Annotated in this window: 41 protein-coding genes; 28 read left to right on the top strand and 13 right to left on the bottom strand. The window is 72.6% G+C overall.

Annotated elements, in window-relative coordinates:
* The 8 genes from VMF70_11390 to VMF70_11355 form a co-directional block, all read left to right on the top strand.
* Positions 1–507, top strand: a 507-nt coding sequence (locus tag VMF70_11390; protein HTT68625.1) for a V4R domain-containing protein, incomplete at its 5' end; no start/stop codon positions are given.
* 218 nt (positions 508–725) lie between these two features.
* Complete coding sequence (locus tag VMF70_11385; GenBank protein ID HTT68624.1) at positions 726–1,133, top strand: VOC family protein; 408 nt, start codon at positions 726–728, stop codon at positions 1,131–1,133.
* A gap of 51 nt (positions 1,134–1,184) precedes the next feature.
* Positions 1,185–1,511, top strand: a complete 327-nt coding sequence (locus VMF70_11380) for a helix-hairpin-helix domain-containing protein (GenBank protein ID HTT68623.1) — start codon at positions 1,185–1,187, stop codon at positions 1,509–1,511.
* A gap of 2 nt (positions 1,512–1,513) precedes the next feature.
* Positions 1,514–2,035, top strand: a complete 522-nt coding sequence (locus tag VMF70_11375) for a DinB family protein (GenBank protein HTT68622.1) — start codon at positions 1,514–1,516, stop codon at positions 2,033–2,035.
* Positions 2,032–2,427 carry a DUF3224 domain-containing protein gene (locus VMF70_11370; GenBank protein ID HTT68621.1) on the top strand — a complete coding sequence of 132 codons (396 nt, stop codon included), beginning with the start codon at positions 2,032–2,034 and terminating at the stop codon, positions 2,425–2,427. Before VMF70_11375 ends, VMF70_11370 begins: the two co-directional genes overlap by 4 nt.
* A 130-nt stretch (positions 2,428–2,557) precedes the next feature.
* A complete protein-coding gene (locus VMF70_11365; protein ID HTT68620.1) occupies positions 2,558–2,758 on the top strand; it encodes a hypothetical protein in 201 nt (66 codons plus the stop codon).
* Between the two features lie 199 nt (positions 2,759–2,957).
* Entirely contained in the window at positions 2,958–4,679 is a 1,722-nt protein-coding gene (locus VMF70_11360; protein ID HTT68619.1) for a PPC domain-containing protein, read from the top strand.
* 8 nt (positions 4,680–4,687) lie between these two features.
* On the top strand, positions 4,688–5,239 hold the full coding sequence (locus VMF70_11355) for an arsinothricin resistance N-acetyltransferase ArsN1 family B (GenBank protein ID HTT68618.1): 552 nt from the start codon (positions 4,688–4,690) through the stop codon (positions 5,237–5,239).
* 21 nt (positions 5,240–5,260) lie between these two features.
* Here VMF70_11355 and VMF70_11350 read toward each other — a convergent pair whose 3' ends face one another.
* Positions 5,261–5,827 (bottom strand): dihydrofolate reductase family protein, encoded by a 567-nt coding sequence (locus VMF70_11350; GenBank protein HTT68617.1) that lies wholly within the window; start codon positions 5,825–5,827, stop codon positions 5,261–5,263.
* Positions 5,828–5,939: 112 nt separating this feature from the next.
* Here VMF70_11350 and VMF70_11345 point away from each other — a divergent pair, with 112 nt between their 5' ends.
* Positions 5,940–6,212: a DUF3303 family protein gene (locus tag VMF70_11345; GenBank protein ID HTT68616.1), complete on the top strand. Its 273-nt coding sequence runs from the start codon at positions 5,940–5,942 to the stop codon at positions 6,210–6,212.
* A 73-nt stretch (positions 6,213–6,285) separates the two neighbouring features.
* Here the strand turns inward: VMF70_11345 and VMF70_11340 are convergent, their stop codons facing one another.
* Positions 6,286–7,089, bottom strand: coding sequence for a GTP cyclohydrolase, FolE2/MptA family (locus VMF70_11340; protein HTT68615.1), 804 nt, complete (start codon positions 7,087–7,089; stop codon positions 6,286–6,288).
* 24 nt (positions 7,090–7,113) lie between these two features.
* Positions 7,114–8,562, bottom strand: coding sequence for a CoA-binding protein (locus VMF70_11335; protein HTT68614.1), 1,449 nt, complete (start codon positions 8,560–8,562; stop codon positions 7,114–7,116).
* Positions 8,563–8,851: 289 nt separating this feature from the next.
* On the opposite strand from VMF70_11335, the gene VMF70_11330 reads away from it, so the two are divergent.
* Positions 8,852–9,292, top strand: coding sequence for a hypothetical protein (locus tag VMF70_11330; GenBank protein ID HTT68613.1), 441 nt, complete (start codon positions 8,852–8,854; stop codon positions 9,290–9,292).
* Here the strand turns inward: VMF70_11330 and VMF70_11325 are convergent.
* Positions 9,289–10,863, bottom strand: a complete 1,575-nt coding sequence (locus tag VMF70_11325; protein ID HTT68612.1) for a hypothetical protein — start codon at positions 10,861–10,863, stop codon at positions 9,289–9,291. The two genes, VMF70_11330 and VMF70_11325, sit on opposite strands and share 4 nt — an antisense overlap.
* A gap of 184 nt (positions 10,864–11,047) precedes the next feature.
* Here VMF70_11325 and VMF70_11320 point away from each other — a divergent pair, with 184 nt between their 5' ends.
* From VMF70_11320 to VMF70_11310, 3 genes are all read left to right on the top strand, one after another.
* Entirely contained in the window at positions 11,048–11,977 is a 930-nt protein-coding gene (locus VMF70_11320) for a cysteine synthase family protein (GenBank protein ID HTT68611.1), read from the top strand.
* On the top strand, positions 11,970–13,736 hold the full coding sequence (gene ggt, locus VMF70_11315) for a gamma-glutamyltransferase (GenBank protein ID HTT68610.1): 1,767 nt from the start codon (positions 11,970–11,972) through the stop codon (positions 13,734–13,736). The genes VMF70_11320 and ggt overlap by 8 nt, the downstream gene beginning before the upstream one ends.
* 104 nt (positions 13,737–13,840) lie before the next feature.
* A complete protein-coding gene (locus tag VMF70_11310; protein ID HTT68609.1) occupies positions 13,841–16,117 on the top strand; it encodes a hypothetical protein in 2,277 nt (758 codons plus the stop codon).
* Here the strand turns inward: VMF70_11310 and VMF70_11305 are convergent.
* Complete coding sequence (locus VMF70_11305; protein ID HTT68608.1) at positions 16,087–17,505, bottom strand: glycoside hydrolase family 27 protein; 1,419 nt, start codon at positions 17,503–17,505, stop codon at positions 16,087–16,089. The genes VMF70_11310 and VMF70_11305 overlap by 31 nt on opposite strands.
* A gap of 86 nt (positions 17,506–17,591) precedes the next feature.
* Between VMF70_11305 and VMF70_11300 the strand changes: the two genes are divergently transcribed.
* From VMF70_11300 to VMF70_11290, 3 genes are all read left to right on the top strand, one after another.
* Entirely contained in the window at positions 17,592–18,842 is a 1,251-nt protein-coding gene (locus tag VMF70_11300) for an aminotransferase class V-fold PLP-dependent enzyme (GenBank protein HTT68607.1), read from the top strand.
* Positions 18,839–21,019, top strand: a complete 2,181-nt coding sequence (locus VMF70_11295) for a penicillin acylase family protein (protein HTT68606.1) — start codon at positions 18,839–18,841, stop codon at positions 21,017–21,019. Before VMF70_11300 ends, VMF70_11295 begins: the two co-directional genes overlap by 4 nt.
* Positions 21,020–21,221: 202 nt before the next feature.
* A complete protein-coding gene (locus VMF70_11290) occupies positions 21,222–21,620 on the top strand; it encodes a hypothetical protein (protein ID HTT68605.1) in 399 nt (132 codons plus the stop codon).
* Between the two features lie 164 nt (positions 21,621–21,784).
* On the opposite strand, the gene VMF70_11285 is transcribed toward VMF70_11290, so the two are convergent.
* A complete protein-coding gene (locus VMF70_11285) occupies positions 21,785–24,076 on the bottom strand; it encodes a glycosyl hydrolase 115 family protein (protein ID HTT68604.1) in 2,292 nt (763 codons plus the stop codon).
* Between the two features lie 181 nt (positions 24,077–24,257).
* On the bottom strand, positions 24,258–25,268 hold the full coding sequence (locus VMF70_11280; GenBank protein ID HTT68603.1) for an alcohol dehydrogenase catalytic domain-containing protein: 1,011 nt from the start codon (positions 25,266–25,268) through the stop codon (positions 24,258–24,260).
* A 157-nt stretch (positions 25,269–25,425) separates the two neighbouring features.
* On the opposite strand from VMF70_11280, the gene VMF70_11275 reads away from it, so the two are divergent.
* The 10 genes from VMF70_11275 (at position 25,426) to tsaA (ending at position 33,992) form a co-directional block, all read left to right on the top strand.
* Entirely contained in the window at positions 25,426–26,154 is a 729-nt protein-coding gene (locus VMF70_11275; GenBank protein ID HTT68602.1) for a hypothetical protein, read from the top strand.
* Between the two features lie 10 nt (positions 26,155–26,164).
* Positions 26,165–27,484: an MFS transporter gene (locus VMF70_11270; GenBank protein ID HTT68601.1), complete on the top strand. Its 1,320-nt coding sequence runs from the start codon at positions 26,165–26,167 to the stop codon at positions 27,482–27,484.
* Positions 27,462–27,995 carry an isoprenylcysteine carboxylmethyltransferase family protein gene (locus tag VMF70_11265; GenBank protein HTT68600.1) on the top strand — a complete coding sequence of 178 codons (534 nt, stop codon included), beginning with the start codon at positions 27,462–27,464 and terminating at the stop codon, positions 27,993–27,995. The genes VMF70_11270 and VMF70_11265 overlap by 23 nt, the downstream gene beginning before the upstream one ends.
* 139 nt (positions 27,996–28,134) lie before the next feature.
* Positions 28,135–28,665, top strand: a complete 531-nt coding sequence (locus tag VMF70_11260) for a DinB family protein (protein HTT68599.1) — start codon at positions 28,135–28,137, stop codon at positions 28,663–28,665.
* 78 nt (positions 28,666–28,743) lie between these two features.
* Complete coding sequence (locus tag VMF70_11255) at positions 28,744–29,346, top strand: YdeI/OmpD-associated family protein (GenBank protein ID HTT68598.1); 603 nt, start codon at positions 28,744–28,746, stop codon at positions 29,344–29,346.
* A gap of 114 nt (positions 29,347–29,460) precedes the next feature.
* Positions 29,461–29,889, top strand: coding sequence for a hypothetical protein (locus VMF70_11250; protein HTT68597.1), 429 nt, complete (start codon positions 29,461–29,463; stop codon positions 29,887–29,889).
* Between the two features lie 25 nt (positions 29,890–29,914).
* The gene (locus tag VMF70_11245; GenBank protein HTT68596.1) at positions 29,915–30,334 is read left to right on the top strand and encodes a DUF3788 family protein; all 420 of its coding nucleotides are present in this window, start codon (positions 29,915–29,917) and stop codon (positions 30,332–30,334) included.
* Positions 30,335–30,486: 152 nt separating this feature from the next.
* Positions 30,487–32,118, top strand: coding sequence for a malate synthase A (aceB, locus tag VMF70_11240; protein ID HTT68595.1), 1,632 nt, complete (start codon positions 30,487–30,489; stop codon positions 32,116–32,118).
* A 12-nt stretch (positions 32,119–32,130) separates the two neighbouring features.
* Positions 32,131–33,468 (top strand): isocitrate lyase, encoded by a 1,338-nt coding sequence (gene aceA / locus VMF70_11235; GenBank protein ID HTT68594.1) that lies wholly within the window; start codon positions 32,131–32,133, stop codon positions 33,466–33,468.
* Between the two features lie 20 nt (positions 33,469–33,488).
* Positions 33,489–33,992, top strand: a complete 504-nt coding sequence (gene tsaA, locus VMF70_11230; protein HTT68593.1) for a tRNA (N6-threonylcarbamoyladenosine(37)-N6)-methyltransferase TrmO — start codon at positions 33,489–33,491, stop codon at positions 33,990–33,992.
* Positions 33,993–34,056: 64 nt separating this feature from the next.
* On the opposite strand, the gene VMF70_11225 is transcribed toward tsaA, so the two are convergent.
* The 5 genes from VMF70_11225 to VMF70_11205 all read right to left on the bottom strand — a co-directional run bounded on the left by VMF70_11225 (position 34,057) and on the right by VMF70_11205 (position 40,363).
* Positions 34,057–35,259: a DUF4382 domain-containing protein gene (locus VMF70_11225; GenBank protein ID HTT68592.1), complete on the bottom strand. Its 1,203-nt coding sequence runs from the start codon at positions 35,257–35,259 to the stop codon at positions 34,057–34,059.
* Between the two features lie 64 nt (positions 35,260–35,323).
* A complete protein-coding gene (locus VMF70_11220; GenBank protein ID HTT68591.1) occupies positions 35,324–35,950 on the bottom strand; it encodes a hypothetical protein in 627 nt (208 codons plus the stop codon).
* The gene (locus tag VMF70_11215) at positions 35,947–36,447 is read right to left on the bottom strand and encodes a sigma-70 family RNA polymerase sigma factor (GenBank protein HTT68590.1); all 501 of its coding nucleotides are present in this window, start codon (positions 36,445–36,447) and stop codon (positions 35,947–35,949) included. Before VMF70_11215 ends, VMF70_11220 begins: the two co-directional genes overlap by 4 nt.
* Positions 36,448–36,451: 4 nt before the next feature.
* Positions 36,452–38,944, bottom strand: a complete 2,493-nt coding sequence (locus VMF70_11210; GenBank protein HTT68589.1) for a TonB-dependent receptor — start codon at positions 38,942–38,944, stop codon at positions 36,452–36,454.
* Between the two features lie 105 nt (positions 38,945–39,049).
* Complete coding sequence (locus VMF70_11205; protein ID HTT68588.1) at positions 39,050–40,363, bottom strand: TldD/PmbA family protein; 1,314 nt, start codon at positions 40,361–40,363, stop codon at positions 39,050–39,052.
* A 65-nt stretch (positions 40,364–40,428) separates the two neighbouring features.
* On the opposite strand from VMF70_11205, the gene VMF70_11200 reads away from it, so the two are divergent.
* Both VMF70_11200 and VMF70_11195 read left to right on the top strand, forming a co-directional pair.
* Positions 40,429–41,019, top strand: a complete 591-nt coding sequence (locus VMF70_11200; GenBank protein HTT68587.1) for a DNA-3-methyladenine glycosylase I — start codon at positions 40,429–40,431, stop codon at positions 41,017–41,019.
* 5 nt (positions 41,020–41,024) lie between these two features.
* Positions 41,025–41,597, top strand: a complete 573-nt coding sequence (locus VMF70_11195; protein HTT68586.1) for a cytochrome c — start codon at positions 41,025–41,027, stop codon at positions 41,595–41,597.
* A gap of 23 nt (positions 41,598–41,620) precedes the next feature.
* On the opposite strand, the gene VMF70_11190 is transcribed toward VMF70_11195, so the two are convergent.
* On the bottom strand, positions 41,621–42,497 hold an 877-nt coding region (locus VMF70_11190), incomplete at its 5' end, for an EamA family transporter (protein HTT68585.1).

The raw sequence follows: 42,497 nt of genomic DNA, 5'->3' as shown, positions 1-42,497 counted from the left end.
CTGGTCGCGCTCTCGCCGCGCGCGCTGCACGCGCTCCGGGAGCGGGCCGGTGCCCAGGCGATGCAGGAAGCCGGCTACGCGGCCGGCGAGGCGACGTACCGCGCCTTCACGACCTGGCTGCCGCTGGCAGCCGGCGTGGATCGTCCGTCCAGCCTCGCCGCCCCACGCCTCGCCGAGGTGCTCTCCCAGTTCTTCGTCGCGCTGGGTTGGGGTGCGCTCCGGGTGACGGCCGCCGGGGACGCGGCGCTGGCCCTCGACGCGACGGAGTGGGCGGAGGCGATGCCGGACGCCCGCCTCCAGTACCCGTCGTGCCACTTCACCGCGGGGATGATGGCGGACTTCCTGGGCCGAATGGCCGATGCCTCGCTCGCGGCCATGGAGGTCGAGTGCCGCTCCCGCGGCGACGCGCGCTGCCGCTGGCTGGTGGGCGCACCGGAGACGCTGACGTCCCTGTACGAGCACATGTCCCAGGGGGCGGACTACTTGACGGTGCTCGGCGCCGCCTGACCCGCAGGACCTTCCGTGAGCCGCCGCGTCGTGTAACTGACCGACGCGCGGGGCCACCCGCACCAGCTCAACCAGGCACGATTCGAGGCGCATGCAGGGGTCCCCGCCGCACCGCCTCGGCACCGGGCGTTCGGACTTGCGACTTCGGTGTTTCTTCGGTATGCTGATTCTCCGATCCTTCCAGGCCATTCAGACACCCCCGGGTGGGAGCGTCACCGATGAGCGCAGCCGCCGCCGTTCCGCAGCTCAAGCAGCTGACCCCGGTCCTCGTGGTGGACAGCGTGGAGCCGTGCCTCGCCTTCTGGACCGAGCGGTTCGCATTCACGGCCGAGAACCAGGTGCCGGGCCCGGATGGCAAGCTCATCTTCGCCAGCGCGAAGAAGGGCGGGATCGAGGTGATGTACGAGACCCGGAAGGCCGCGGTGGCGGACAACGTCATCACCGCGAAGGAGCTGGACGGCCGCTCCTGCGTGCTGTTCATCGCGGTCGAGAGCCTGGACCAGGTCGAGCGGGCGCTGGCGGGCGTGCCGGTCCTGAAGGCGCGGCACAAGACGAGCTACGGGAGCCTGGAGGTCTACGTGCGCGAACCCGGCGGTCACGTTGTGGGGTTCGCGCAATTCGCGTGAGGGTTGGCGTGGTTCGAGGGGCGGTCGGCTGACGAGATCACGGGGGAGCGAATGGCGGGACGAGCAGCGGGTGACGATCTCCAGCGCATCCCGGGTGTGGGGCCGAGCATCGCGCGGGACTTGCGGGGGCTCGGCATCCGGCGGGTTGCGGACCTGCGGGGCCGGGATCCGGAGCGGTTGTATCGCCGACTGAACGAGCAGCGGGGGGAGCGGCAGGATCCCTGCGTGCTGTACGTGTTCCGCTGCGCGGTGTACTTCGCGAGCACGGCGCGGCCGGACCCCGAGCGGCTCAAGTGGTGGTGGTGGAAAGACCGGGCCGGCGCGGGTCGCCCGCGGGGACCGGCCGTGCGGACGGGCACGCGCCCGGCGGCAGCGTAGCCGTGCCGCACCCGCTCGTGTTGCAGCTCCGGTTCACGCGCTCCGAGTTCCGGCGCGCGATCTCGAAGGTGCCGGAGGCCGACGCCCGCAAGCGCGTGATGCCGATGAACAGCATCAGCTGGACCGTGGGTCATCTCGCGTGGCAGGAGCAGCGCTACTTCATCTACTTCCCGACCGGGGAGTACCTGCTCCCCGGGATCCAGGAGACGTACGCCTTCGGCTCGCCGCACAGCACGCCGCCGGCGAAGGAGATGTGGGCGGCGTGGCGCCGGATCACGAAGGCCGCGGACCGGTTTCTCGACGGGCTCACCACCAGGACCCTGCGGCGGTACGTGGTTCTGGACGGCAGGAAGACGGACCGGATGTACGGCAACCTGCTGCAGCGGGTGATCTACCACTACTGGTACCACATCGGCGAGGACATGGCGGTGCGGAAGATGCTGGGACACAGCGGCTTCGGGTATTTCGTGGGCGACATCGACCACAAGGCTCCGTATACGCCGGAGCGGAGGTCCGGGCGATGAGTGCGACCGCGCGCGGTGGGTTCGAGGTCACGCTCGCGCCCCAGCCGGCCGAGCCGGGCTCCACCCTGGGCCGGCTGACGATCGAGAAGCGGTACCGCGGCGATCTCGACGGCACCAGCCGGGGTCAGATGCTGGCGTTCACGTCGGCCGTGAAGGGCTCGGCGGGCTACGTCGCGATGGAGGAGGTGCGAGGGACGCTCCTGGGCCGGAGCGGCACGTTCGTCCTCCAGCATCGCGGGGTGATCACGCGCAGCGTGCCTGAGCTGGTCGTGACGGTGGTGCCGGACTCGGGCACGGGGGATCTGGCCGGCCTGGCGGGCGCGATGCAGATCATCATCGAGGGCGGCAACCACTCCTACCTCTTCGACTACACCCTTCCCGGGACGCCCTGACGACTCCGCCGGGGCCCTAACGCCGCCCTAACGCACGCCGATTACCCTGCGCCAAGGCTGCGGGGCTCCCGATTCCGGCGGCGAGTACCGCATTGTCACCCGCTTCACGTCAGCGAACGAGAACAATGCGATGCACTCGCGCACGGCGACGGTCACGGTGTTCGCCGTTCCAGCGGCCAACGGGTGGCTGCTCGCCAACGCGCTGCCGCGCCTCACCAGGGCGTGGCGCCGCGACACCGTCGGACCGATCACCTATGTGTTCGCGCCCAGAGTCGCGGCCCGCTTTCGGTCAGCGGCAGCATTTCGGCAGGAGGAGGCGCGACTCAGGTGACGGCGCCGGTGGTGCCGGTCACGGTCACGGTGTACGGTCACTGGCAGCTCGTTCCGCGCCAGGCCGGCGCACGCGGAGTGGCTTGAGCGCTCGGCCGTGGTGATCTTGGTGTCGTACGGCCGCGGGCGGGCGGACCCCCGGACGGCCATGGATGAGGAGGTCGGCAACAGTGCGTCGTCACCTTGTACCGGCGCTGGCCATGGGTCTGGCTCTGTTCGCACCGGTCGCACGTCCGGCGATGGCGCAACAGCAGATCGGCGTGGGCAGGACGGTGACCGCCACCCTCACGGCTGCCGATCCCGTCCTTGCGTCCAACCAGTCGCACTACAAGATGTTCAGCTTCTTCGGCGCATCCGGGCAGGCCGTGCAGATCGACCTCACGTCCGACGACTTCGATTGCCACCTCTACCTGCAGGACCGGCTGGGCCAGAACGTAGCCGAGGACGACGGCGGGGGTGGGCGAAACGCGCGCATCGCGTACAATCTGCCCTACACCGGGATGTACCTCATCACCGCTGCCGCGCGCCACGCCGACGACCACGGAGCTTTCACCCTGTCCGTGGCCCCGACCGCGCACGTGGTGATGCCGCCGATCGCCGCCGCGCCACAGCCGGTCACCAGACCGCAGCCGGTGCCGGTGCCCCAGCCCGTCGCCCCGGCGCAGCCGACCGCGGCGCCACAGGCTGTCGCACCGCAACCCGTCGCCGAGCCTCAGCCGGCGGTGACGCCGCCGGTGGCGCTCGCCCAGCCGGCCGCACCGCCACAGCCGGCTGCACAACCACAACCGACTGCGCAGACCGAGGCCCAGCGGGCCGGACCGCCACAGCCACCTACACAACCACAACCGACCGCGCAGACCGAGGCCCAGCCGGCCGCGCCGCCACAGGCGGTCGCGCCACAACCCGTCGCCGAGCCTCGGCCGGCGGCGACGCCGCCGGTGGCGCTCGCCCAGCCGGCCGCACCGCCACAGCCGGCCGCTCAACCACAACCGACCGCGCAGACCGAGGCCCAGCCGGCCGCACAGCCGCAGCCAACCGCGGCCGCGCCCGCCCCGTCGCCGCCGGTCACGCAGGCCAGGCCGACCGAGCAGCCCCAGGCGGCTAGCCGGCCCAAGCCGGCCCGGCACGCGCGGCCGCCCGCACTGCAACCGGCAGCACCGACTCCGCCGGCCCCGCAGCCGCCGGCGGTCGCGCCCCAACCGGTCGCCGACTCCCAGCCGACCGCGCCGCCGCTGCCAGCTCCGTCACCACCGGTCGCGCAGGCGCCGCCGGCCGCTCAACCGCACCCGATCACGCAGGCGCAGCCCGAGCCGGTCACCCAGGTTCCGGCGGCGGCGCCGCCGCAGCCGGTCACGCCCCAGCCGGTTGTGCGGCCGGAGCCGGTCCCGCAGCCCCAACCGGCCCAGGCCCAGCCGCCCGTGCCGCAACCGGCCGCGCACGCCCAGCCGGTCTCGCCCCAACCGGTCGCCGAGCCGCAGCCGCCCGCGCCGCAGCCGGTCGCCCGACCCGAGCCGGCAGCCCAGCCCGTCGTCGTTGCACCGCCGCCGGCTCCCGTGCAGGAGACACCCATCAATGCGATCCCGGAGCCTGGCCAGGTGGGACAGATCGCGGTGGGGCAGATCATGCAGGGACAGCTGGGACCGGGCGACCAGACGATGGCGGACGGCTCGTTCGCCGACACCTGGCAGTTCCAGGGCACCGCCGGCCAGACCGTCACGATCGACGTCCGGTCGAGCGCGTTCAGCACCTACGTTCAGCTGTTCGACGCCAGCGGCATCCGGCTCGCGGAAGACGTCGGCTCGGGCGGCGGCAACGACTCCCGCCTGGTGTACGTCCTCAAGGCGACCGGGTCGTACCAGGTCGTGGTGGACAACAGCGAGGGCCGGCCCGTGCCCGGCCTCTACACCATTTCCATCCGGTAGCGCCGGCCATGCCTTCGCCCGACACCGCCGCGATCCGGGCGGCGACGCCCTCCGACGCCGCCGCCGTGGCGGCGATCTACAACCACTACGTCACCGACACCGTGGTCACGTTCGAGGAGGAGCCGGTTCCGGCCGCCGAGATGGCGCGGCGGATCGAGGCCGTGCTGTCGAAGTCGCTGCCGTGGCTCGTGGCCGTCGAAGGCGCCGAGGTCCTGGGCTACGCCTACGCCGCACCCTGGAAGGACCGCGCCGCCTATCGCCACTCCGTCGAGATCACCGTCTACCTCGCCCACCAACGCACCGGCCGCGGTCTGGGCTCGAAGTTGTACGGCCAGCTCCTGCCGGCCCTCCAGGCGCGGAGCATCCACGCGGTCATCGGCGGCATCGCGCTGCCCAATCCCGCGAGCATCGCCCTGCACGAGAAGTTCGGCTTGCGGAAGGTCGCCCACTTCGAGGCGGTGGGCTTCAAGCGCAATCGCTGGATCGACGTGGGCTACTGGCAGCGCACCCTCGACGCCGCCGGCCCCGCCCGGCGCCCGGCCCGCGGATGGGAGGCCTGAGACGCGCCGGGAGCGGCGCCCTCAACCCGCCGGCTGGTAGGACAGCACCACCGTCCCGTTCGCGAACGTCCGCGCGCCGGTGAGCCTCAGGTCCAGCCGGCGGGTGACCGCCTCGAACATGGTCTTCCCCCGCCCCAGCACCACCGGACTCAGCGCGACCCGGTAGTCGTCGATCAGACCCTCCACGGCCAGCTGTCCCACGATGCTGCCGCTGCCGAGGATCACCATGTCCGGCCCGGACCCCTGCTTCAGCCTGCGCATCTCCGCCACCAGGTCGCCTTTGACCAGCCGCGTGTTCTGCCACGACACCTTCTCCAGCGTGCGCGAGAACACGATCTTCGGCAGCGCGTTCATCCGCTCGGCGACGTCCGGCATGGCCTGCGCGGCCATCGGCGTCGGCCAGTAGCGGACCATCAGCTCGTAGGTGACCCGCCCGAACACCAGCGCGCCGCCGCCGCCGGCGTTCTCGGCCGTGAAGGCGCTCCACTCGGCGTCGCCGTGGCCCTCGTGCGCCCAGCTCATGTCGCCGTTCCGGTCGGCGATGAACCCGTCGAGTGACACCAGGTTGAACACTCCGAGCTTCGGCACGCGTGCCTCCAGTCCCGCCACCACGCGGGCATGGGTAAGCTTACCGGCGGTCCGGATCGCTGTCGAATCCGCGCGCGGACCCACCCGAACCATCCGACCGTCCGGAGGCTTGATGCTGTACGTCGTCGTCGAAGACTATCGCAGCGGCGATCCCGTCGCGGTCTACCGCCGGCTCCGCGACCGGGGCCGGATGATGCCGGAGGGGCTCGAGTACCTGGGCAGCTGGGTCACCACGGACCTGCGGCGCTGCTACCAGGTCATGGCGTGCGACGACCGGAAGCGGCTGGAGGACTGGGCCGCCGCCTGGAGCGACCTGGTGGACTTCGAGATCGTCCCCGTCATCACGTCGGCCGAGGCCCGCGCGGCGGTGGAGCCGCGCCTGTGAGCGCCCGGCACCTCTCACGCAAACGGCCCCGCGCATCGCGGGGCCGCCTGCGTTCCGGAGCGACCGGCCCGACCTAGATGCCCAGGTCCGCCCGGCCCATGGACTCCCAGTCCTCCGGAGGCGTCCACAGGCTCTTCTCCGTGCCGATCAGCGTCGCGTACGAGTGCAGCATCCCGAAGTTGACGCACTTGATCGAGAACCACGAGATGTCCTTCCGCTCCCGCAGCTCCTGCTCGATGTCGTCGGTCACCTGCACGCTGGTGCGGCGCTCGGCGTGCACCCTGGTGATGATGCACTGCTCGTCCTCGTCGCTCAGGTACGAGTAGATCGGCGCCAGCGCCCGGCGGTCCACGACCTCCACGAGATCCTCGGGGTACACGTCGCCGTCGGACTGCGTCTCGATCGTGAGCGAGCTGAGCTGCGCGAACAGGCCGCCCGGCTTCTCGCTCCGCGCGCTCGGGTAGGTCGTCAGGCACGGCACCTGGATCTTGAAGGCCACCCGCGGCTTGAACGACGAGGCCTTCGCCGTGTACGCGCACAGGTAGCGCACGAGACACTTCTCCTTCGACACCGGCGTCAGCTTCTCGACGAAGAACGGATAGGTGAACGTCGCGCTCACGTCGGTCGCGTTCAACCCGTCGAGATAGTCCTGGACGTTCTTCTTGAGGGTGCTGGTCCCGATGATGGCCCGGTGACCGTGCAGAATGTGGATCAGCTTGCTGATCCAGTTCGCCTCGAACGAGTGGTTGATCCGGGCCGATATGGAAATGTTGGCGATCGTGGGCTGGCCGTCCGGGTGCGTCCGCGACGCCACCTTCACCGGGTACGGCAGGTCCTGCAGCCCCACGTCCACCAGATAACGACGCTCTTCCGACATCTCACACCTCCGAGAGATTCTCCGTCACGACTCGAGGGCGGCGGCGAGCCGTGGCTCGTCCGCCTGCGCCCGAATCCGCGCGTAGGTCCGCAGCGCGACGATCGCGCCGACCGCCTGTTCGGGCGTCGGGTAGGCCGGGATGCCCGCATCCCGGAGCCGGGCGATGGCCGCGTTGCACTCCGGCCCGCCCTGGCACTCCATGACGAACGCCTTGCCCAGATGCTTGTAGATCTCGTGCACCTTGAGGGCCACGTCGGCGATCGCCGGCACGTTGGTGATGGCCGAGGGACACACCGATCCGTAGATCCCGTCCACCATCGGGTCCTCGAACGCGGCGCACAGCGCGCGCTCGTACACCGACGGGGTCGCCGTGCCCGCGATGTCCACCGGATTGAGGACCGAGCCGAAGCCCGGCATGTCGGCCCGCAGCCGCGCCGCCAGCTCCGGCGAGATCTCCGACAGCGGGTGGAGCGGCATGCCGAGCCGGTCGAAGTGCTCGCACGAGAGCAGACCGGATCCGCCGCCGTTGGTGATCATCACCACCCGGTCCCCCCGCAACGGCGGCTGCATCGCCAGCGCGATGGAGACGTCGAGGAACTCCTGCCACTGCGTCGCGCGGATCACCCGCGCGTCGCGGAACACCTGGTCGAAGTAATCGTCGCCGAGGCCGTCGTTCTCGGAGGCCGTGTGCGCCATCGCCGCCTTCTTCGCGGTCTGCGACGAGCCGACCTTGATCACGACCACCGGCTTGCGCGGCACGACCTGCCGGCACGCGGCCACGAACGCCTCGGGAGAATCGAGTCCCTCGATGTAGACGGCGATGCACCTGGTGTTGGGATCGCCGGCGCCGTAGAGGATGAACTCCGAGAAGTCCACGTCGGCCTTGTTCCCGAGGCCGACGAAGAAGCTCATCCCCAGGTGCCGCAGCAGCGAAGCGCCGAGAGCCGCGAGCAGGTTGGCGCCGGACTGCGAGACCAGGGCCACCGGACCCGCCACCGGGAGGTAGGGGATGAAGCCGCAGTTGAAGTGCGAGTAGGGGCTGCCCATCCCCAGGAAGTTGGGACCGATCAGCGGCAGCTCGTGCTCGCGGCAGAAGCGGGTGAGCTGGTCCTGGATGTCGCCGCGGCCGGTCTCCTTGAAGTCGCTGCTGGAGATCGCCACGACCTTCGCGTGCTTCGCGGCGGCCGCCTCGACCGCCTCGGGAACCGCGCGCGCCGGCACCGCGATGAACACGAGGTCCACCGGTCCGGGGACGTCCGCGAGGCTGGCATACGTCTTCAGATCGAGCACCGACTCGGCCGCGGGGTTCACGGGGTAGATGGTCCCCCGGTAGCCCCACTTGATGAGCCCTTCGATCACCTTGTAGCCGACCTTGGTGGGACGCCTCGAAGCACCGATCACTGCGACCGAGGAAGGATTCAATGCGTACTTGAGGTTCTCGACCACGTAAGGGCGGGGAGCGTCAATGCGCACGCCCGATCACCTCCTTGTCCGCAGAGCGCGACGAGATGTCGCGCCCGCGCCGCCCTATCTGTGCATACCGCGGGCCACCGAGACCGGAGCGCCGAGCCGCGGCCCGGCGCCGCGCTATGTCCTTGCGGCGCGGCCGCTTGGACCCGACCGCCGCACCGCCCGCCGATGGGACAATCGGGAGCAGTCGGCGCGCCTGACCCCGATCCGGCCGCGTGGCGGTGATCACGGGACGCCTTGCGGCCCGGCAGGTCCTCGCGACATTAGCCGTACCCGCAACGGAGCTCGCACGGTGCCGACTCTCCTCGCCGAGCATGACCGCGAGGCCCTCATCCGACGCCTCGGGACCCTCACCTCGCACCACCAGCGCCGCTGGGGCCGGATGACGGCGCCCCAGATGCTCTGCCACGTCAGCGACCAGCTCCGGGTCGCGCTCGGCGACCTCCCCATCCGGCCCTACGGCGGGGCGCTCGTCGGTCAGCTGCTGCGGTGGTACGCGATCCACTCGCCGTTGCCGTGGCCGAAGGGGAAGGTCCGGACGTCGCCCGAGATGCTCACGGCCAAGCCCGCCGCCTGGGACGGCGACGTGCGCAGCTGCCAGGAGCTGATCCGGCGGTTCGCCAGCGAGCGGCCCGGCAGCGTGCATCCGCGGTTCGGGCGCCTCACCGCGCGGGAGTGGGGCATCCTGGCGGCGAAGCACCTGCACTACCACTTCACGCAGTTCGACGTCTAGCGGCGCGCCGGCGCCACGGTCAGCAGCGCGATCGCCGAGTTCGGAAGCACGAACGTGTAGTCACCGTCGGCGTCCGGCTCGACCGCGACCGTCGCCGGCGGCCCGATGGACCCGTCCGAGTCGAACTGCGCCCCGCCGTAGCTGACGTCGGGCGCGAGCGAGGCGAGACTCGGTGCGCGCACCAGCAGCAGCGTGCCGCCCGCCATCCGCCGCGCCAGGTGCACCCGCACCGATCCCGACGCGCTCGAGTCCTTGTTGAGCACGAACACGTCGACGGCACACGCGGCGCAACGGCTCGTCGCCCAGGCGCGCACGTTGGCGCGGGTCTCGATCGCCGCCGGGAGCAGCCGTGCGCCGGCGGCGTGGCGGCCGAACGCGTACAACGCGTAGTACAGCGGCTCGGCCACGTTCCGGTAGGACCACGCCCCCGTCGAATCCCGCCGCCCGTACGTGTCCACCGGGTTGTAGGAGCTGCCGCCGCCCGGGCGATAGCTGGTGTGGAACGCGACGCCGACGAACCCGTCGTCGGCCAGGGAGAACGCGTAGTCGAGGCCCCACAGCGCCGAGGCGAAGGCGTTGCTGACGCCGGGCATCCCGCCGCACGACGCCGAGTTCGTTTCGGCCATCGAGATCGGCAGCCCGCGCGCGCGCGCCAGCGCCGCGAGCGGCTTCGCCTCGCGGTTGAACTGGTCCATCAGCTCGGGCGAGAGCAGGCGCGCGACGCTCACCTGCCGGCCGTTGCACGTCGTCTCCGAGTAGTTGTGGACCGTGATCCAGGTGAGGTGCGCGCGCCCCACGCCGTCGATGAACGTCGCGAGGTCGGCCGGATTGCGCCATCCGCAGCAGGTCGCCGGCCCCACCACCCGATAGCGGCGCCCGGCCGGGTCGGCCTGGAGCGCGCGCACGTACGCCAGGAACTCCTTCGCCTGGTCGGCGGCCGCGTAGGTCGGCGCGCGGTACGGCGTGCGGAAGAACAGGTCCGGCTCGTTGCCGGGTTCGAGCGCGAACACCAGCGAGCGCGGGATCTCGCGCGCCACGCCCTCGGTGACCTCGCGCAGCGCCCAGGCCGGCGCGTTCTGCTTCAGATTGAGACCCACGATGAGCCGCCACCCGCTCGTCCGCGCCGCGGCGGCGAACAGCCGGAGGTCCGCGCCGGTCAGCTCCGCGGCGCAGCCGTCCGGATGCGGCGCCTGCGCGCGGGCCCAGCAGCTGTTGTCCTGGCTGTTGCCGCCCAGCCGCAGGATGCCGGCGCCGAGGTTCCGCATCAGGCGGAAGTACCCGGCGTTGGGCGCGCCGCGGGCCCCGAGCGCGTAGACGGGCTCCTCGGCGGGCGACGCGCCGTTGCCCGGCGCGGCGCCCTGGAACGCCCCGATGCCCTGCCCCGCGGTCGAGACCTCGAGGCTGTAGCCGATGAAGTCCCGGGGGATCAGGGTGCCGGGCCGTCCGCTCTCCACCGCGACGGTCGCCAGGCGGGCGGAGCTGTCGGCGGCGGGGCCCTGCGCGGCCGCCAGCCGCGCGTCGGCCAGTCCCAGGGTGGCAGCCCACAGGGCTGCCGCTCCAACGCTGCTCATCCGGTGCATGACGGTCTCCGTGGCCCCCGTCGCAATGACGGGCGGCGACGATGATGTAGCGCGCGGCGGGCGCGCCGTCCAGCCGACGCCCATCGCGCGGACGGGCACCCTGGCGGGACCGCACGCGCGCCCGTAGAAGTTGATGCACGGCGGAAGTGGTCAGCCGCGGGGGCGAGCGAGCGCCATGGACATTCTCCACGCAGTCGGAAACACGTCGCTGGTGCAGCTCGGCGCGGTCGTGCCGGCCGGGGGAGCGCGCATCCTGGTCAAGCTGGAGTGGGAGAATCCCACCGGCTCGATGAAGGACCGCATGGCGCTGGCGGTGATCGCGCGCGCGGAGGCGGACGGCCGCCTCAGGCCCGGCGACACCGTCGTCGAATACACCGGCGGGAGCACGGGCACGTCGCTCGCCCTGGTGTGCGCCGCCCGGCGCCATCGCATCCGGATCGTCACGTCGGACGCGTTCAGCCTGGAGAAGCGGGACCACATGGCGGCCCTGGGCGCCGAGCTGACGCTGGTTCCGAGCGAAGGGGGCCTCACCACCAAGCAGCTGATCCTGGACATGATCGAGGCCGCCCGCGAGCTGAGCCGGGAGCCTCACGCCTACTGGACCGACCAGCTCAACAACCGCGACAGCATCGCCGGCTATCATCCACTGGGTGAGGAGATCTGGGCGCAGACCGAGGGCCGGATCGACGCGTTCGTGCACTCGGTAGGGACGGCCGCATCGCTGCGCGGGGTCGCCGCGGTGCTGAAGCGGCACCAGCCCGGCATCGAGGTGGTCGCCGTCGAGCCCGCCGAGTCCCCGGTGCTGCAGGGAGGGAAGCACGGGCCCCACCACATCGAAGGCGTGGGAGTCGGCTTCGTGCCTCCGCTGTGGGATCCGGCGCTGGTGGACGGGATCGTGGCGATCGGGACGGACGACGCGAAGGCGATGACCCGGCGGCTGGCGCGCGAGGAGGCGCTGTTCGCGGGCACGTCGTCCGGGGCCAACGTGCTCGCCGCGCTGCGGGTGGCGGAGCGGCTGGGGCCCGGGGCCACGGTGGTCACGCTGCTGGTGGACTCCGGCCTCAAGTACCTGAGCACCGACGTCTACCGGAGCGCCAATGGCTGAGACCGGACTGCCGCAGCCGAAGGTCCGTCGGCCGACGCGCGGCGCGCGGCCGGTCCGGCTCGCGCTGGCGGGTGCGCTGCTCGCGGCGGCGCTCCCGGTCGCGGCGCCCGCCCAGGACACGACGTCGGCTCCGGCCACGTGGCGCTACCAGCCGGCCGAGCCCGCGGTGGTCGCGCGGCACGGGATGGCCGCCGCCGACCATCCCGTTTCCAGCCAGGTCGGCGCCGACATCCTGCGGCGCGGCGGCAACGCGATCGACGCCATCGTCGCCGTCGCCTTCGCCCACGCCGTGGTCGAGCCCGCGGCCGGCAACCTCGGCGGCGGCGGCTTCCTGGTGTACCGCCGGCGCGACGGACGCGCGTTCGCGCTCGACTTCCGGGAGACCGCGCCCGCCGCCGCCACGCGCGACATGTACGTCGACACGGCCGGCAAGGTCACCACCGACGCCTGGCTCGGGCCGCGCTCGGTCGGCGTTCCCGGATCGGTGGCCGGCCTGTGGGCGATGCACCGGCGCTTCGGCCGCCTGCCGTGGCGCGACGTCGTGGCCCCGGCGATCGCCCTCGCCAGGGGCGGCCACGTGATCGACCAGCCGCGCGCCGACATGCTGCACGGCGCCCAGGAGCTGCTCGCGCGCTTCGAGTCGGCGTCCCGGGCGTGGCTGCCGGGCGGCCGGCCGTTCGAGGCCGGCGACACGCTGCGCCAGGCCGACCTCGCCGCCACGCTCCAGCTGATCGCCGACTCCGGCGCCGCCGGCTTCTACCGCGGGCGCACCGCGGACCTCATCGTGGACGAGATGCGCCGCACCGGCGGACTGATCACCAGCGCCGACCTCGCGGGCTACCGGGCGCGGTGGCGCAAGCCGCTGCGCGGCCGCTACCGCGGCCACGAGATCATCACCATGCCGCCCGCCTCGAGCGGGGGCGCGACCATCATCCAGGCGCTCAACATCCTCGCGGGCTTCCGCCTCGGTCCCTTCGGCACCGCCCCCGAGCGCCACCTGGTCATCGAGGCCGAGCGGCGCGCGTTCCTGGACCGCAACAGCCTGCTCGGCGACCCGGCGTTCGTCACGATGCCGCTGGCGCGCCTGACGAGCCGGGCCTACGCGGCGCGCCAGCGCCGCACGATCCGCCTCGACCGGGCGACGCCCACCGACGGACTCCCGCTGCCCGAGGGGCCCCACACCACCAACTACGCCGTGGTGGACCGGCGCGGGGACGCGGCCTGCCTGACGACCACGCTCAACCACGGGTTCGGATCGAAGGTGTTCGTCTCCGGCGCCGGGTTCTTCCTCAACGATGAGATGGACGACTTCACCGCGCAGCCGGGCGCCGTCAACACCATGGGTCTCCAGCAGCTGGGCGAGGCCAACACCATCGCCCCCGGCAAGCGGATGCTCTCGTCGATGACGCCGACCATCGTGCTCGACCGGCGCGGCCGCCTCGAGCTGGTCCTCGGCTCCGAAGGCGGCGCGATGATCATCTCGGCGGTACTCCAGGTCATCATCAACGTGGTGGACCACCGGATGGACCTCGCCGAGGCGGTGGCGGCGCCCCGCATCCACCACAACGCGCTGCCGGACTCGGTGGCGATGGAGCCCGCGGGGCTGGCGCCCGAGGTGAAGGCGCAGCTCGAGGCGATGGGGCACCATTTCTTCGCGAACCCGTACTACTTCGCGACGGTCACCGCGGTGCGCATGGGCCGCGGCGGCCTCGAGGGCGTGACCGATCCACGGCTGCCGAGCCGCGCTGCCGGATACTGAGCCGGGACGGCCGGCCGCGCCGCCCTTGGCCGTTCGGCCGCGCCGCTCCTACATTAGCTGACCCACACGCCACCGCGTTCCGCACCAGCCTGGAGACGACCCCGATGCCGACGGTCTCCCGCCCCCGGTCCTTCCTGCTGGCCGCCCTGGGCGCGGCAGCGCTGCTCGCCGCCGCGAGCCCGGCCGCCCGGGCGCAGGTGCCGGACTTCCGCACCATGACGCCGGCCCAGCGCCAGGCGTTCATGGACTCGATCCGGGCCGGCTCGGAGCGGGACCGCGATCGCATGGTCGCGCAGCTCCACCTGCCGGCCCCGCCCGCGCTGCCCCCGGCCGCCGGCGATCCCAACCGCCCGCCGAACACCTTCCAGCGCGCCAATGCGCCGGGCAACAACTGGTACGATTCGGCCGGCAACACCTACGTCCGCTCCGAGTGGGGCAACTGGTCGAACTACGACGAGGCGCGCGCCGGAGAGTACCGTCTCCCCGACCCGCTCGTCACGAGCCGGGGCCGCCGCGTGAGCGACTCGACGACGTGGTGGCGGGTCCGCCGCCCGGAGATCCTCGAGCTGGTGAGCCGCGAGATCTACGGGCGGATCCCCGCCCACACGCCGCCGGTCCACTTCGAGGTGACGCAGGTGGATTCCGCCCGTTATCCGGGCGAGGCGGTGGTCAAACGCGTCACGGGCCGCGTCGACAACTCCGCCTACCCGGCCGCGAAGCCGCGGATCGAGATCACGCTCTACCTTCCGCCGCACGTCACGCGGCCGGTCCCGGTCATGATGGTCGTCTGGGGGGCCTTCTTCGGCTTCGGCCCGCAGGACACCACCAAGCTGCCCGACCGCATCGCCCAGGTGCTGGCCCAGGGCTGGGCGTTCGGCACCGTCAACACCACCGCGATCCAGGCCGACAACGGCGCGGGCCTGGACGAGGGCATCATCGGCCTGGTGAGCCGCGGGCGGCCGCGGAAGCCGGACGACTGGGGCGTGCTGGCGGCCTGGAGCTGGGGGATGAGCCGCGCGCTCGACTATCTCGAGACCGATCCCGAGATCGACGCGAAGCGCGCGGCGATCGAGGGGCACTCGCGCTGGGGCAAGACCGCGCTCCTGGCGGGCGCGCTCGACCGCCGCTGGGCGATCGTGTGGGCGAGCAGCTCGGGCGCGATGGGCGCCTCGCTCGAGAAGCGGAACTGGGGCGAGACGATCGACAACGTCGCCGCCTCGGGCGAGTACCACTGGATGGCGGGGAATTTCCTCAAGTACGCGGGGCACTGGGCGGCGATGCCGGTGGATGCGCACGACCTGATCGCGCTCGTGGCGCCGCGCCCCCTGTTCGTCACCGGTGGAACCCGGGGGGACACGTGGGTGGACACGCACGGCGAGTTCCTCGCCGCCGTGGCGGCCGAAAGCGTCTACCGGCTGCTCGGCGCCCGGGGATTGGGGACGAGCCAGATGCCGGCCGCGGACCAGGGACTGATGGACGGCGAGCTGGCCTTCCGCATGCACGAGGGCGGCCACACCGACATGCTCGACTGGCCGGTGTTCCTGCAGTGGGCCCGGCGCTACTTCGCGCCGACGGCACCGCCACAGGGCGGGCCGGGCGCGCCGCCGGCCGAGATGCGGCGGGCGTTCCGGCTCGACCTGGCGGACTCGACCGCGCAGGCGCGCGCCGTCTTCCAGGGCGTCATCGACACCGCCACCGATCCCGCCGCGAGGGCGGCGGCCCGCCGGGCGATGGCGATCTCGTGGGCCTTCGACGGCGACTGCGCGAATACGGCCAGGTACGAGACGATGGTGATCGCCTACTGGGCGACCCGCGAGCCGGCCGAGCCGCAGAACGCCTTCTACCAGGAGGGCGAGATGGCCGACGAGGCGGCGCGGGTCTGCCTCGACGCCGGCGACCTTGCGGCCGCCGAGCAGTGGTACCGTCGCGGCAACGAGCTCGGCCTCGAGGAGCCGGCGCCGCCGACGCACCCGCGCAGCCTGTGGGCGTTCCGCCTCGCCCACGCGCTGGGCCGGATCGCGGCGCGCCGCGGCGACAGCGCCGAGGCCCGGCGCCAGATCTCCGCCGCACGCGGCATCCTGGACGGCGACTCGGCGATGGCCGCGCAGCAGGAGCGGTTCTTCCCCTACCTCACCGGCTACGTCGCGCTGTACGGCGGCGACCCCGCCACCGCCGAGCGGGAGCTGACGCGCGCGGTGGCGATGCCGGGCAACCAGCGCGACCCGTTCATGCTCTGCCTGCTGGCGATGGCCGAGGAGCGGCTGGGGAAGTCGGTCGAGGCACGGGCGGCGTACCGGCAGGCCTGGGACCTGGCGACGGCGCACAACCCGCCGGCCGCCTTCGTGAGGCCCTACGTGCGCCGGAAGCTCGGCTTGCCCTGAGGCCAGGCCCCACGCGGCGGGGCGCCGACGCGGTACAGGACGCTCGCGTGGGGTGCGAGGTCCACCTGCAGGCGGACCGCCGTGCCGAGCGCGCGCCGCGCCCACAGGTCGCGAACTCGGCGGCCGCCGCTGCCCGCCCCGACCTCGCTCCACGCGAGATCGACGCGCCGCGGCACCGAGTCCAGGTTGAACACCGCCACGTACCGATCGGCGCTCCCCGGCACGCCGGCGCGCCACACCCGCAGGCCTGGCCGCTCGAGGACCTGGCGCGGCTCGCGCCCGCGCTGGTCCACCGCGAGCACCTCGGGGTTGGTGAGCAGCGCGAGGGTCGCCGCATCCAGCGTCGGCAGGTCGCCGCCGACGATGAGCGGCGAGCGGAAGATGCTCCACAGCGTCACCACCGTGCGCTGCTCGTCCGGGGTGAGCCGGGTCGGCTCGCCGCGGCCGGCCGTGTCGGTGAGGCGCAGCCGGCCCAGGGGCAGCATGTCGGCGTCGGGCCAGGCGCGGCGGACTCCGACGAAGCCGGCCCAGTCCCGCGCGTAGTCGAACTGCGCGCGCACCAGCCGCCACTCGTCCCAGAAGTCGTCCGAGATGCGCCACAGCTGCGCGTGGCGCGAGAGGAACCCGGCCGAATCGAGCGGCGCCGGCCCCGGCGAGATGCTGAGCACGATGCGCCGGCCGCTCCGGTCCAGCGCGCGGCGCAGGGCGCGGATCTCGAGCGGCTGGAAGCGGTGGCTTCCCATGTCGTCGGCCTTCACGAAATCCACGCCCCACGAGGCGTACAGCCGCGCGACGGCGTCGTAGTACGCCTGGCCGCCGGGCTTCCGGAGGTCCACGCCCCACATGTCCGGATTCCAGGCGCATCCGTTCGTCGTGTCGGCGACGTCCGCGGCACGATAGGGCGTGCCGGGGATCGGCGTGTTCGACCGGACCGCCTGGCGGGGGATGCCCCGCATGACGTGGATGCCGAACCGGAGGCCGAGGGCGTGCACGTAGTCGGCCAGCGGCTTGAAGCCCGCGCCGTCGGCCGAGGACGGGAACCGGTTCACGGCGGGTACCAGCCGTCCGTACCGGTCCATCGCGAGGGCGGCGCCGGGAGCGTAGTCGTGACCCCGCGCCGTGGGCTGGTACCACTGGATGTCCACCACGACGTACCGGTAGCCGTAGCGGGCCAGATCGCGCGCCATCGCGTCGGCGTTGGCCTTCACCTGGTCCTCGCGCACCGTCGTCCCGTACGCGTCCCAGCTGTTCCATCCCATCGGCGGCGCCGGCGCGAGCGGGCCCGGCTGCGCCGCCGCCGGTGCGGTGGCGACGCCGAGCAGCAGGGCCAGGCCGGGCCACGCACGGGCGGGCCGGCGCAGGGCCGGCGCGACGGAGCGGATGCGCATCGTCGTCCCCCTCCCCCTCCCCTCGCGGCTCCTTGGCCGTTCCCGGCCGCTGCGACCATTATACTGCACGCAACGGGGAGGCCGCGATGAACCAGCGGGAGTTCCTGCGCACCCTGGGCGGCGCGTCGCTCGCCCTGCTGTTCGGCGAACGGGCGTGGGCGCGCTACGCCGCGCTTCCACCCGCCGCTCTGGCCCGGGACGAGGACTTCTGGGCGGCGATCCGCGGCAAGTACCTCCTCACCGCGGACTACGTGAACCTCGAGAACGGCTACTTCCTGATGCAGTCGCAGCCGGTGCTCGAGGCGTTCATCGGGCGGGTGCGCGACGTGAACCTCCGGTCCACCCGCTACATGCGCACCCGGATGGCCGACGACAACGTCGCCGTGCGCGCGCGGCTCGCCGCGATGGGCGGGGTCCCGGTCGAGGAGCTGATCGTCACCCGCAACACCACCGAATCGCTCGACACCGTGATCGGCGGCTTCCGGTGGCAGGCGGGCGACGAGGCCGTGATGGCGGCCCAGGACTACGGAGCGATGCTCGACATGTTCACGCTCGTGGCCCGCCGCCACGGCATCGTCAACCGCGTGGTCTCGCTGCCGATGGACCCGCGTTCCGACGACGAGATCGTGCAGCTGTACGAGAGCGCCATCGCGCCGAAGACCCGGCTGCTGATGATCTGCCACATGGTGAACATCACCGGGCAGGTGCTGCCGGTGGCGAAGGTGGCCGACATGGCTCACCGCCACGGCGTGCAGGTGATGGTGGACGGCGCGCACACCTTCGGCCAGCTCGAGTTCGCGATCCCTGAGCTCCGGGGCGACTACTTCGCCTCGTCGCTGCACAAGTGGCTCGGCAACCCGCTGGGCGCGGGGATCCTGTGGGTCCGCCGCGACCACGTCGCGGAGCTGTGGCCCACCTTCGCCGACCTGAGCGTGCCCGACGACGACATCCGCAAGCTCAACCACACCGGCACCCAGCCGGTGCACACCGTGCTCGCGATCAACGACGCGCTGGACTTCCACCAGGCGATCGGGATCGCCCGCAAGGAAGCCCGGCTCCGCTGGCTGCAGCGCTACTGGACCGACCGGGTGCGGGGCCGGCCCGGCATCACCCTCAACACGCCGAGCGACCCGGCCCGCACCGGCGCCATCGCCAACGTGGGCGTGGCCGGCCTGGAGCCGGCGCGGCTGGCCGAGCTCCTGTTCGACCGCTACCGCATCTGGACGGTCGCCATCGACGCAGCCGGGGTGCGCGGCGTGCGCGTCACGCCCCACCTGTTCACCTCCACCGACGAGCTGGACGCGCTGGTGCGGGCGCTGCGCGAGCTGGCGGCGTGAGACGGCCGTCGCTGCTGCTGCTGGCGGCGTGCACCGCCTGCGCGCCCGCGCGGTTCTCGAAGGGCGAGATCGCGCGCTGGCAGCGCGAGGCCCGGGACGTCACGATCGTCCGCGACGACTGGGGCATCGCCCACGTGCACGGGACGTCGGACGCCGACGCCGTGTTCGGCGTGGAGTACGCCCAGGCCGAGGACGACTTCAACCGCGTGGAGATGAACTACGTCGACGCCCTCGGCCGCGCGGCCGAAACCGAGGGCGCGGCCGCGCTCTGGCGCGACCTCCGGACGCAGCTGTTCGTGGACCCCGATTCGCTGAAGGCGCTGTACGCCGCCAGCCCGCCGTGGCTCAAGGCGCTGATGGACGCGTTCGCCGACGGGCTGAACTTCTACCTCTACCGGCACCCGCAGGTCCGCCCCCGGGTCATCCGGCGCTTCGAGCCCTGGATGGCGCTGAGCTTCACCGAGGGGAGCATCGGCGGTGACGTCGAGCGCGTGGACCTGCGGCAGCTCGAGCAGTTCTACGGCGGCGACGGCGGCCCGGCACCCGCGCCGGGCGGCGACGGGCCCGGGTTTCTCGCCGAGCCCGCCGGCTCGAACGGCATCGCGATCGCGCCCAGCGACGCGCGCGACCGCCACGCCCTGCTCTACATCAACCCGCACACGTCGTTCTACTTCCGCTCGGAGCTGCAGATGGCGAGCGACTCCGGCCTCGACGCGTACGGCGCGGTGACCTGGGGGCAGTTCTTCGTGTACCAGGGATTCAACGCCACCGCGGGGTGGATGCACACCTCCAGCGGCGTGGACGACGTCGACGAGTTCCTCGAGACGGTGACCGGCCACGGCGACCGCTGGTTCTATCGCCGCGGCGACAGCGTGCTGGCCGTGCCCACGCGCCGCATCACGATCCGCTACCGCACCGACACCGGCATGGCCGTGCGCCGGTTCACGGCGTTCTCCACCCGCCACGGCCCCGTCGTCCGGGCGCAGGGCGAGCGGTGGGTCAGCGTCAGCCTGATGCAGGCGCCGGTGCAGGCGCTGACCCAGTCGTATACGCGGACCAGGGCCCGGAACTACGCGGATTTCCGGCGGACGATGGAGCTGCACACCAACTCGTCGAACAACACGATCTTCGCCGACGCCGACGGCGACATCGCCTACTTCCATGCCAACTACATCCCGCGGCGCGACACGGCGTTCGACTGGACCAAGCCGGTGGACGGGAGCAACCCGGCCACCGACTATCACGGCCTGCTGTCGGTGGACGAGACGCCGCACCTGCTCAACCCCAGGGTGGGGTGGATCTACAACTCCAACAACTGGCCCTGGTCGGCGTCCGGTCCGGACAGCCCGCAGCGCGACTCGTTCCCCCGCTACGTGGAGACCGCCACGGAGGAGTCGCCGCGCGGGTACCACGCCCTCCGGCTGCTGACCACCCAGCGGGAGTTCACCCGCGCCTCGCTCACGGCCGCGGCGTTCGACAGCTGGCTGCCCGAGTTCGCGCTCCTCGTCCCGAAGCTGGTGCGCGACTGGGACCGGACGCCCGCCGACAACCCGCTCAAGCTCACGCTGGGCGAACCCATCCACCTGCTGCGGCATTGGGACTTCCGCTGGGACACCGCCTCGGTGCCGACCACGCTGGCCGTGTTCTGGGGCAGCGAGCTGTGGCGCCGCACCGCCCGCGCGGCGCGCGTCAACGGCGTCTCCGTGTACCGCTTCATGGACAGCCTCGCCACGGCGGGTGAGCGCCTCGCCGCGCTCAACGCCGCCTGCGACAGCCTCACCGCGGACTTCGGGACGTGGAAGACCCGGTGGGGTGACGTCAACCGCTTCCAGCGCATCAACGACTCCATCCAGCCGCTGTTCGACGACGCGAAGCCGAGCATCCCGGTGGGCTTCACGTCGTCGCAGTGGGGCTCGCTGGCGTCGTTCGGCGCCCGCGCCTACGGGAACACCAAGCGCTGGTACGGCACCGGCGGCAACAGCTTCGTGGCCGTGGTGGAGTTCGGGGACAGCGTGCGCGCCTGGGCCGTCACGGCCGGCGGCGAGAGCGGCGATCCCGCCTCGCCCCACTTCGACGACGAGGCCCAGCGTTACGTCTCCGGGAATCTGCGGCCCGTCTACTTCTATCGGTCACAGCTCGTGGGCCACACCGAGCGCGAGTACCACCCCGGGAATTGACGCGACGCTGCCCGCCGCTGGGCGGCCTCGGGCCGCCGCGGCCGCCCGTGGCGCCGCCCCGTGAATCCCGAGGGCGACCTTGGTGTATCACGACGCATGACCCGTCTCCGGAGTGCCTACCGCATCGAGCCGGCCCCCGGAGTGTCCACCGACGCCCGATGCAGAAGGGGTTCTGATGCCACCTTTGGGTCAGGCAGCACGTGTGTCCGCGCTGGCGCAGTCCGACACCTCCGCCGTCGTCAAGCGGTTCCACACCGCCGAGCGCCTGCTGGCGTTCGAGAGCGGCCGCATCGAGATCGTGACGCTGGGCGGCCAGTCCATCGGGAAGGCGAGCTACGCCCCCGGCTGGCGGTGGTCCGAGTGCGTCTCGGGGTCGTCCCCGCCCGTGCACGGCGGACCCGAGCCGGTCGGCCTGGTGTTGTCGGGCCGCGCCCGGGTGCGGAGCCAGGAGGGCAGTGAGCTGGACCTGCTGGCGGGGGACGTGTTCCGCACCTCGATCACCGGCGAGTACGACATGTGGGTCGCCGGGCCCCGCCCGTGCGAGATCCTGTACGTGAGCGGGGTGGAGACGCTGATCCGCGCGTTGCGCGGGGGCGCGTGACGGATCCGCCGTCCGGCGGCGGGCGCCCCGGGGTCAGGGGCGTCCCGCGGCCGGCGGCGGCGTAGCGCTCGGCCGGGGCCCGCTCGACCGGCCCCGGCTGGACGACAGACCGCCGCAGGGCGACGCCAACGTCGCCCTGCGGCGGCTTCGTTTCCGACCGGCGACTACTGCGGCGGCCGCGCCGGCGGCTTGGGTGCCGGGGCCTCCTCCGTCGGCAGCGCGGTCGGCGGCGAGGCCGGGGCCTGGGGCTGCGCGCCGGCGGGCGGGACGGCGGGCGCCGTCTGCACCCCCGGCTGCCCGGTCATGCCGGCCGGCGGGCGGAAGAAGAACGGCGGCGGCGTGAGAATCTCGCGCCCGTGGCTCGTCAGGAACGCGCGCACCTCGTTGTAGGCCCGGTGCGGGTTGTTGGGCGAGAACTCGGAGCGGATCCAGGTCTCGTGGTACCAGCGGCTGAACGGCGGATACTCCGCCCACAGCAGCTGGTCCTCCAGCTGCTCGAGCGGCGGCTTGGCCTGCCACGCGATTTGCCACATCTGGGTGGTGTCGGTGGCCGCGAGCGCGTCCGCGAGCTTCAGCGCAGCCCGGGTCTGGCAGGCGTCGAGGAACAGCCCCAGCGCCACGTTGTCGTGGAAGTAGCGGGCCTGGTCGGGCGTCATCTGCGACTCGGCGCGGGCTTCCTGCGCCAGCGCGCTGTCGAGCTGCGGCGCGCGGGCGCGCAGGACCGGCAGCGCGCTGTCGAGCGGGACCTGGGCGAAGAACCCCAGCCGGCGGCCGGTGTCCGGCGGCGTGGCGCGGCCGAGGACCCGGTCGTGCAGTCGGCCGACGAGCTGCTGGATCGCGTTGGAGGCGTTCCACAGCCGCGACGGCACGTCGAACAGGTCGAAGTACCGGCCGTACGTCGCGGCCGCGGCCGCGGCGCCCGCGCCGAAGTACTCGTGGGAGAACCAGCTCACGTAGCGGCCCGCGGGATCGGGCGCGGCGAGCGCCCCCGCCGCGTTCCACGTGATGTCGGCGATCATCCGCACGCCCATCACGTACTCGCGGACCTCGGACATGTTGACCAGCATGTACTCGGTGGCGCCCGCCTGCACGATCTTCTGGAACTCCGCGCCGATGGTGGCCGGCGCGACGGTGCTGACGTTCTGCTTGCTGAGGTTCCCGCCCAGGTAGGCCAGGTGGTAGTACACCCCGTGCTTCCACCGGCCGAGGCTGGTGGGCAGCCCGCGCATGTGGCCGTCGTTGTCGTCCGGCCAGACGATGATCACGTCGGAGGGCAGGTCGAAGGTCTCGGGATGCTGCTGGTAGGCCGGCAGCATCTCGGTGTACATCGTGAAGTGGAACAGGGGCGTCTTGCCGGGCGGCAGCAGCTCCCGGACCATGTTCACCTGGTCGGTGATGACCTCGTGGAACACCTTCGCCCGGTCCTCGTCGGTGAAGCCCTGCGGCCACACGTAGCCGCGGTCCTCGGTGTTGCGCATCCCGACCGGCCAGATCACGTCGAGGTGCCGGTTCTCCAGCACGCCCGCCTTCCAGAAGGTGAGCATCCCGTCCCGGTTGTTGAACCAGTCGTACTCCGGCCGCACGCCGCGCTCGGCGGCGAGGTTGAAGCGCGTCAGGCCGAACGGATTCGAGACCAGGATGTCGTAGTGATGCGAGGTGTAGTAGAGGCCCCAGTCGCTGGCCAGCTCCTGCACCTCGTAGCGGCGGTGCACCCGGGTGTACGGCGCGACCATGTTCATCCGCAGCCGGAGCGCGGTCTCGAAGAACCTCTTGTACCAGTCGAGCGGCACGTCGCCGAGCTGCGAGGGGTAGCCCCGCTCGTCGAACGGCCGCGGCAGGATGTCCTCGTCGTCGTGGAAGAAGCCGCGGTAGCGGAAGGTCGGCGGCCCCTGGACGTAGCGGATGGCCCTGAGCACGAGCGGGTCGTGGTGCTCCGGCCGGGACCCGGTCCACAGGTACAGCGGGTCGATGCCCAGCCGCTCCGACAGCGTGTAGGCGGCGAAGGCGGTGCCCCGCGGGTTGGACCCCACCAGCCACACGGTCTTCGGGGTGGTGACGATGCGGTAGGCCTCCCACTGCCCGGCCATCCCGCGCACGTCCACGTCCTTGGGCAGCGGGGCCGATCCCAGCGTCACCAGCCGGATGGCGACGCGGCCGGCGCTCGCGGTGTCCACGATCGGGGGCTGCCAGCCGCTGATCCGCTCGATGTCGCCGGCCAGGAAGGTCGCCGCCTGGCGCACGTTGAGCGGCTCGCCCGGCGACAGCACGATCTCGGCGCCGCCGCCGCCGCCGGCCAGCACGACGTCGTTCGCCGCCGCCGGCCCGGTCTGGACCCAGGTGCCGCGCACCGGCCCCGACCAGGGGGCGGGGGCGGCGGCGGGGACGGTCTGAGCGGCCGCCGCCGCGGCGAGGAGGGTGAGGGATGCCAGGAGGACGGGCGTTCGGCGCAGGCTCATAGGGGTCGCTCGCGACTGGAGGGAAAGGTCGTCCGGCGACGCGGCGCTCGCGGTCGGGCGCCACGGGCCGAGTGATAAAGTCACAAGACCTCTACAATTTCCGCCCGGCGGCGCGAAGCGCAACCCCGAATCCCGCCCGGGGGGACGGGCATTCCCGGCGGGCGCCGGGCCGCGGGCCGGCTCAGCAATCGATTACGACCTTGATGCCCTCCCGCCGCTGCGCCACCGCGAACGCGCGGCCCACCTCCGCCAGCGGGAAGTGGTGCGTGACCTGCGAGCGCACGTCCACCCGCCCGCTTTCGACCAGCGCGATGGTGCGCGGGTAGGTGTGCTTCATCCGGTGCACCACCCGGATCGCCAGGTCCTTGCGCCTCGCCGTGGACGCGGTGAAGGTGGTCCGGTCCTCGCACGGGATCCCGATCAGGATCGCGCGGCCTCCCGGCTTCGCCGCGGCGACGGCGGCCTCCACCGCCTCCGGGTCGCCGGCGGCGTCGAAGGCCACGTCCACGCCGCGGCCGCCGGTGGCCCGGAGGATCCCCTCCACCTCCCGGCCGCCCTCGGCTGCGAAGGCCGTCGCGCCGAACCGGCGCGCGGCTTCGAGCCGGTGGGCCACGGCGGGGAGGTCGGTCGCGAAGACGCGGGCCGCCCCCGCCGCGCGGGCCAGCTGGATCACCGACAGGCCGATGGTGCCGCAACCGAACACGCCGACCGTGGTCCCCGGCTTCACCTCGCCGAGGTCCACCGAGTACAGCGCCACGCCGAGCGGCTCGAGCATCGCCCCGTCCGCGTCGGAGAGCGACGCGGGCAGCGCCACGAGGCAGCGCTCCGGCCAGGCCACGTAGCTCCGCAGCGCGCCGTCCTGGGGCGCGTGGCCGGCGAACCGGAGGGCGGCGCACAGGTTGACCTGGCCCTGCTCGCAGAACTCGCACCGGCCGCAGGTCTGCGCCGGGTCGATGGCGACCCGCTGCCCGCGTCGCTCCCCGCTCTCGATCACGCCGGCGCACTCGTGGCCGAGCACGAGGGGTACCTCGATCCGGTCGTCCCCGATCCTGCCCTCCTGCCACCAGTGCACGTCGGAGCCGCACACCCCGACCGCCGTCACCCGCACCAGCGCCTCGCCCGGACCGGGCGTCGGCACCGGCTCGTCGTGGAGCCGGAGGTCGCCCGCGCCGTGAATGCGTGCCACCTGCATGCCGCCGTCCTTCCCGTGGAGCTTCGCCGGCCGGCGCCGCGGCGTCCCCGCGGCCTGCCGTCCGGTCCATATCTAGCCCTTCCGGAATCGGTGTCAAACGCCGTATCGTTGCGCGGCGCCGGGGCAGGGCGCGAAACGGCTTCGGAGGGGGAGCGCCGTGGGCGAGCGGTTCGAGACGATCATCCTGATCGGCCGGCCGGCGGCCGGCAAGAGCGAAGTCATCGACTTCCTCAAGCACACGGGCGAGCCGGAGCGCTCGCGCCGCTTCCACGTCGGCCCGTTCGTGGAGCTCGACGACTTCCCCTTCGTATGGGAGACCTTCGAGATCGACGACCTGCTCGAGCGCCTCGGCCAGAGCCGCCTGTTCACGACCAGGGACTACTTCTTCAAGGGCGAGCACCTCTGGAACCTGTTCATCGAGAGGATCAACCTCGAGTTCCGGAAGCTGCTGGCCAGGGATCCGGCGTTCACCGCCACCCATACGGCCCTGGTCGAGTTCTCCCGCGGCGGCGAGCGCGGATTCGCCGAGGCCTTCGCGCACCTCGCCGACGAGATCCTGAGCCGCGCCGGCATCGTCTACATCAACGTCTCGTACGAGGAGTCGGCGCGGAAGAACCGCCGGCGTTTCGATCCCGCCCGGGCGGATTCGATCCTCTACCACTCGCTCCCCGACGAGAAGATGGAGCGCTACTACAAGACGAACGACTGGGAGCGGCTCTCCGGCGGGAAGCCGACGGGGCGGATCCGGGTTCGCGGCTTCGACGTGCCGTTCGCGGTGTTCGACAACGAGCCGGAGAAGACCGACGACCCGAGGAAGCTCGGGCCCGCGCTCGAGGAGGTCTTCGGCCGGCTCTGGAGCCTGATGCACACCCCGCAGGCCGGGTAGGAGCCGCCCGATGGCCAACCCGCTGGGGCACAGCCGCGCCTTCCGCACGCGCCGGTTCCTGAACTGGTTCCCGCTCGGGCTGACCTACGCGACCTTCTACATGGGCCGCTACAACCTGAACGTGTCCGGCGCGAGGATGATGGACTACTTCCACCTCTCGAAGGCGCAGTTCGGGACCATCGCGACCGCGGGCTTCTGGACCTACGCCCTGTCCGTGCTCGTCAACGGCCCGCTGTCGGACCGGATCGGGGGGAAGAAGGCGATCCTGATCGGCGCCGCCGGCACCGCGGTTCTGAACCTCGTGATCGGGCTCCTGTTCCTCAGCGGCTGGCAGACCAAGGTCGTTCTGGGGATGTCGCTGCTGTTCGCGGCGAGCCAGTACTTCCAGTCGTTCGGGGCGATGTCCATCGTGAAGGTCAACGCGCCGTGGTTCCACGTGCGGGAGCGCGGCGTCTTCGGCGGGATCTTCGGCGTGATGATCTCGAGCGGCTACCTGCTGGCCCTCACGGTCGGCGGCTGGATACTCGCCGCGTTCGCCTGGTACTGGGTCTTCCTCATTCCCGCCGCGGCGATCGCGGCGATGGGGGTGATCGACCATTTCGTCGTGAAGGACACGCCGGCGCAGGCGGGCTTCGCCGATTTCGACACGGACGACGCCACGGCCCACGACGCCGACCGCGAGCGGCCGGTGGACTGGCACCACCTCGCCACCCGGGTCTTCTCGAATCCCGTGATCATCACGCTGGCGGTCGCGGAATTCTGCACCGGATTCGTGCGGCAGGGCCTGATGCTGTGGTTCGTGCCGTTCCTCAAGCAGGTCCATCACATTGCGGAAGGCACCTTCCTCTTTTCCCTCGCCGGGACCGGCGTCACGGTCGGCGGCGTCGCGGGCGGGCTGCTGGCGGGATACATGTCCGACCGCTGGTTCCAGTCACGACGCCCGCCGGTCGCGTTCATCTTCTACTTGGCCCAGATGGTGTGTCTGTTCGTCCTGGGACGGGCCGCGACGCCGGCGGTCGCGGCGTTCATGATCGGCTTCACCTGCATGTGGATCTTCGGCGTGCACGGGATGCTCACCGGCACGGCCTCGATGGACTTCGGCGGGTCGAAGGGGGCGGCCACGGCCGCGGGGATGCTGGACGGCGTGCAGTACCTCGCGTCGGGACTCACGGGGTTCCTGCTCGGCCACTTCCTCGACAAGCTGGGCTGGAGCGCCTGGACGTGGATGATCATGCCGTTCTCGCTGGTGGGCGCCCTGCTCATGACGCGGCTGTGGAACGAAACGCCGCTGCGCCGGAGCGCGGACGGTGCCACGGCGGCCGCGCACTAGCGCGGCCGCGCGGAGGTCTCCGGTCGGCACCGCGTGGTGGAGAGGCTCGCGCGGCGAGTGGTACGTCGTCGCCCAGGTGCTGCTGATCGCCCTCGTGCTCTTCGGTCCACGCTCGCCGGCGGCCTGGCCGGCGTGGGGGCCGGCCGGGCTGCGGCAGGTCCTCCGGTTCGCCGGCGCGGGGCTGATGGTGGCCGGTGCCCTGCTGTTCGGCTGGGGCGTCTGGGCCCTCGGCCGGGCGATCACGCCCCTCCCCCATCCCAGGGCCGGCGCGGCGCTGGTTTCCTCCGGCCCCTATGCCTTCGTGCGACACCCCATCTACGGCGGCCTCGTGCTCCTGGCCCTCGGCTTCGCCGCCGGGATCCAGGACTGGCTGGCGCTGGGCTTCGCCGCCCTGCTCGTCGTGCTCCTCGACGTCAAGTCGCGTCGCGAAGAGCGCTGGCTCGAGGAGCGGCATCCGACCTACGCCGACTACCGCCGACGCGTGCGGAAGCTCATCCCCTTCGTCTACTGAGCCCCGCCCCGCGCGCCCCGGGGGGCCGCGCCGGCCGGCACCCCCGGAGATGGCGTCGCCGCTGAGGGACGGGGGGACGCTGGACACCCGACCCGGCCCATGTCAGTATTCGCGCTTCCCAAGACCCGGAGCAGCAGCGATGAGAGCCTCCGCTTACGCGTTGGCGGCCGCCCTGTGCGCGGCCCCGGCGCTGGCAGTTGCGCAGAACCCGGTGTCCGACGCGTACCGCGGCCAAGAGGAGCGGGCCGCGCGGATCATCACGGCGGCGCTGGAGATGTTCCCCGCCGACAAGTACACGTACAGCCCGACGAAGGAGCAGATGTCGGTCGCCGCGATCGCGGTGCACCTGGTGGAAGATGGCAACTACTGGCTGTGTTCGCGGGCGTCGGGCGTCGCCGAGCCGCAGCGCACCAAGGTGGACACGACGGCGACGAAGGACGCGCTGCTCACGGCGCTCCGCACCAGCTTCGACTTCTGCCGCACGTCGGCCGCGGGCCTGACGGACGCGCAGCTCGCCGACTCGGTCCAGTCGTTCGGCCCGCGCAAGACCACGCGCGCCAACATGCTGCTCATCACCGTGGGGGATTGGGCCGACCACTACAGCCAGCTGGCGAACTACCTGCGCCTGAACAACATGGTGCCGCCGACGGCGCGGCGGGGGCAGATGTAGCAGAAGCTGGGATTGGGAATGGGGGGCTGGGGCTTGGGGCCCCACCCCTCAAACCCCAACACCAAAACCCCGTCCTCGATGCCGAGGCCCACCTTCTTCCCCCGCGCTCAGGCCTTCCGGGCGTGGCTCGACACCCACCACGCCACCGCGCCCGAGCTGCTGGTCGGGTTCCACAAGGTCGGGTCCGGCAAGGCCTCCATCACCTATCCCGAAGCGCTGGACGCCGCGCTGTGCTACGGCTGGATCGACGGCGTGCGCACGAGCCGCGGCGCCGGGAGCTACACCATCCGCTTCACGCCCCGGCGCCGCGACAGCGTCTGGAGCGCCGTGAACCTGCGCCACGTCCGCCGGCTGACGGCCCTCGGCCTGATGCGGCCGGCCGGCCTGAAGGCGTTCCGCGCGCGGAACCGGAAGAAGACCGGGCGTTACTCGTTCGAGAACCGTCCACGCGCCCTCGCGCCCACCTATGCGAGGACGTTCAAGGCCAACCGCCGCGCGTGGGCGTGGTTCGAGACCCAGGCGCCGTGGTACCGCCGCACCGCCGCCTGGTGGGTCATGAGCGCCAAGCGCGAGGAGACGCGGCTCCGCCGGCTCGCGACGCTGATCGCCAGCTCCGCGAAGGCCACGAAGGTGCCGCCGCTGATCCCGTCGTCGAAGGAGCGCCGCGCGGCGCACGTCTAGCCGCATTCCGCACCGGAACGCTCGGAAAAACCGCCGCACCGCTCTTGTCTGCCGCCTGCCGGATGCGCAGGTTCGGGCAGGCGCGCCGTTCCCGCGCCAGGGAGGAGCCCCGTCATGGCCGGGAGACGGAACGCCGCCGCGATGCGGGCAGTGATCGCCCTCGTGGCCCTGCTCGCCGGATGCACGGAAACCAGCCTGGGCTATCCCGGCGAGTGGAACGTCCCCGTGCTGGCCACGGCGACCGACGGCCTCGCGTTCACCGTGTCCGCCAACGATTTCACCTTCGACCAGAGCTACGTCTGCCCGGCGCGCGGGGACTCGGTGAACGTGAGTCTCGTGGTGAGCAGCTATGCGGGCGGCAGCGCGCTGATCGAGATCAGCGACTCGAGCGGCGTCAAGCTCGTGCAGCTGCCGGTGACCCAGAACATCGTGGCGGCCCAGGGTCGGTCGAGCGTGCTCGGAACGCCGCCCTTCACCGTCCACTTGCAGTTCACACGGTTCCACGGCTTGCTCGTGCTCGGCGTCGGCGCGAGCGCCCAGTGACGGCGCACCAGCCCACGGCGGTCCAGTGACCAGACGGGCTCCGGTACCCGGCGGCCACCCGCCGGCCCCGCGGGAGATCGCGAAGATGCTCGGCCGGTCGCGCGCGCGGTGGGAGCGCCTGCGCGCCGACCTGGTCGCGGCGCTCGGCCCGCTCGCGGACACCTGGGGGTACTCCAAGGCCACCGGCCGGTGGTTCCTGCAGCTCAAGCGGAAGCAGCGGACGGTGGTCTACCTGGTGCCGCAGCGCGGACATTTCCTCGCCTCGTTGGCGCTCGGTGAGAAGGCCTGCCGCGCGGCGAAGGCGAGCGGGCTGCCCGACTCGGTGCTGGCGCTCATCGAGCAGGCTCCCCGGTACCCCGAGGGGCGTGGCGTGCGGCTCGAGGTCCGGAACGCCGGCGACGTAGGCGCGGTCGAGGCCCTGGCTTGCCTCAAGATGGCGCACTGACGGCCTCCGCCGGCCGTGCGGCCCCGGCCGTGGCGCCGTGACGGGTCGCCTTTCCGAGCCGAAGTCCCTATAATTCGTTCGAGGCCCGCGCCGGGTTCCGGCTCGGGCCGTTTCCCCCTCACACAGCGTCACCGCACGATCCGGAGTCGCGCATGCGCTCGCCACGCACCGACGGGCCCGGGGTGTCGTCCACGACCGCGACGACGGACCCCGGCATCGAGATTCGAGGACCGGTGACGGCGGAGCACGCCGGCGTCCTGACGGACGGCGCGCTGCGCTTCGTCGCCACCCTCGCCCGCCGGTTCGACGCCCGCCGGCGGGAGCTGCTGGCGGCGCGGAGCGCGCGGCAGCGGGAGATCCAGGACGGCCGGATGCCCGACTTCCTCGCCGAGACGCGGCCGGTCCGCGCGCGCGAGTGGACGGTGGCCCCGATCCCGGCCGACCTCGCGGACCGGCGGGTCGAGATCACCGGGCCGGTGGACCGGAAGATGATCATCAACGCGCTGAACTCCGGCGCGCGGGTGTACATGGCGGACTTCGAGGACGCGCACTCGCCCACCTGGGCCAACACGCTCGACGGCCAGGTCAACCTCCGCGACGCGGTGCGCGGCACCATCGCGTTCACCAGCCCCGAGGGCAAGCGGTACGGGCTCGCCGAGCGGATCGCCACGCTGGTGGTGCGCCCGCGCGGCTGGCACCTGGTGGAGAAGCACCTCCTGGTGGACGGCGCCCCGGTCTCGGGCTCGCTGTTCGACTTCGGGCTGTACTTCTACCACAACGCCGAGGCGCTGATCGCGAAGGGCACCGGGCCGTATTTCTACCTGCCGAAGATGGAGAGCCACCTCGAAGCGCGGCTGTGGAACGACGTGTTCGTGGCGGCGCAGGATGCGCTGGGCATCCCGCGCGGCACCATCCGCGCCACGGTGCTGATCGAGACGATCCTGGCCGCCTTCGAGACCGACGAGATCCTGTGGGAGCTGCGCGACCACTCGGCCGGCCTCAACTGCGGCCGGTGGGACTACATCTTCAGCTTCATCAAGAAGTTCCGGCACCGGCCCGATTTCGTCCTGCCCGACCGCGCCTCCGTCACCATGGACCGTCCGTTCCTCCACGCCTACGTGCAGCTCGTGATCCGCTCCTGCCACCGCCGCGGCATCCACGCGATGGGCGGCATGGCGGCGCAGGTGCCGATCAAGAACGACCCGGCGGCGAACGCGGCCGCGCTGGACAAGGTGCGCCAGGACAAGCTGCGGGAGGTGAAGGCCGGGCACGACGGCACCTGGGTGGCGCACCCGGGCCTCGTCCCCGTCGCGCTCGAGGCCTTCGACGCCGGGATGCCGCGCGCCAACCAGATCGCGCGGCCGCTCGACGACGTGACCGTGACGGCGGCCGACCTGCTCGCGGTGCCGCCCGGCGAGATCACCGAGCGCGGGCTCCGGACCAACGTGGACGTCGGCATCCAGTACCTGGAGGCCTGGCTCCGCGGCACCGGCTGCGTCCCGATCTACAACCTGATGGAGGACGCCGCCACCGCGGAGATCTCGCGCACCCAGGTGTGGCAGTGGGTGCGCCACGGCGCCAGGCTGGCCGACGGGCGGCGGGTGACGCCGGAGCTGGTGCGCGGCACCATCGCCGAGGAGCTGGAGAAGATCCGCGGCCTGCTGGGCGCGCCGCGCTTCGACGGCGGCCGGTTCGACCTCGCCGCGGGGCTGTTCGACCAGATGATGACGGGCGGCGAGTTCGCGGAGTTCCTGACGCTCGTCGCCTACGACCACCTCGACTGACCGGGGAACCGCATGGACAGGTCCGCGTTCGTCCAGAAGCTGCAGCACCGCTGGGCCACCGACCCGCGCTGGGCCGGCATCACGCGCCCCTACACGGCCGACGACGTGTGGCGGCTCCGGGGCACGGTGGAGATCGAGCACTCGCTGGCGCGGCAGGGCGCGGCCCGCCTGTGGCGGCTCCTCGAGGAGCCCGGGTGCGTCGCCGCGCTGTCGGCGATGACCGGGAACCAGGCGGTCCAGGAGGTGCGCGCGGGCCTCAAGGCCGTGTACCTCAGCGGCTGGCAGGTGGCCGGCGACATGAACGACGCGGCCCAGATCTACCCGGACCAGAGCCTGTACCCTTCGAGCAGCGTGCCCAACCTGATCCGGCGCCTCAACAACGCGCTGATCCGCGCCGACCAGATCCACCACCTCGCCGGCGACGACAGCATCCACTGGATGGCGCCCATCGTGGCGGACGCCGAAGCCGGCTTCGGCGGGGCCCCGCACGCCTTCGAGCTGATGAAGGCGATGATCGAGGAGGGGGCGGCGGGCGTGCACTTCGAGGACCAGCTGTCGTCGGTCAAGAAGTGCGGGCACCTCGGCGGCAAGGTGGTGGTTCCGACCCGGGAGTTCGTCGCCAAGCTGGTGGCCGCGCGGCTCGCCGCGGACGTGTGCGGCGTGGACACGATCCTCATCGCGCGGACCGACGCGCTGTCCGCCAACATCCTCGCCAACGACATCGACCCCTACGACCGCCCGTTCCTCACCGGCGAGCGGACCCACGAGGGATTCCACTACGTGCGCTGCGGCCTCGAGGCCGCCGTGGCACGCGGGTGGGCTTATGCACCGTACGCCGACATGATCTGGTGCGAAACCGCGACGCCCGACCTGGGCGAGGCGCGCGAGTTCGCCGCGGGCATCCACGAGAAGGTCCCGGGCAAGCCGCTGGCCTACAACTGCTCGCCGTCGTTCAATTGGAAGAAGCACCTCACCTCCGAGCAGATCGAGGGCTTCCGGGAGGAGCTGGCGGCGATGGGATACAAGTTCCAGTTCGTGACCCTGTCGGCGTTCCACGCCAACAACCTCGGGATGTTCACCCTCGCCGTCGAATACCGCGACCGCGGGATGGCCGGCTACGCCGCCCTCCAGTCGCGCGAGTTCGACGCGGAGCGCGAGGGGTACGAGGCCCTGAAGCACCAGTCGTTCGTCGGCGCCGGCTACTTCGACGAGATCACCACGCTGGTGACCGGCGGCCACTCCTCGACCCTGGCGATGGAAGGCTCGACCGAGGCCGCCCAGTTCACCGAGGTGGTCCACCCCAAGCACCGGGTGCCGGGCACGCGGATGACGCCCCCGAGCCGGGTGTAGGGCCCGGACCGGCGACGGTCATGAGCGGCAGCGCCGCGACGCCCCGGCCGGCATTCCCGATGCGCCCCATCGGCACCGTCCGCTCGCCCTACACCGACAGCACCCAGGTGCCCAGGGGCCCGGGCGCGAAACACGAGGCCGAGGGCGTGCTCGAGATCGAGCCCGAGTTCGAGCCGGGCCTCGCGGACGTCGAAGGCTTCAGCCACCTCATCGTGTTGTGGGTCTTCGACCGGGCCGAGGCCCCGAGCCTTCTCGCCACGCCACCCACCGACGACCGGCCGCACGGCGTGTTCGCCACCCGCTCGCCCGCCCGGCCCAACCCCATCGGCCTGACGGTGGTCCGGCTGCTGCGGCGGGAGGGACGGCGCCTGCTGGTGCACGGCCTCGACATGCTCGACCGCACGCCGATCCTGGACATCAAGCCCTACCTCTCGAGCGTGCCCGCCGCCGAGCTGCGCCGCGGCTGGATGGCCGAAGCGGAGGAGCGGCGGGCGCGGGGAGCGAGCGAGCCACCGGGAGACTAGAACGCGGGGGCCGCCGGACGGCGACCCCCGCGCTCCTTCGTGGACCGGTCTCAGGCCAGGCGCGTCATCGTACGATCACCGTCGCCGTGCCGTTCACCCCTTCACTGGTCGCGGTGAGCGTCACCGTGCCGCTGTGCGCACCCCGCAGCAGGATCCAGTTGTACGCCGCCTGCGTCACCGACACCAGGCTCGAATCGCTCACCGTCCAGCTGATGGTCCGGCCGGTCAGGATCAGGCCCTGCGCGTTGTAGGGCGTCGCCATGGCGACGGCGCTGTCGCCCACCGAGATCGTCTGGGTCAGCGGCGAGATCGCGAGGCTCGCCACCGGGCCGTTCGGCACTCCGCCGCAGGTCGTGTCCGCGCGCGTGCTGTCGCAGCCGCCCCCGCCGCCCCCGCCGCCCCCCCCGCCCCCACCCGTGCCCGCGGTGTCAATGGTCATCAGCAGGTCTATCCGCGTCTGGCCGCCGACCGTGACCACGCCCGACCCTACGCCGACCCTGTGCGCGAACGCGGGATCTGCGGCGGCCACGACGTATGAGCCCGCCGGCAGATACGCGACGGTGTAGTGACCCTGTGCGTCACTGTGACCCGTCCCCAGGGGGACGTTGGTCGACAGCAGCGTACCGACCTGCCGGGAGACGGTCACGGCGGCATTCACGAAGGGGATCGTGTCGCCTTCGATGGAGGTGGTGGTGACCGTGCCCGTGATGCTCCCGGTGGCCGCTTCGTTCACCGCCCGAATGACGGGAGAGAAGTAGAACCCGCCGGCGCCATCGTCGAGGAACGTGCGGCCGACGTCGAAGTCGAGGACGATCTGCGCCCCGGCGCCGGTCACGGCGAGCGGCTGCTCGACCAGCGCGTACAGGGACAGGTCGCCGGAAATGGGCCAGTGCACGGTGGCCTGCGCGCCGCCGGTCGTCACCACACTCGAGCGGCCGGTGTTGATCACCACCCGTACGGCAGCGTACTGATCCGCCGGCAGCTCGGCCTCGCCGAGCAAGGCGGCGGAGCCGCCCTGGAAGTCGAGCAGGTTGAAGGTCCGCTCCGGGGTCGCGATGGTAACCCAGCTCGCGGGGTTGAGGCCGGTCGTGTCGGTCGACGCCGAGGCCTCGATGCGCGCGATGTAGACGTTCACCTGCGAGATCGAGCCGAACGGAAACGGCGAATCCGTGAGGTACACGCGGGTGCGGCCGGAGCCGCCGGTGGTGGCCGCGTCGCTGCACGCGATGGCCGCGAGCGAGGCCGCGGCGAGAATCAGGCGCTTCATGTGGTTCGCTCCGGGATCGAGAAGAGCTGCTCTTCCCTGAAACGATCCAGTCCCCCGGGTTCTGTCACCGCGCCGCCCGCAGGTCCAGGACCCAGCGCTGTCCCGGCTCCGAGGGGACCAGCGCGCGGGTCGCGGCGGGCCCGATGCCGACCGCGATCCGGCCGATCGTGGCCGGCACCCGCACGACGTAGCTGGCGGTCGCACCGGAATCGTTGACGATCCGGAGGCCGTCCGGCAGCACGACCAGCTCCGCGCTCCCCCGGCCGCCGCTCACGGCGGCGGAGGCCACGGCCCGGTCCGTCGTCTCGACCGTGAGCGTGCCCGCCGCCTGGGTCCGGGCGACGCGCAGAACGAATGACCCCGAGGCGGGGCTGAAGGTCACCGCGCCGGCGGTGGGGTTCGCCGCGGCCGGCGGGATCGCGGCCGGCTTCGGCGTCCCGGCCGCGGCGGCCCACAGCGCGTGCGCGGCCTGGACGATCCACGCCCGCACCGGCGCGACGCCGACGGCGGCGAGGGCGAGCACGGCGATTGCGGCCGCCACTCTCCAGCGCACGAGGGCCCGACGCCGCGCCGCGCGGGCGATCCGCTCCGCGGGGAACGCGATCGGCGGCACCGGCGGGTCGGCCTCGCGCAGCAGCGCGCTGAGGCGCCGGGCGCGCGGCTCCGCGAGATCGGACTGATCCTGGCTCACCGTCCTGCCTCCTCGTCGAGATCCAGATGCCGCGCCAGCTTCTCGAGCGCGCGGGCGATCATCGTGCCCACGGACTGGGTCGTGGTCCCCACCGCCGCGGCGATCTCGCGGTGCATGAATCCCTCCTCGCGCATCAGCAGCACCGCCCGTTCCTTCGGCCCCAGCGCCGCGAGCGCCTCGCGGACCCGGCGCCGGGTCTCCGCCCGCTCCAGCGCCGCCGCCGGGTCCGGCGGAGCATCGCCCATGGGCTGCCGATCGGGCCGCTCGCGGACCAGCGCCAGCCGGCGCCGCGCGCTGCGCATCGCATCGAGCGCGATGGTCGTCGCCACGCGGAACAGCCACCCCCGCAACTGCGAGTCGTCGGCCGGTGGCCGCTCGGCCAGCCGCACGAACGCGTCCTGGACCACGTCCTCGGCCAGATCCGGGTCGCCGGTGAAGCGGGCGGCGTACCGGTACAGCTCCTGGTGGTGCCGCGCGAACAGCTCCGCGAGCTGCATCGCCTCAGAACGCCACGCGTATGCCGGCCAGCGGGAGGAACGGCACCCCCCGGTCGAATCGGTCGCACACCCCGCCGCCGATCGGGACCAGCAGCGGCGGATGGCCCACGGTGCATGACGCCACGCTCCCCGTGTACGTGATCGCGTTGGCGCGGTTCAGGACGTTTCGCAGCTGGGCGAACGCGCCGAACTGCACCTTCCCCACCGCCCGCGACCAGTCCACCAGGAGGTCCACCGCCGCGTACTTCGGCCCGCGGGCCGCGTCCGGCCCCTCGATGTACACGGCCGCCGTGTCCGAGAGTGCGCAGGTGCCGCACGGTCCCAGGAGGAACCGTGAGAATGGCGCGCCGCTGGCCCACGTGGCCGCGGCGCCGAGGCGCAGGGCGCCGCTGACCCGCACCATGCCGGTGAGATCCACCACCTGGCGCCGGTCGGCGGGCGACGGGTAACGGTACCAGATCGGGAACATCGCCGACGCGGCCGTGATGATCGAGACGCCGTAGGTGTAGGAGCCCGAGACCGTCCAGCGGCCCGCCAGCCGCCGGACCGACAGCTCGACGCCGCGCGCGTCGTTCACCGCGCTCACCAGGATCGGACGGCTGGCCGTCAGCAGTCCCGGGCCCGGCTCGGGCACGGCCATGCCCGTGGTGTGGCGCACGTAGGCGTTGGCCGCGGCGACCCAGGTGCCGCCGAGTCGCGCCTCGACGCCGGTCGTCGCGATGTCCGCGCGCAACGCCGGAATCGTGTCGGCGGCGAGCAGCCACACGTCCGTCAGGTACAGGTCGGGCCCGATGCTCGGTCCCGCCGGCGCGAGCGCCTGCGTGTACTGCCACGAGCGCTCGGCCGCCGCCGTGAAGCTCAGCGGCAGCCCCGCCGGCTCCACGCGCAGGGCGAGCTTGGGTGCCAGGCCCCACCGGTCGGCGTTGAGGACCGCCGGATGCGACTCGGCGCGGACTCCCGCCTCGAGCGTGACGCGCCGGCCGAGCCGTTGCCGCCGCTCGGCCCACGCCGCGAAGGTGTTCAGTCCCCGCTCCAGGAGCAGGGTGTCGGGAAGCACGACCACCGGATACGGGCGCGGAAACTGGCCGACGTAGTGCTGCCTCAGCGCCGCGATCTGGAGGCCGAACGTCCACTCGCCGCCGGCGTCGGCGCCCGGCGGCATGAACTCGGCCGACCCCGTGAGCACCGAAACCCCGTTGCGCGTGGGCCCGTGCGACGGCACGTCGGCCGCCGCGGGCCCCGGCACCGCGAGGGGCTGGATCGCGCCCGCGAACCGGCTCCCGCCCAGGGTGTAGCGGGCTCGCCAGCCCGCGAGCGGCGCGAGCAGCGTGACCCGGCCGAGCTGGTTGCCCCAGGTGCCCGCCGTGGATCTCAGCAGCTGCCGTACCTGCCCGTGGACGCCGTCCTCCTCCACGAGCCCGCTCGCCTCGAGCGCGTAGCCGTGGCCCAGGTCGGCGTTGAACCGGGTGGTCAGGTCGTAGAAGTCGTAGGGAATCCACGTGCCGCTGTCGGCGCCCAGCGCCTCGGCGAGCCGCGTGGCCAGGTCCGCCCAGGACCGCCGGGCCGCCATCGTCAGGCCCATGCGGCCGTCGGCGGCGCCCCAGTCGCTTGCGGCGTGGGCGCTCACGAGCGACAGCTCGCCGAGTCCCCGCAGCCCCGGTGTCGCCGCCCGGGACTCGATGTCCACCACGCCCGCCGCGCCCTCGCCCAGCGACAGCGACCGCGCGCCAGGCAGGAAGGCGGCGACGCCCACGGCGTCCGGATTGACGCCGGCGAACAGGCCCACGGCGTGCACGGGATTGAACAGCGGCAGGCCGTCGAAGTACACGCGCGTCTGGCTCCACGGCGCGCCGCGGGTCCAGATCCCCGCCGTGTAGTCGTCGCGCGCCGAGACGCCGGGCAGCCGCTGCAGCGCCCGGAACAGGTCCGTCTCGCCCAGGGTCACCGCCTCCACCACGTTGGCGTGCGTGAGGACCCTCGCATCGCCCTCGAGGTAGTGCTCCCGTCGCCACTCTTCCGCGTCGAGCGAGCCGCGGCGCTGCTCCTCGGCCGCGTCGCGGGTGCGGCCGTACGGATCGGCCGTCGGCGCCCGCGTGTCGATCGCCTCCAGCCGGATCGGATTGACGACCAGCCCCACGGAGACCCGGAACGGGCTGCCGCGGGCGAGGTCGATGGTGACCTGCGCCGGGTGGTAGCCCAGGTCCCGGATCAGCAGCCGGTAGCTGCCCTCGGGCAGGCCGGAGAACCGGTAGAAGCCGGAGTCGTCCGTCACGGCCGTCAGCGCCCGCGCGAACAGCCCGTTCTGGCGCGCCACCAGCGTGGCGCCGGCCGCGGCTTCCAGCACGGCGACCGCCCCGACGAGCGGCTGGCCGGTCTCCGCCGCCAGGACCGTGCCGGACACCGAGCCGTCGTCCGCGAGCGGCCGGCCGCCGGCGACCTGCGCCTGCAGCGGCGCAGTGGACGCCACGACGACCAGGAGGAAGGCGACCGGTTTCACGGCTGTCCTTCGAGAACGTCAGGCATACGGACGAACGTCCGAGACGGCAGGTTTCTGACCGGGGCGGGACCCTGCGGGCGGGCGCGCCGGCGGCGGGGGAACGGCCTAGCGGCGCGCCACGCTCACCGCGTCGAGGAGGAGCGGCGGCACGAGGCGGCTGCCACCGAGCCACTTGGCCGCGCTCCCGATCATCCGGATCCGCTTCAGCAGCTCGTAGGCGTTGCCGGCCACCGCGGCGTCCTTGACCCGCCCCGTGATCTCGCCCCCGTCCACGCGGTACGCGAGGGCCACCGGGTGGCTGAAGGCGCCGCTGATGACGTTGCCCTGGCCCACGCCGATCAGCTCGTCCACCACCAGGCCGTGCCCCATCTCCTTGAGCAGCGCCTCCTCGCCCGCCGTTCCCGGCTTGATCACGAGGTTGGAGAAGCTGATGCCCGGCTTGCCGAAGGTGGTCCGGCGGCCGTGCCCGGTGGAGGACGTGCCGGCCCGCGCCGCCGTCTCCAGGTCGTACACGAACGAGCGGAGCGTGCCGCGCTCGATCAGCGCCAGCCGCGCGGAGGGCATGCCCTCGTCGTCCGCGGGCCGGCTGCCCACGCGGCTGGAGAGCAGCGGCTCGTCCGTCAGCTCGAAGGCGGGGTCGAACAGCCCCTCGCCGAGCTTGCCCCCCAGGGGCGAGATGCCCTGGAGCACCGTCTTGCCCGACAGGGCCTGGTGCAGCGGCAGCAACAGGGCGGCCGAGCCGTGCGGCGTGAACAGCACGGGGAGCTTGCCCTCCGGCGGCTCCACGATCCGCTCGCCCCGCTCGATGCGGCGCGCCACGCTCGCCGCGATGGCGTCCAGCTCGGCCTCGCTCGGGATGCCGGTCGCGGCGACGTCGTCCCAGGCCATCAGGACGTCGTCGTCCCTGACGCGGGTGACCTCCGCCCCGACCGCGACGGCCGTGGCGCGGCTGGTGAAGGTCTGGCCCGCGGAGTTGGCGAAGCTGCTCGTCTCGACGTAGCGGTCGACCGACGCGCTGACCTGCCAGCCCGGCCGCCTGAGGCGCTCCACCACGCGCCGGCCGAGCGCCGCGAGGTGGTCGACGTCCAGGGACGCGGCCTGGTCGTCGAACAGCGACACCGCCGGGAGGCGCGACGGTCCGGGGAAGGCGAGCGCGCACGCCTCGCCCTGCTCGGCGGAGGCCGACGCCCGCTGGAGCAGGTCCGCCAGCGCCTCCTCGCGCAGATCGGTGGTGCCCGCGATGCCGACCTTGCCGCGGCTCACGCCGCGGAAGCTGAGGCCGGCCTCCTGGTGCACGGCGGTCTCCTTCAGGCGGCCCGACTCGAACTTGAGGCTCAGCTGCCGCTCATCGCGGAGCAGCAGGTCGAAGCCCTCGAAGCGCCGGGACTGCCTGGCGAGCTGGAGCACGCGGTCGATCATGGGCCCGTAAGGTACCTCCCTGACGCCGACTTCCGCACCGGGCCGGGGCCCGCTAGGTTCGCGCGATGCCCGACGACCTCGAGCGCTGCGCCTGGATCGGCTCCGACCTGATGCGCGAGTACCACGACCGGGAATGGGGCGTCCCGCTCCACGACGACCGCCAGCTGTTCGAGTTCCTGGTCCTGGAGGGGATGCAGGCCGGCCTGTCGTGGAGCACGATCCTCAACAAGCGCGAGAACTACCGCCGGGCGTTCGACGGCTTCGACCCCGTGAGGGTCGCGCGCTACGACGCGAGGAAGATCGCGTCGCTGCTCCGGGACGCGGGGATCGTCCGCAACCGGCAGAAGATCCGTGCGGCGGTGAAGAACGCGCAGGCGTTTCTGCGGGTGCAGGAGGAGTTCGGGAGCTTCGACGCCTATCAGTGGCGGTTCGTCGGCGGCCGGCCGCGGGTGAACCACCGGCGCAACCTGCGCGCGCTGCCGGCGCGCACGCGGGAGTCGGACGCGTTCAGCGAGGATCTGATCCGGCGCGGCTTCAGCTTCGTCGGCTCGACGATCGTGTACGCGCACATGCAGGCGACCGGGATGGTCAACGACCACCTGACGCAGTGCTACCGCTGGGCCGAGGTGCAGAACCTTCGAACGGGGACGCCATGACCAGGATGACCAGAGGGAGCAACGGTTGGGGGGGCGCGGCGGTCGCGCTCGCCGCGTCGCTGGCCTGCGCGGGCCTGGCGGCCTGCGGGGGCGGCAAGGACAACTCGGCCGCCGGCCAGCCCGCGGCGGCACCGGGCGCCGCGGCGCCCGCCGCGAACGCGCCGGCGTCCGCGGCCGCGGCGGCCCCGAGCGGGCAGCAGGTCTTCCAGCGCTGCGCCGTGTGTCATCAGGCCACGGGGCTCGGCGTCGCCGGCTCGTTCCCGCCGCTGGCCGGCTCGGAGTGGGCCACGGCGGCGAACGCGGCCGTCCCGATCCGCGTGGTGCTGCACGGCCTCCAGGGGCCGATCACCGTGAAGGGCCAGCGGTTCGCCAACGCGATGCCGGCCTTCGGCACCGGGCAGCCGCTCTCGGACGGCGACGTGGCCGCGGTGCTGACCTACGTGCGGAGCGCCTGGGGGAACGCCGCGGGCGCGGTGACGGCGGAGCAGGTCGCGGCGGAGCGCACGGCCACGGCGTCGCACGCAGGGATGTGGACGGCGACCGATCTGGCGCCGCTGCTCAAGGCACCGGCGCGGTGATCCCGGGCCGCGACTGAGGGGTGTTACGGGCCCGGCTGCGGCCGGGCCCGTGCTTCTTCGAGGTATCCCGCCGCCACACCGCCCACGACCATCGCGAGGCCGAGCCAGCCCACCGCCGTGAGGCGCTGCGACAGGAGCGCGAGCGCCAGCAGCGTCCCCACCACCGGCTCGATGGTGGCCGCCACCGCGGTGGGCGCCGCCTCGATGCGCTTGGCGCCGGAGAAGAAGAACAGGTTGGCGAGCAGGACCGTCGCGACCACCAGCGCGCCGACGTAGAGCCACGCGCCGGCCGTGGGCGGCGGCACCGGAGCGCGGCCCGCCGCCGGGAGGACGATCCCCAGCAGCACGGTGCCGCCGGCGACCTCGAGGAGCAGCACGCGGAACACGCCGTAGCGCGGGACCGCGTAGCGCGCGAGGAGGGTCGTGCCCGCGTAGCTCACGGCGGCCAGCAGCCCGCCCGTGACGCCGAGCGCGAGCCGGGGCGTCGCGACGCCCGCGAGGTGCGCGCCGTGGGACCCTCCCTGCACCGCGAACACCGCGCCCGCCCCCACCACGACGGCGAGCACGAGCTTCAGGGGCGTCAGCGACTCCTTGAGCAGCGGCCTGGCCAGCAGGGCGACGATGACCGGCGCCGTGTACAGCAGCGCCGCCGCGCTGGCCACGCCGGCGCCCGCGATGGCGAACTGGTAGGCCACCTCGAACAGGGCGACCAGCGCGCCGCCGCCGAGGCCCACCAGCAGCAGCGCGCGCCGGTCCACGGCGAGGAGGTCCCGCCGGAACAGGAGCGCGTACAGCGCGAGCGCCAGCGTGCCGAGCAGCACGCGCCAGAAGCCGATGCCGGTGATCGCCTCGCCCGAGGCGTACAGGGCGGTCGAGAGCGGGCCGGTCGTGCCCCACAGC

It is taken from the genome of Gemmatimonadales bacterium, from assembly GCA_035502185.1.
Lineage (GTDB): Bacteria > Gemmatimonadota > Gemmatimonadetes > Gemmatimonadales > JACORV01 > Fen-1245.
Note: the sequence above shows the minus strand (reverse complement) of the source record. Positions and strands in the feature narration are given on the sequence as shown.

Excerpts from the sequence above, each read along its gene's own strand:
- VMF70_11250 (HTT68597.1), top strand. The coding sequence starts at position 29,461 with ATGGCCGGGAGACGGAACGCCGCCGCGATGCGGGCAGTGATCGCCCTC.
- VMF70_11255 (HTT68598.1), top strand. The coding sequence starts at position 28,744 with ATGCCGAGGCCCACCTTCTTCCCCCGCGCTCAGGCCTTCCGGGCGTGG.
- VMF70_11385 (HTT68624.1), top strand. The coding sequence starts at position 726 with ATGAGCGCAGCCGCCGCCGTTCCGCAGCTCAAGCAGCTGACCCCGGTC.
- VMF70_11365 (HTT68620.1), top strand. The coding sequence starts at position 2,558 with ATGCACTCGCGCACGGCGACGGTCACGGTGTTCGCCGTTCCAGCGGCC.
- VMF70_11215 (HTT68590.1), bottom strand. The coding sequence starts at position 36,447 with ATGCAGCTCGCGGAGCTGTTCGCGCGGCACCACCAGGAGCTGTACCGG.
- VMF70_11305 (HTT68608.1), bottom strand. The coding sequence starts at position 17,505 with ATGCGCATCCGCTCCGTCGCGCCGGCCCTGCGCCGGCCCGCCCGTGCG.
- VMF70_11270 (HTT68601.1), top strand. The coding sequence starts at position 26,165 with ATGGCCAACCCGCTGGGGCACAGCCGCGCCTTCCGCACGCGCCGGTTC.
- VMF70_11370 (HTT68621.1), top strand. The coding sequence starts at position 2,032 with ATGAGTGCGACCGCGCGCGGTGGGTTCGAGGTCACGCTCGCGCCCCAG.
- VMF70_11280 (HTT68603.1), bottom strand. The coding sequence starts at position 25,268 with ATGCAGGTGGCACGCATTCACGGCGCGGGCGACCTCCGGCTCCACGAC.
- VMF70_11310 (HTT68609.1), top strand. The coding sequence starts at position 13,841 with ATGCCGACGGTCTCCCGCCCCCGGTCCTTCCTGCTGGCCGCCCTGGGC.
- aceA (HTT68594.1), top strand. The coding sequence starts at position 32,131 with ATGGACAGGTCCGCGTTCGTCCAGAAGCTGCAGCACCGCTGGGCCACC.
- VMF70_11325 (HTT68612.1), bottom strand. The coding sequence starts at position 10,863 with ATGAGCAGCGTTGGAGCGGCAGCCCTGTGGGCTGCCACCCTGGGACTG.
- VMF70_11285 (HTT68604.1), bottom strand. The coding sequence starts at position 24,076 with ATGAGCCTGCGCCGAACGCCCGTCCTCCTGGCATCCCTCACCCTCCTC.
- VMF70_11345 (HTT68616.1), top strand. The coding sequence starts at position 5,940 with ATGCTGTACGTCGTCGTCGAAGACTATCGCAGCGGCGATCCCGTCGCG.
- ggt (HTT68610.1), top strand. The coding sequence starts at position 11,970 with ATGGCTGAGACCGGACTGCCGCAGCCGAAGGTCCGTCGGCCGACGCGC.
- VMF70_11380 (HTT68623.1), top strand. The coding sequence starts at position 1,185 with ATGGCGGGACGAGCAGCGGGTGACGATCTCCAGCGCATCCCGGGTGTG.
- VMF70_11205 (HTT68588.1), bottom strand. The coding sequence starts at position 40,363 with ATGATCGACCGCGTGCTCCAGCTCGCCAGGCAGTCCCGGCGCTTCGAG.
- VMF70_11320 (HTT68611.1), top strand. The coding sequence starts at position 11,048 with ATGGACATTCTCCACGCAGTCGGAAACACGTCGCTGGTGCAGCTCGGC.
- VMF70_11225 (HTT68592.1), bottom strand. The coding sequence starts at position 35,259 with ATGAAGCGCCTGATTCTCGCCGCGGCCTCGCTCGCGGCCATCGCGTGC.
- VMF70_11195 (HTT68586.1), top strand. The coding sequence starts at position 41,025 with ATGACCAGAGGGAGCAACGGTTGGGGGGGCGCGGCGGTCGCGCTCGCC.
- VMF70_11355 (HTT68618.1), top strand. The coding sequence starts at position 4,688 with ATGCCTTCGCCCGACACCGCCGCGATCCGGGCGGCGACGCCCTCCGAC.
- VMF70_11340 (HTT68615.1), bottom strand. The coding sequence starts at position 7,089 with ATGTCGGAAGAGCGTCGTTATCTGGTGGACGTGGGGCTGCAGGACCTG.
- VMF70_11200 (HTT68587.1), top strand. The coding sequence starts at position 40,429 with ATGCCCGACGACCTCGAGCGCTGCGCCTGGATCGGCTCCGACCTGATG.
- VMF70_11300 (HTT68607.1), top strand. The coding sequence starts at position 17,592 with ATGAACCAGCGGGAGTTCCTGCGCACCCTGGGCGGCGCGTCGCTCGCC.
- VMF70_11360 (HTT68619.1), top strand. The coding sequence starts at position 2,958 with ATGGGTCTGGCTCTGTTCGCACCGGTCGCACGTCCGGCGATGGCGCAA.
- aceB (HTT68595.1), top strand. The coding sequence starts at position 30,487 with ATGCGCTCGCCACGCACCGACGGGCCCGGGGTGTCGTCCACGACCGCG.
- tsaA (HTT68593.1), top strand. The coding sequence starts at position 33,489 with ATGAGCGGCAGCGCCGCGACGCCCCGGCCGGCATTCCCGATGCGCCCC.
- VMF70_11260 (HTT68599.1), top strand. The coding sequence starts at position 28,135 with ATGAGAGCCTCCGCTTACGCGTTGGCGGCCGCCCTGTGCGCGGCCCCG.